The organism is Streptomyces fragilis, assembly GCF_003112515.1.
GTDB lineage: Bacteria > Actinomycetota > Actinomycetes > Streptomycetales > Streptomycetaceae > Streptomyces > Streptomyces fragilis.
The window spans coordinates 398957-454413 of the sequence record NZ_BEVZ01000001.1 but is presented as its reverse complement, the minus strand read 5'-3'; the positions used below and the strand labels follow the sequence as shown (position 1 = coordinate 454413).

Genomic DNA, 55457 nt, shown 5'->3' with positions numbered 1-55457 from the left:
GGATCCGCAAGGTCCGGCAGGAGTTCAGCTTCCTCAACGAGGCGCGCCGCACGGTGGTGGTGACGTCCACGACGACGCTGTTCGACTTCGGGGCCCCGGTGGACGTCCGGCTGCCCGCCGCCGGCGACATCTTCGACGGACGGATCGCCACACGCTGACGGCCCCGCGCGGCCCCCGGACCGGGGGCGGCACGAGGCCGTCGGCGGAGCCGGCCACGGGGCCGGCCGGGATGAACGGGGCGGCGCTAGAGCATGGCGACCAGGTGGACCAGTCCGTAGCAGCCGGCGGCCACCAGGGCGGCGGCCGGCATGGTGATGAACCAGCCCAGCACGATGTTCTTGGCCACGCCCCAGCGCACCGCGTTGACGCGCTTGGTGGCGCCGACGCCCATGATCGCGGAGGTGATCACGTGGGTCGTGGAGATGGGCGCCTTGAAGATGAACGCGGTGACGAACATGATCGACGCGCCGGTGGTCTCGGCGGCGAAGCCCTGCGGCGGGTCCAGTTCGATGATCTTGCGGCCCAGGGTGCGCATGATGCGCCAGCCGCCCGCGTAGGTGCCCAGCGAGAGCATCAGGGCGCACATGATCTTGACCCAGACCGGGATCGCGTCGCCGTACTCCTCGACGTCGGCGATGACCAGGGCCATCACCACGATGCCCATGGTCTTCTGGGCGTCCTGGAGGCCGTGGCCCAGCGCCATGCCGGCCGCCGAGACGGTCTGGGCGATGCGGAAGCCGCGCTTGGCCTTGTGCGGGTTGGACCGGCGGAAGATCCACATGATGGCCGTCATCACCAGGTAGCCGGCCACCAGGCCGACCACGGGGGAGATGAACATCGGCAGGACGATCTTCTGCAGGACGCCGTCCCAGAAGACGGTGATCCCGCCGGCCAGGGCCGCGCCGACCATGCCGCCGAACAGCGCGTGCGAGGAGGACGAGGGCAGGCCGAAGTACCAGGTGAGGAGGTTCCAGGCGATCGCGCCGACCAGAGCCGCGAACAGGATGCCCATGCCCTTGGAGCCCTCGGGCGTCTCGATCAGACCCTCACTGACGGTCTTCGCGACGCCGGAGCCCATGAAGGCGCCGATCAGGTTCATCACGGCCGCCATCGCCAGCGCGGCCCGGGGGGTCAGCGCACGGGTGGAGACCGAGGTGGCGATCGCGTTCGCGGAGTCGTGGAAGCCGTTGGTGTAGGTGAAGAAGAGCGCGACGCCGACCGTCACGATCAGAGCAAAGGTGTCCATGTCAGAGCTCAGGACTCCTTGACCGAGATCGTCTCCACCGTGTTGGCGACGTGTTCGAAGGCGTCCGCCGCCTCCTCGAGGACGTCCACGATCTGCTTCAGCTTGAGCACCTCGATGGCGTCGTACTTGCCGTTGAAGAGCTGGGCCAGCAGCTTGCGGTGGATCTGGTCCGCCTGGTTCTCCAGCCGGTTGACCTCGATCCAGTACTCGGTGAGGTTCGACATGGTGCGCAGGTTGGGCATGGCCTCGGCGGTCAGTTCGGCCGCCCGCGCCAGCACCTCGATCTGCTGCTCGACGCCCTTGGGGAGTTCCTCGACGTTGTAGAGGACGACCAGGTCGACGGCCTCCTCCATGAAGTCCATGACGTCGTCGAGCGAACCCGCGAGGGCGTAGATGTCCTCGCGGTCGAAGGGCGTGATGAAGGACGAGTTCAGCTGGTGGAAGATCGCGTGGGTGGCGTCGTCACCGGCGTGTTCCGCGGCCCGCATCCGCTCGGCGATCTCGCCCCGCGCGGACGGCTCCGCACCGAGCAGTTCCAGCAGGAGCTTGGAGCCGGTGACGATGTTGTCCGCGGAAGCGGAGAACATGTCGTAGAAGCTCGTCTCCCTCGGGGTCAGACGAAAGCGCACGTGGGGTCCTCGGAGGCTGTCGAATCGGTCAGGGTGATGCTAGGCCCATCGGGGGGCCGCTGCTAATGGAGCGGGCTGGCCGAGATCCAGTGTCGCCCATCCGCTCCGCGGCGGCCGTACCCCCATCTACCCACCGAACGCGAGTACCATATACCCGGCAGGGGTATGCATCTCGCGCCGGCCGCAGGGGCCCGGAAGTGACGAATGCGACATGTGAGGCGAGGAGGGCTGCCGGAGATGGCGACGACGCCGGAGGTCGGGTCGGCCGAGGAGGCCCCCGCCGCCGAGGAGCACGCGCGGGACGCGCTGCAGGCGCAGGACGGGCAGCACGGACAGCCCGCGCAGAACGGACAGCACGCGCAGCACCACGGCTACCACGCCCGCAAGGCCGACCACCTCAAGCGGCTGCGGCGGATCGAAGGACAGATCCGCGGCCTGCAGAGAATGGTCGAGGAGGACGTCTACTGCATCGACATACTCACGCAGGTGTCCGCCTCCACCAAGGGCCTGCAGTCGTTCGCGCTGCAACTGCTGGAGGAGCACCTGCGGCACTGTGTCGCCGACGCGGCGGTCAGGGGCGGCGACGAGATCGACGCCAAGGTCGAGGAGGCCACCAAGGCCATCGCCCGCATGCTGCGCACCTGAGCCCTCCCGGCGGTCAGCGCGAGGTGCGGCGGTCCTCCCCGACGCGGAGGATCTCGTCGATGCTCGCCTGGCTGAGCCGGTCCCCGTTCGCCGAGGAGGCGGCGATCATCAGGTCGCCGCAGAGCTCTATCTCGGCGAGAGCGATCTGGTCCTGGACCTGTCCGGGAGCGCCGAGCGGAGCCACGCCGATCACCCCTCCTTCTGCCGGAAGCCGTACGGGCTTCCCAGACTAAGGAGACGGAGGCTCTTCGCGCATGGCACGGACGGGCTAGTCCCAAGGGCCCACGGCGGATCCCGCGTGTGGAGCGTGTGGAGCGCGTGGAGGCGGTGAAGGGGCCCGCGCCGGTGGGCGCGGGCCCCGGCCTCGCGGTGGCACCGCCATGCAGCACCGCGAGGAGCTGGCGAGGACGGCCCGGTCAGCCGAAGCGGCCGGAGATGTAGTCCTCGGTGTCCTTGACCGACGGGTTGGAGAAGATCCGCTCGGTGTCGTCGATCTCGATCAGCCGGCCCGGCTGCCCGATCGCGGCCAGGTTGAAGAAGGCGGTGCGGTCCGAGACGCGGGCCGCCTGCTGCATGTTGTGGGTCACGATGACGATCGTGTACTGCTCCTTGAGCTCGCCGATCAGGTCCTCGATGGCGAGCGTCGAGATCGGGTCGAGCGCCGAGCAGGGCTCGTCCATCAGCAGCACCTTGGGCTGCACGGCGATGGCCCGTGCGATGCACAGGCGCTGCTGCTGGCCGCCGGAGAGGCCGGAGCCGGGCTTGTTGAGGCGGTCCTTGACCTCGTTCCACAGGTTGGCGCCGCGCAGGGACTGCTCGACGATGTCGGCCAGGGAGGACTTCTTGTGGTCGCCGTTCAGCCGCAGCCCGGCCGCCACGTTGTCGAAGATCGACATGGTGGGGAACGGGTTGGGCCGCTGGAAGACCATGCCGACCTCCCGGCGCACCGACACGGGGTCGATGCCGGGGCCGTACAGGTCCTCGTCGCCCAGCATCACCTTGCCCTCGACGCGGCCGCCGGGGACGACCTCGTGCATCCGGTTCAGGGTGCGCAGGAACGTGGACTTGCCGCAGCCGGAGGGGCCGATGAAGGCGGTCACCGAGCGGGGCTCGACGGTCATCGAGATGTCCTCGATGGCCTTGTGGGCGCCGTAGAAGGCGGAGAGCCCGCCGACGTCGATTCGCTTGGCCATTTCAGTCACTTCCAGAAGTTCAGCGGGGCGTCTTCCAGCGGGCGATGCCGCGGGCCACCAGGTTGAGGACCATCACGAAGGCGATCAGCGTCAGCGCCGCCGCCCAGGCCCGGTCGTAGGCCGCCGTCGAGCCGGCGCTGTTGACGTACTGCTGGTAGATGTACAGCGGCAGCGACGCCTGGGCGCCCTCGAAGGGGTTGGCGTTGATGAACGGGTTGCCGAACACCAGCAGCAGGACCGGGGCGCTCTCGCCCGCGATGCGGGCGATCGCGAGCATCACGCCGGTGGTGATGCCGCCGATCGCGGTGGGCAGGACGACCTTCAGGATGGTCCGCCACCTGGGCACGCCCAGCGCGAGGGAGGCCTCGCGCAGCTCGTTGGGGACGAGCTTGAGCATCTCCTCGGTGGAGCGGACGACGACCGGCATCATCAGGATGGCCAGGGCCAGCGAGCCGGCGAAGCCGAAGGGCTGCAGGTCGAACATGAGCATCAGGCTCAGGATGAACAGGCCGGCCACGATGGACGGGATGCCGGTCATCACGTCGACGAAGAAGGTGACGGCCTTCGCCAGCGGGCCCCGGCCGTACTCGACCAGGTAGATCGCGGTGAGCACGCCGATCGGGGCGGCGATCAGGGTGGCCAGGCCCACCTGCTGCGCGGTGCCCAGGATGGCGTGGTAGATGCCACCGCCGGGCTCGGCGTCGGCGACGGTGCCCATGGAGTGGGTGAGGAAGTACCCGTCGAGGACCTTCACGCCGCGCACCACGGTCTCCCAGACCAGGGAGAGCAGCGGGACGACGGCCAGCAGGAACGCCACCCAGACCAGGCTGGTGGCGACGCGGTCCTTGGCCTGGCGGCGTCCCTCGACCTTGGCGGACAGCGCGTAGGTGCCCAGCACGAACAGGACGGCGGCCATCAGGCCCCACTGGACGCGGCTGTGCAGGCCGGCCGCCAGGCCGACGGCGACCGCGACGGCGACCGCGGTGACGGCGACGGCCCACGGGGCCCACTGCGGAAGCCGTGCGCCCTGCAGGGAGCCGGGGCGGGCGAGGGTGGACGTGGTGCTCATGCGTTGGCCCCCGAGTACTCCTTGCGGCGGGCGATGATCAGCCGCGCGGCGCCGTTGACCAGCAGGGTGATGACGAAGAGGACGAGGCCGGAGGCGATCAGCGCGTCACGGCCCTGCTCGTTGGCCTCACCGAACTTGCTGGCGATGTTCTGCGCGAAGGTGCCGCCGCCCGGGTCCAGGAGGCTGGCCTGGATGTCGAAGCTGGGGGACAGCACGGTCGCCACGGCCATGGTCTCGCCCAGGGCGCGGCCGAGTCCCAGCATCGACGCGGAGATCACGCCGGAGCGGCCGAAGGGTAGGACCGACATGCGGATGACCTCCCAGCGGGTGGCGCCGAGGGCGAGGGCCGCCTCCTCGTGGGCCCTGGGAACCTGGCGGAAGACCTCGCGGCTCACGTTGGTGATGACCGGAAGAATCATGATCGCCAGCAGGATGCCGACGGTGAGCATCGAGCGCGGGGCGCCGCCCTGCCAGGCGAGGATCCCGGTCCAGCCCAGGTACGTGTCCAGCCAGCCGAACAGGCCGTTCATGTGCGGGACGAGGACCAGCGCGCCCCACAGGCCGTAGACGATCGACGGCACCGCCGCGAGCAGGTCCACCACGTAGGCGATGGGGCCGCTCAGCCGGCGCGGGGCGTAGTGGGTGAGGAAGAGGGCGATGGCCACCGCGACCGGGACCGCGACGGCCATGGCGATCACCGACGACACGACGGTGCCGAAGGCGAGCACCGCGATGCCGAAGACCGGCTCGGGGCTGTTGGGGTCCCACTCGAAGGTGGTGAGGAAGTTGGCCCGGTCCTCGCTGATGGCGAGGGCGGCGCGGTAGCTCAGGAACACCGCGATCGCCGCCATCACGGCCAGCAGCAGGATGCCGGAGCCGCGGGAGAGGCCGAGGAAGACGCGGTCGCCGCGGCGGGTCGCGGTGCCCGGGGCGGTCGCGGTGGCCCCGGGGCGGGGCGCCGGCTTCACGGGTGCCGGAGCGGTGTCCGGGGTGGCGTCAGGGGTGGTGTCCGGGGTGGCGGCGGAGCCGGGTGCGGGCTCGTCGCGCGGCGCGGGGTCCGGCCGCGTGGCGTCCGGGGTCCCGTGCGCGGTCCCCGTCGCGGGGGGTCCGTCGCCTTCGGTTGTCTGTGACTTGCGTGTCGATATGTCCATCGGGGTCTCCGGTCTGCGGAGGCCGGTGCCGGACCGTCCCGGTCGGGGCGGGGACGGTCCGGACGGCTCCTGGCGGCGGTGCACCGGACGGAGCCCGGCCGGGGCCGGGCTCGGGGGATCAGGCGAGGCCGTCGATGGTCTCGCGGACCTTGCCGATGATCTCGTCGGGGATCGGGGCGTAGCCGGCGTCGGCGAGCAGCGCCTGGCCGTCCTCGCTCGCGATGTAGTTCAGGAAGGACTTGGTGGCCGGGAGGGTCTCGGCCTTGTTGCCCTTGTCGCAGACGATCTCGTAGGTCACGAGGGTGATCGGGTAGGCGTTGTCGGCCTTGGTGGCGTAGTTCAGCTCCAGCGCCAGGTCCTTGCCGGTGCCGACGATCTTGGCGTCCGCGATGGCGTTGGAGGCGTTCTCCACGGTGGCGGCGACCGGGGCGGAGGCGCCGGTGTCGATGGAGACGGTCTGGCCGTCCTTCGCGTAGGAGAGCTCCATGTAGCCGATGGCGCCCTCGGTCTGCTTGACCTGCTGGGCGACGCCGCTGGAGCCGGAGGCGCCCTGGCCGCCCTTGGCCTGCCAGGACTTGCCGCCCTCGTACTTCCAGTCGTCGGGGGCGGTGGCGATCAGGTACTTGGTGAAGTTGTCCGTGGTGCCGGACTCGTCCGAGCGGTGGAAGGCCTGGATCTTGGTGGACGGCAGCTCGGCGTCCGGGTTCAGCTTCTTGATCGCCGCGTCGTCCCAGGTGGTGATCTTCGCGTCGAAGATCTTCGCGAGGGTCGGGGCGTCGAGGACCAGCTCGTCCACGCCGGGCAGGTTGTAGGAGACCGCGATCGGACCGCCGACCATCGGCAGGTCGATCGCCTGGCCGCCCTTGCAGATCTTCTTCGACGCGGTGATCTCCTCCGGCTTGAGCGCGGAGTCGGAGCCGGCGAACGCGACCTGGCCCTGGGTGAACGCGGTGATGCCCGCGCCGGAGCCGGAACCCTTGTAGTTGATCTGCAGCCCGCCCTTGCAGGCGGCGGCGAACTGCTTGACCCAGGCGTCGATGGCGTTCTTCTGCGCGGAGGAACCGTCGGCGAGGAGCTGGCCCTTGGCGTCGCCGCAGTCGATGGCGCCGGCCTGGGCGCTGGCCGCGCTGTCGGCCGTGCCGGTCTCGCTCGTCGCGTCCGAGCCGCACGCCGTGAGGGCCAGGGCGCCGGAGACGGCGAGAGCGCCGAGGGTCAGGGCCCGCGGGGTCATGCGCCGGGTCTTGCGCTGAAGCGTCACTTTTCGTGGATTCCTTCCGGGAGCCGCCGGGTGCGTCTCGTGCGTGTGGCGGCGTGCGAAGTCTTGGTGGCGGGGGGTGTCCTTGCGACGGTTTCCCCGCCGTCACGGCCGAAATTAGGCCGGTGAGGTGACGGGGCCGACGGGGGAGAGTGAACGGGGGGTGAATCCGCGGGGACGGTGCGGTGCGGCTCCCCCGGCCCCTGTCTTGCGCTGCACGCCGCCCCTCGCGTCCCCGGGTGCCGGCGCGGTGCCGCGTCCTCGACCCGTGCCGCGCTCGCACGCACGCACGCCGCCCGGGGCGCGGGGTACGGCGGGGCTCCGGCGAGCAGCACCGTCCGGTCCCCGGCCCGCCCTCTGCCCGGAAAGGCTCGCGTCGCGTGGGGCGAACCGTCTCGTGAGGGACGTGGGCCCCTGCCGCTCACCCCTGCCGCCTCGGTCCCGCCACCCGCTCCTGCCGCCCGGCGGCACGATCGCCGCGGGGCGGGGCGGGGCCGGGCGGGGCGGAGGTCAGAGGACGTGGGTGAGGAAGGCGGTGAGGAGGGTGTGGTCGTGGGGGTGGGTGAGGTGGTGGTGGGCGATGGAGGCGGGGTGCCAGGCGAGGGCGCCGATCTCGCGGGTGGCGGTGAAGGTGTCGGGCGCGGTGGTCTCCGCGGCCCAGTAGTCGACCCGCTTGGGCCGCCCGCCGACCGTGTAGCGGACGGTGGGCAGTCGCGGGCCGAGGGACACGTGGTGGCCCGTCTCCTCCGCGACCTCACGGACCGCGGCCTCCTCAAGGGTCTCCCCGGGTTCGAGCTTCCCCTTGGGGAAGGACCAGTCGTCGTACTTGGGCCGGTACACCAGGCACACCTCGAGCCCGCCGCCCGCGCCTCGGCGGTACAGGACGCAGCCCGCCGCCAGGATCGTGTCGTCGCCGTCGTCGTCGTTCATGGGACCGTCACCGTGCTCGTACTCGTGCTCGGGTGGGGGACCGGCACAGTCCGGGGCTGCGCCGGGGAGCGCCAGGCCTGGTGGAAGTCGTGGCGCGCGGCCAGCACCTCGTGCCGCTGGTGGGCGTGCAGGTTGCCCAGCGCGTACGCGGTGGCCGGCGCGATCCGCGGCGTCCGGGCGGCCGCGGCGGCGACCGAGGCGGCCTCCGCCGCGTCCCGGTGCCGGTCCAGCGCCCGCGCCGCGGACAACAGCCGCGGCGGCACCGGCAGGGTGAGGGCCTCCAGCGCGTACCGGTGCAGCCGGAGCAGGGCGCGTACCTGGTGCCAGGGGGCGTCGCCGTCGCCGGGCCGGTCCGCGGGGTAGGGGGCCCGGTCCGGCCCCGTCCCAGGGTGGGCTTCCGGCAGCGCCGCCACCGCCTCGGCCAGCCGCCGTCCCGCCGCGTCGGTGTGCGCGCGCAGCCCCGCCCCGTCGCCGTCGCCCGGGTCGCCGCCCCACGCGCTGTCGCCCGTGCCGTCGCGGCCGGCGTCCTGGCCGCCGCCCGCGTGACCGCGTCCGTCGACCGGGCCCCGGCCGGGGCCGTCGCCCCGCAGCGGGACCTCCCCGGCCAGCAGGGCCACCGCGTCGGCCAGGGCGTGGAACCGGGCCGAGCCGAGCGCCTCCAGCACCGCCGAGTGCGCCCGGCCGCGGGCCGGCGTGAGGCGGCGTTCCAGCAGGGCCGCCGCCTTGGCCGCGCCCAGGTCCTCCCGCGGCTCGTGCAGCGCGGCCCGCAGCCGCCCCAGGGTGGCCGTGTGCAGGCGCTCCTGCGCGAGCACGCCGGAGAACCAGGCGAGTTCGCGCCGTAAGGCCGTGGACCAGGCGGGATCGAGCACGGAGTGGAAGGTGTGCAGCGTCGCGCCGATCCGGCGCGCGGCCCTGCGCAGGGCGGGCGCGCACTCCGCGCCCCCGCCCCCGCCCGCGGCGAAGCCCTTCGGCGCGCGCAGGAACTCGGTGGCCTGCGCGCGCAGATAGGCCGCGAGGGCATCGCTGTCAGGGTGTTGCTGGACCACGCCGGCGCCTCCGGGCGTCGATGAGCATCTCCTGGACATGGGGCAGCGGCCGCCCGTCCGGGTCCGTGCAGTGCCGGGTCCACTCGCCGTCCGGGCCGAGGTGCCAGGACGAGGTGGAGTCGGACATGCCGGTCTCCAGGAACCGGTTGAGGGTGGCCCGGTGGGTCGGGTCGGTGACCCTGACCAGCGCCTCGATGCGCCGGTCGAGGTTGCGGTGCATCATGTCGGCGCTGCCGAACCACACCTCGGGCTCGCCGCCGTTGGCGAACGAGAAGATCCGCGAGTGCTCCAGGAACCGGCCGAGGACCGACCGGACCCGGATGTTCTCCGAAAGACCGGGGACGCCGGGCCGCACGGCGCAGATGCCGCGCACCCAGATGTCCACCGGCACCCCCGCCTGGGAGGCGCGGTAGCAGGCGTCGATGACGGCCTCGTCGACCATCGAGTTGACCTTGATCCGCACGTACGCGGGCCGGCCGGCCCGGTGGTGGCGGATCTCCTTGCCGATGCGGGAGACCAGCCCGTCGCGCAGCGACTTGGGCGCCACCAGCAGACGGCGGTAGGTCTCCCGGCGCGAGTAGCCGGAGAGCCGGTTGAACAGGTCGGAGAGGTCCGCGCCGACCTGCTGGTCCGCCGTGAGCAGGCCGAGGTCCTCGTAGAGGCGGGCCGTCTTGGGGTGGTAGTTGCCGGTGCCGACGTGCGAGTAGCGGCGCAGGGTGTCGCCCTCCTGGCGCACCACCAGCGACAGCTTGCAGTGCGTCTTGAGGCCGACCAGGCCGTAGACGACGTGGCAGCCGGACTCCTCCAGCTTGCGGGCCCACTTGATGTTGGCCTGCTCGTCGAAGCGGGCCTTGATCTCGACCAGGACGAGGACCTGCTTGCCGGCCTCGGCCGCGTCTATCAGGGCGTCGACGATCGGCGAGTCGCCGGAGGTGCGGTAGAGGGTCTGCTTGATGGCCAGCACGTCCGGGTCGGCGGCGGCCTGCTCCAGGAAGGTCTGCACGGAGGTGGAGAACGAGTCGTACGGGTGGTGCAGCAGCACGTCCCGCTCGCGCAGCGCGCCGAAGATGTCGGGCGCGGAGGCGGATTCCACCTCGGCGAGGTCACGGTGGGTGCCCGCGATGAACTTGCGGTACTTCAGCTCGGGGCGGTCCAGGCCGGCGATGCCGAAGAGGCCGGTGAGGTCCAGCGGCCCGGGCAGCGGGTACACCTCCGCCTCGGTGATCTTCAGCTCGCGCACCAGCAGGTCCAGGACGTGCCGGTCGATGGACTCCTCGACCTCCAGGCGCACCGGCGGGCCGAAGCGGCGCCGCATGAGCTCCTTCTCCAGCGCCTTGAGGAGGTTCTCGGTGTCGTCCTCCTCGACCTCCAGGTCCTCGTTGCGGGTGATCCGGAAGGCGTGGTGCTGCAGCACCTCCATGCCCGGGAACAGCTCCTCCAGGTGCGCGGAGATGACGTCCTCGATGGGGACGTAGCGCTCCGGGGAGGCCTCCAGGAAGCGGGAGAGCGACGGCGGCACCTTGACCCGGGCGAAGTGCCGGTGGCCGGAGACCGGGTTGCGGACGACGACGGCCAGGTTGAGCGAGAGGCCGGAGATGTAGGGGAAGGGGTGCGCGGGGTCCACGGCGAGCGGCGTGAGGACCGGGAAGATCTTGGAACGGAAGAGCGTGAAGAGCCGCGCCTGCTCCTTCTCGGTCAGCTCCCCCCAGCGCACGACGTGGATGCCCTGCTCGGCGAGCGCGGGGGCGACGTCCTCGTGGAAGCAGGCGGCATGCCGGGCCATGAGCTCGCGGGAGCGGGCCCAGATCATCTCCAGCACCTCGCGGGGCTGCAGGCCGGAGGCGGAGCGCTGGGCGACGCCGGTGGCGATGCGGCGCTTGAGGCCGGCGACGCGGACCATGAAGAACTCGTCCAGGTTGCTGGCGAAGATCGCGAGGAAGTTGGCGCGCTCCAGCAGCGGCGTGTTCGGGTCCTCGGCGAGCTCGAGGACGCGCTCGTTGAAGGCGAGCCAGCTGCGTTCACGGTCCAGGAAGCGGCCCTCGGGGAGCGGGCCGTCCTCGTGGCGGACCTCCTGGTAACCGTCGAAGTCCGGACCCGCCTCCTGCTCCTCGTCACGGAGCGGCCGGCGCGGCGGTTCGCTCTCGTGTCCCGCGGGTCCGGCGGATATCACTCCGACGGCGGCCTTCGACAGCCGCGCGGCGGGATCCTGGGCGCTGCGGTCCTGGGTCATGGGGTCCTGGGCACTGGGCTCGCTCATGACCCCATTGTTCCGCGTGGCGGCCTCGAATGGCATGTCGGACCGGGCGCGTGGAAGCACCCGGAGGTGAGCATTCCGCCTGCTCACGCCGCCTCTGCGGGACGTCGCCGGGGTCGGGGACGCGCTCTCGCCCCCCGAGGGGTCCTCGGGGGGCGGGTCGCCGGCATCGGTAGGAGGGGTGTTCACCACCGGGGAAGGCTTTCAAGCGCGCCTGAATGCCGGGTTACGGGCAGTTGGCTGCCAGGCGTCAGGCGGTACGGCGCCGGAGGACGCGGTACGACAGGACGACCGCGAGGGCGGCGACGGCGAGCCAGATACCGGACTCCACGAGCTGGAGGGGCCAGAAATGGCTCGTCGGATGGTAGGTGGCCCAGACGTCGGTCAGCCCCCGCTCCTTCAGGCACGCGTAGAAGTCGCCGGTGTCCCCGGCCGGGCCCTCGCTGGGATGGACCGCGTCCAGGCAGCTGCCGTCGTATCCGACCAGGTCACCGGAGGCGGTGACCGCACCGCTGTCGAGCGGCCACTCGTCGGCGGTGGCGTACCAGCGGGGCGAGGGGTCGGCCAGCTTGTAGCCGTAGCGGATCTCGTCGGGCCAGAGCAGGTGGCGGTTCGCCAGGAACCACACGGTGCCGGAGGCCATGAGCGCCGCACCCGCGCCGAGGGAGGCCAGGGTGCGCCGGAACAGGAGTCCGAGCAGCACACCGACGGCGACCGCGCACAGTATGCGGGGCACCATGACGACGCCGGTGCCGGTGAAGACGTCCTCGCCCCAGAGGCTCCTGCCGCCCAGCCAGCGGGTGATGTGCCCCCCCTCGCCCGCCTGGTGGCCGAGGCGGTAGAGCCAGAGCAGCAGGGTCATGCCCGCGGTGACGGCCACGGCGGGCAGGACGAGCTTGGCGGTGAGCCAGCGGGCCGGGGTGACCGACTGGGACCACGCCAGACGCGTGGTGCCGGTCTCCTCCTCCCGCGCGGTCAGGGACGCGGCGGCCCAGCCGCCGACCAGCAGTGGTGCGACGACAATGAGGTAGAAGCCGAGCCGCAGCGCGCCGCGGTACGTGTCGACGGTCGCCAGGTACTCGCTCAGCCCTTCCGCGCAGCTGCGGGGCAGGGAGGTCGTGACCGGAGGACATGCCTCCAGCTGCGCCGCTATGCCGTTCGACGCCGGCCCCCACGCCCACAGCAGCAGCCCGGCGCCCAGGGCGACGTAGGCGATCCACACCCACAGCGCCCACCGGTGGACGCGGTACACGGCCCAGGCGGCCCCGCCCGGGGCCTTCACCGGAGCGGGAGGCACCCCAGAGGCTTCGGACGGCGCGGGAGGGGTCAGGGTCGTGGTCATGCGGCACCCTTCCGGAGGTCCGTGCGGCGGCGCAGCAGGTGGTAGGAGAGGAACACCGCGAGGGCGGCGACGGCGAGCCAGACGCCGGACTCGGCGAACTGGAGCGGCCAGTAGTGGCTCTTGGGGTGGTAGGCGACCCAGACGTCGCGCAGGCCGCTCTCCTTGAGGCAGGCGTAGAAGGCCTCCGCCTCGCCGTGCTTGTCCCGGCCGGCGTCGATCGCCGCGTCCATGCAGGTGAAGTCGTACGGGACCAGGTCGCCGGACCGGGTCACCGCCCCGCTCTCGACCCGCCATTCGCCGGCGATGACGCCCACGTAGGTGCTGTGGACGTCGTGCGTGTAGCCGTACCGGGTCGCGGTCGGCCACAGGAGGTGGCGGGCGACGGTGAACTTCACCGCGGCCGCCGTCATGAGCAGTACGCCCGTGCCCAGGGACGCCAGGGAGCGCCTGATCAGCAGGCCCAGCAGGACGCCGACCGCCACCGCGCACAGCACGCGGGGCACCGTGGCGATCCCCAGGCCGGTGAAGTGTTCCTCGCTCCACCATTCCTGCCCGGCCGGCCACACCTGCGCGCGCAGGCCGGCGCCCGCGCGGTACGCGAGGCGGTACAGCACCAGCAGCGGCACGGTGCCGGCGGTCACGAGGACGGCCGGGACGGCGAGCTTGGCGGTGAGCCAGCGGGCCGGGGTGACCGACTGGGTCCAGGCCAGGTGTGCGGTGCCGGTCTCCAGTTCGCGGGCGGTGAGTGAGGCGGCCGCCCAGGCGCCGACCAGGAACGGCGCCATGAAGATGACGCAGAAGCCGTAGCGGAGGTAGTCCTCGTACCGGGTGAAGAGCGTGAACTGGCTTCCTCCGCAACGCCCGCCCTTCCACAGGCCCGCGCAGGCGTCCACCGCGGCCCGGGCGTCCCCCAGGGCGGGGCCCCAGGCCCACAGCAGCAGCCCGGCCCCCAGGGCGACGTAGGCGAGCCACACCCACAGCGCCCACCGGTGCAGGCGCAGGACGGTCCGGATCAGCCCCTCCGGGCCCTTGTGCGCGGCCGGGGCTCCGGCCGGGGAGGTCGAGATCGAGGTCGTGGTCACGCGGCGCCCTCCCGGAGAGCCGTACGGTCGCGCAGCAGGCGGTAGGAGAGGAACACCGCGAGGGTGGCGACGGCGAGCCAGATGCCGGACTCCACGAGCTGGAGCGGCCAGAAGTGGGATTTCGGGTGGTAGGTGGTCCAGACGTCCGTGACGCCTTCCTTCCTGAGGCAGGCGAAGTAACCGTCCGCGTCGAAGCCGCTGTGCCGGCGGGCGGCGTCGAAGCAATCCCAGTCGGCCGCGCCCCCGTTGCCCTCGACGAGTTCGCCGGACGCGGTCACCTCGCCGTCGGCGACGTGCTGGTTGCCGTGCCCGAGATCGGCGTGGGGCATGGGGCTGCCGGTGCGTGAGCCGTAGGTGATCTCGGTGGGCCACAGCAGGTGACGGCCCGCGACGAAGGCGACGGTGCCCGCCCCCATCAGTGCCAGCCCGGTACCGAGCGAGGCCAGGGTCCGTCGCAGCAGGAGGCCGAGGAGGACGCCTACGGCGACCGCGCACAGGACGCGGGGCACCATGACGACGCCCGTCGCGGTGAAGACGTCCTCCTGCCACCAGGACCGGGTCTCGCCGCGGATGGCCCGGTAGGGACCGGCGCCCTCGAGGTGGGCGAGGCGGTACAACGCCAGCAGCAGGGTCGTCCCGGCGGCGGCGATCACGGCGGGCAGAGCGAGCTTGGTGGTGAGCCAGCGGGTCGGGGTGACCGACTGGGTCCACGCCAGCTGGGCGGTGCCGGTCTCCAGTTCGCGGCCGGTCAGCGAGGCCGCCGCCCAGCCGCCGATCAGGATCGGGGCGAGGAAAATGGCGTAGAAGCCCCAGACGAGGAAGTCCTGGTAGCTGTTGGCGGTCATGTACACGCTTGTCGCGCAGGGAGGGGCCACGCGGGCGGTCATGTCGCAGGCCGCCACCGCCGAGCGCATCTCGTTCACCGCCGGCCCCCACGCCCACAGCAGCAGCCCCGCTCCCAGGGCGACGTAGGCGGTCCACGCCCACAGCGCCCACCGGTGCAGGCGCAGCACCGCCCAGGCCTGGCCGCCCGGTGGCCGCACCGGTGCCGGGGCGTCGTCCAGGTCCGCCGGGGCCGGCGGCCTCAGCGTCACGCTCATGCGACGGGCTCCCTGAGGTAGGAGAGGACCAGCTCCTCGAGGGTCGGCGCGGCCGCCTCGTGTGCCGCCGGCAGCGGACCCCCGCGGCGGACCAGGGCGGTGACCTGGCGGCCGGTGGTGCGGGACTCGATCACGGTGTGGCCCTCGAGGGAGGCGTCGGCGGGGCCGGTGACCAGGGCGTGCGCGGCCAGCACGTCCTCCAGCTCGCCCTGCAGGCGGACCCGGCCCCGGCGGATCAGCAGGAGGTGGTCGCAGGACCCCTCCAGCTCCGCGATGACGTGCGAGGACATGACGACCGTGGTGCCGTGCTCGGCGGCCTCGGCCATCAGCTCGCCCATCAGCTGGTGGCGGGCGAGCGGGTCCAGGTCGGCCATCGGCTCGTCCAGCAGCAGGAGTTCGGGCCGCTTGCCCAGCGCCAGGGCCAGCGCCACCCGGGTGCGCTGGCCGCCGGAGAGGCTGCGCACCGTGGCCGTCACGTCCAGGTCGCCCTGGGCGACGATGCGTTCGGCCGTGGCCTGGTCCCAGCGGGCCGGGTTGAGCGCGTGCCCCAGGCGCAGTGTGTCGAGCACCGTGAGCTGGCCGTAGAGCGGCTTGTGCTGCGCGACGTAGGCGACCCGTTCGCGCGCGTCGGCGGGGCTGCGGCCGAGCACCCGTATCGCGCCCTCGGTCGGGCGGTCCAGGCCCGCGGCCAGGGCCAGCAGCGTGGACTTGCCGGCGCCGTTGGGGCCGACCACCGCGCAGACGCGGGCGGCCGGGAGGCTGAACGAGCACTCCCGCAGCGCCCAGTTGACCCGGCGCGGAAGCAGGCGGGTGTAGCGCCTGCCCAGCGCCTCGGCCTCGATGGCGGTCTCGGTCATCGGTGATCCCCCCCAATGGGATAGAGGTCGTCCAGGACGGAGGTGAGGAGCGCGGACACGTCGTCGCGGTCCAGGCCGGACGCCTTGGCCTTGCGGCCCCACGCCGCGAGCTCGTCGCGCAGCGGGGCCGAGTCGGCGGCGGCGGGGCCCAGGGAGCGGCGGACGAAGGTGCCGAGCCCGCGCCGGGCCTCCACCAGGCCTTCGCGTTCGAGTTCGCGGTAGGCCTTGAGGACGGTGTTCGGATTGATGGCGGTGGCCGCCACGACCTCGCGGGCCGTGGGCAGCCGGTCACCCGGCTCGAGCAGGCCCAGCCGCAGGGCGTGCTTGGTCTGCTGGACGATCTGCAGATAGGTGGCGACGCCGCTGCGCCGGTCGATGCGGTACTCGACCACTCGACAACACCCTTTCACTAATTGAGTAGTGGAAGGGTGGTGCAAGGAAGGGGGCGGCGTCAAGTCGCCGCCCCCTGGGGGGAGTCGCCGGGGTGGGAACCGGGACGCAGTCGCCGGTCAGAGTTCCGTGCGGTACATCAGGTCCGTCTCGTGGGTGGTGAAACCGAGGCGCTCGTAGACGGTGACGGCGGCCTTGTTGTCGCCGTCCACGTAGAGCATCGCGGTGGGCCGGCCGCGCGCGGCCAGGTGGCGCAGGCCGGTGACGGTGAGCGCCTTGCCCAGGCCGCCGCCCTGGGCGCCGGGGCGCACCCCGACCACGTAGACCTCGCCGAGGTCCTCCTCGGCGTGCTCCTTGGTCCAGTGGAAGCCGACCAGTTCGCCGTCCTTCTCCGCGAGGAAGAAGCCCTCCGGGTCGAACCAGGCCTCGGCCTTGCGGTCGTCCAGGTCGCGCTGGGTCAGCGAGCCCTGTTCGGGGTGGTGGGCGAAGGCCTCGGCGTTGACGGCGAGCCAGGCCGCGTCGTCCTGGCCGGGCACGAAGGTGCGGACGGTGACGCCCGGCGGCAGGACCGGCTCGGGCAGCTCCGGGGCGTTCGGGCCGGTCAGCGGGCGGCGCATCTGACGCAGTTCGCGGAAGAGGGTGAGGCCGAGGACCTGCGCGAGGTGGCGGGCGGAGGCGTGGCCGCCGTGCGCCCACACCCGCAGGCGCTTGCCGGTGGCGGCGAGCAGGGCGCTGCCCAGCGCGCGGCCGTGGCCCCGGCCGCGGTGGGCGGGGTGGATCACCAGCTCGGCGGCGGGCGGCTCGACGAGCTCGGAGCCGTCGAGCTGGGCGTAACCGGCCAGTTCGCCGTCGTCCCCCACGGTCAGCAGCAGGTGGAGGATGCCGGGGCGGGGCTCACCGCTCCTCAGGTGCAGCCGGCCCTGTTCGGACACGGCGTGCTGGCCGTCCGCGTCCGAGGCGGCCGACAACAGGGCGGTCACCGCGTCGACCTGAGCGGGGGTGAGGCGGTCCAGGGTGTCGATCTGGCGAGGACTGAGAGGGCTGGTCATGCTCCGAGCCTAGGCCGCCCGCCGGCCACGTCACAGGCCGGCGGCGCGGTGTCCGCGCGACGGGGGCCGGCCGGTCGAAACCAGGATGTGACCCGCGGCCCCTGTCGCAGCTACGCGCGTTGACCCTAAGCTGCCGCTCAGCCACCCCACTGTGCACCTACTCATTCAAGAGGGGGGACCATGCCGCGGATCACCCGGCAGCGACGTACCCACCGCATTCTGATCACCGGCGCCGCGCTGGCCACCGTCGGCGCGCTGACCGCCGCGCTTCCCGCCGGCGCGTCCGACGCCACCCGGGCCGCGAGCGCCCGCACGGTCGACGTGCAGCTGCTCTCGTTCAACGACCTGCACGGCAACCTGGAGCCCCCGACGGGGTCCAACGCCCGTCTGACGGAGATTCAGCCCGACGGCTCGACCAAGACCCTCGAGGGCGTCGGCGGCGCCGAGTACCTGGCGGCCTCGCTGCGCACCGCGCGCGAGGGCCACCGCTACAGCGTCACGGCCGCGGCCGGCGACCTGATCGGCGGCAGCCCGCTGCTCTCCGGCCTGTTCCACGACGAGCCGACCATCGAGGCGCTCAACGAGCTCGACCTCGACGTGTCCGGTGTCGGCAACCACGAGTTCGACGAGGGTCTCGCCGAGCTGAAGCGCATGCGCGACGGCGGCTGCCACCCGACGGAGGGCTGCTACACCGACACGCCGTTCAAGGGCGCCGACTTCCCGTACCTGGGCGCCAACGTGACCCTCGAGAAGACCGGCAGGACCGCCCTGGCCCCGTACTGGGTCTGGAAGAAGGGGCCGGTCAAGATCGGCTTCATCGGCGTCACGCTGGAGAACACCCCCGGCATCGTCACCGCCGAGGGCGTCAAGGGCCTCGAGTTCCACGACGAGGTCGAGACGATCAACAAGTACGCCGACGAGCTGAACCGGCAGGGCGTCAAGTCCATCGTCGCGCTGGTCCACGAGGGCGGCGTGCCCGCCAACGGCGCGTACAACTACCTGTGCGACGCGGAGGCCGGCGGCGTCTCCGGCCCGATCGTCGACATCGCGAAGAACGTCAGCCCCAAGGTCGACGCGCTGGTCACCGGTCACACCCACAACGCGTACGTCTGCGACATCGCCGACCCCGCGGGCAACCCCCGCATGGTGACCTCGGCGGCGGCCTTCGGCCGTCTGTACACGGACACCACGCTGACCTACGACGTGGCGACCAAGGACATCGTGCGCACCGCGGTGGACTCGGCCAACCACGTGGTCAGCCGGAAGCAGGACCCCGCCGAAGACATCAGCACGCTGATCAAGCGCTGGAGGGCCCTGTCGGAGCCGGTGAGCAACCGGCCCGTCGGTCACGTCAGCGCCAAGATCTCCAAGGACGGCATCGAGAGCCCCCTGGGCGACCTGATCGCCGACGCGCAGCTCGAGCACGCCCGCTCGGTGGACCCGTCCACGGCGTTCGCCCTGATGAACCCGGGCGGCATCCGTGCCGAGCTCAACTACGTGCCCCGCGGCACCGAGGGGGAGGGCGTCGTCACCTACGGCGAGGCCTTCGACGTCCAGCCGTTCGGCAACACGGTGAACCTGGTCGACCTCAAGGGCGCGGACATCGTCGCGGCCCTGCAGCAGCAGGTGAGCGACAAGAACGCGGCCGCGCCGAAGATCCTGCAGGTCTCCGAGGGGCTCACCTACACGCTGGACATGACGAAGTCCGGCGCCGACCGCGTGGTCGCCGACTCGATCCGGATCCAGGGCCTGCCGGTGGACCTCACGGCCACCTACCGGGTCGCGATGAACAACTTCCTCACCGGCGGCGGGGACAACTTCCCGGCGCTCGCCAAGGGCACCGACCCGTTCGTCGGCAGCGACGACCTGACGGCGCTCGCGGACTACCTGACCGCGCACTCCTCCGCCACGTCGCCGATCGCTCCGCCGGCGGCGGACCGCATCACCATCGTGAAGTGAGGACCGTCGTCACGTGAGGACCGTCGTCACGTGAGGCCGACGGCCGGACGGCTTGGGGGCCGGACGGCCTGAGGACCCGACGACGAGAGGGCCGCCCCGTGCACTGCACGGGGCGGCCCTCTCGTGTGCGGGGCGGGCGGCGGGCCCGCCGCTCAGCCCAGCAGGAGCGCCGCGGGGGCGGCCAGGGCGAGCGGCAGGGCGACGCCCGCCGTGAAGTGCACGAAGCGGGACGGGTAGTCGTAGGCGGCGACCCGGTGACCCACCACGGCGCACAGACCGGCCACCGCGCCCAGCAGCGCGCCCTCGGTCCCGTCGCCCAGGAGCAGGCCGGCACCGGCCGCCACGGCGACCGCGAGGACCATGCCGGCCACCGGCGGCTTGGCCACGACGGCACGGACCAGGATCGCGGCGGCCACCGCGACGCCGCCGGTGGTCACCGCCTCCGGGGCGGCGGCGAGGTGGCCCGTGGCCAGGATGGCCAGTGCGGCGGCGGCGAGGGCGGCGGTGAGGCCGTACATCCGCTCGTCCGGCTCGGCGTGGCTGCGGAGCTGGAGGACCAGGGTGAGCAGCACCCACACGCCCAGCGTGCCGAGGACCGCGCCGGTGCCGTGCTCGCGGCCGACGACCAGGACGGCGGCGTCGGCGGCCAGCGCGCCGAGGAAGCCGAGGGCGATGCCCTGGCGGGCGGGCCACATGCCGTTGAGGCGGAACCAGCCGGCCGCGGTCAGGCCCTGCAGCACGACCAGCGGGAGCAGCAGCGCCCAGGAGCCGAGGGCCGCGCCCCCGGCCAGCAGCAGGGAGAGCGCGGCGGTCAGCGCGGCGGGCTGGATGCCGGGGTCGATGATCGGGGAGCGGCCCTCGGCGCGGGCGCGCTGGGCGTCCGTCACCCGGGCGTTGCCGCCGACGGTCGCGGGGCCGTAACCGGCGAGGTCCGGGCCGCCCCGGTCGTCGCCGGCCGGGGCTCCGCCGGCGGGCTCCGCCGCCGCGCCGTGCCCCGCCCGCGGATCCGCGGGGGTGGCGTGCGCGGCCGCCTGCGGGGCCTGGGCAGCGGCGCGCCCCGTGGCCTGGCCCGCGGCGTGCGCGTGCGGGCCGGTTCGCGCGCCGTCGTACTGCCCGGCAGTGCGCTGCGCGCCGTCGTACCGCGCGGCAGCGGCGTGCGCGCCGTCGTACTGCCCGGCAGTGTGCTGCGCATCGTCGTACCGCGCGGCAGCGGCGTGCGTGCCGTCGTACCGGGCGTGGCCGCCGTGCGTCCCGGGGGCCTCGGCGACCGGCATCGGGCCGCTGGAGTGCGGGTACGGGACCGCCGCGCCGGGCTGCGCCGGCGGCGGGTACGCCGCCCGCGCGGCCTGCGGCCCGTGGGCCGGCGAGGCGCCGAGGCGGGGCTGCATCTGGGAGTCCCAGGTGTTGCCCTGCCATTGCTGGGTGGTCTCCGACGGCGACGGCGGCTCCGGGTAGCCGTCACCCGGGCCGTGCGGCCCCGGGTACGGCTGCTCGTACTGGTTGCTCATGCTGTGGGGGTCACCCTCCTGCGAACGGCGGGAGCACCTCGACCGTGCCGCCCGGGGCCAGCCGTACGGTGTCGTGCCCGCGGGTCCCCACGGGATCGCCGTCGATCAGGAACGAGCAGCGCCGCAGTACCTGGGTGAGTTCTCCGGGGTGCCGTGTGCGGACCGCGTCCAGCGCGTCGGCGAGGGTGTCCGCGTCGAAGGACTCCTCGGCGACGCCGGCCGCGGCCTTGGCGGCGGCCCAGTAGCGCACCGTGACCTGTGCCATACCGTTCCTCGGCTGAGTGAACTGATGTGTGAACACGGTCAGGCTAGCGGCCCCGGCGGGCGGCGTCGGCCAGCCAGGTGCCGAGCCGCCGGGCCAGTGCCTCGTCCACGGCGTTCTCCGCGTGGCCCATGCCCTCCTCGAGCCAGAACTCGGCGTGGCCCCCGGCCGCCTCGACCAGCGAGCGCGGGTGGTCGAGGGGGAAGTAGGGGTCGCTGTCCCCGTGCACCACCAGCAGCGGGACGGGCGCGATCAACGGGGCCGACTCGACCGGCGAGGGAGGCACCGGGTCCCAGTCCCGGTGGTGGATGCGGGTGCGCAGCGCGAGCCGCCCGACCAGCCGCCCGGCCGGCCGCAGCACCACCCAGTGCAGCCGCCGCATCGCCGCCGTCCCCCGGTAGTACCAGCGGGCCGGGCCGCTGACCGTCGCGACCGCGTCCACGCCGGCGTCCGGCAGGGCGGCGTGCCGCACCACCACCGAGCCGCCCATGGAGAAGCCGGCCGTGGCGATCCGCCGGTGACCCAGCTCCCTCGCCCAGGCGACCGCGGCGGCCAGGTCGAGGACCTCCTTGTCGCCCACGGTGGAGTGCCCGCCGGACGCGCCGTGGCCCCGGAAGGAGAAAGTGATCACCGCGGCGAAATGTGAAAAGGAACGCGCTATTCGCCGCACGTGGGGCCGGTCCAGATCTCCGGTGAATCCGTGCGCGACCACAATCACCGGATGATCGGATTCCGCTCCGGGCGGATCGTATACAGCCGTTCCCGGCTCGTACGCGGCGTCGATGCTCACCCCGTCGGCCGTACGCAGAAAGGCTCTTCGGGGGTACCGGTGCTTTGTCTCAGCCTTCGGGACGTCACCCGAATCAGCTGTTTGACCTGCCCTGCCAGTGCTCATGTGGGTTATTCTGCTGGGCAGAGGACTCGGGCGACGCAGCCCCCGGGTCCTTTCGTGCATTAGAGCGAGCTGTATACGAGTCTGAAAGCGCAGGTGCACGGGACTTCTCCAGCACGACGCGGTGCGGCGAGGGGCCCCGGGGCGACGGAGCCCGCCACGCGCCGAGAGCAGTGCCGCAAACGTCCTCGCGGGGACCCAGGAGGAACCAGACGTTATGGGCAAGCCAGCCGTGCACCACCGGACCACCGACAGTGTGGAGACCCGATGAGCTCACTCCTGCTCCTCACCAACGCCCTCCAGCCCTCGACCGAGGTGCTGCCCGCCCTCGGCCTGCTGCTCCACAACGTGCGCGTCGCCCCCGCCGAGGGTCCCGCGCTGGTGAACGTGCCCAGTGCCGACGTCATCCTGGTCGACGGCCGTCGTGACCTGCCGCAGGTCCGCAGCCTCTGCCAGCTGCTCCGCTCCACCGGGCCCGGCTGTCCGCTGATCCTGATCGTCACGGAGGGCGGCCTGGCCGCCGTCACCGCCGACTGGGGCGTCGACGACGTCCTCCTCGACACCGCCGGCCCCGCCGAGGTGGAGGCCCGCCTGCGGCTCGCCGTCGGCCGCCTGCAGCTCACCGGCGACGACTCGCCGATGGAGATCCGCAACGGTGACCTCTCCGTCGACGAGGCGACCTACTCCGCCAAGCTCAAGGGCAGGGTCCTGGACCTCACCTTCAAGGAGTTCGAGCTCCTGAAGTACCTCGCCCAGCACCCCGGCCGGGTCTTCACCCGCGCCCAGCTGCTCCAGGAGGTCTGGGGCTACGACTACTTCGGCGGCACCCGGACGGTCGACGTCCACGTGCGGCGGCTGCGCGCGAAACTCGGCCCGGAGCACGAATCGCTGATCGGAACCGTCCGCAATGTGGGCTACCGGTTCGTAACTCCTGAGAAGGGCGAACGCCCCGCCGAGGACGCCAAGGGCCCGGCGGCCACCGGTTCCCGCGGCGCGCGTCCGGGCGCGAAGCAGGCGGAAACGGGACAGAGCATCCCCCAAATGGCCGCCGACGCCTGACGGAAGGGGTCCACGGGCGTTCGGCGGACCCTTCCGGGCCCGCCGAGGAGGGGGTCCGGCGTCGACAGCAAAGCGTAGATGTCCTGCCCAGAGGTGTTTCCATACGCGTAGACTCCGCGCGTGGCCAAGGTGACTCGGGACGACGTGGCGCGACTGGCGGGTACCTCGACCGCCGTGGTCAGCTACGTCATCAACAACGGACCCCGGCCGGTCGCCCCGGCCACCCGCGAACGTGTGCTGGCCGCCATCGCGCAACTCGGCTACCGGCCCGACAGGGTCGCCCAGGCCATGGCCTCGCGGCGGACCGACCTGATAGGCCTCATCGTCCCGGACGCCCGTCAGCCCTTCTTCGGCGAAATGGCGCACGCGGTGGAGCAGGCGGCCTCCGAGCGCGGAAAGATGGTCCTGGTCGGCAACACCGACTACGTGGCCGAGCGCGAGGTCCACTACCTGCGCGCCTTCCTCGGCATGCGGGTCTCCGGCCTGATCCTGGTCAGCCACGCCCTGAACGACCAGGCCGCCGCCGAGATCGAGGCCTGGGACGCCCGGGTGGTGCTGCTGCACGAGCGCCCCGAGGCGATCGACGACGTCGCGGTGGTCACCGACGACGTCGGCGGCGCCCGCCGGGCGGTGCGGCACCTGCTGGAGCACGGCCACCCCTACGTCGCCTGCATCGGCGGCACCGCCGAGACCCCCGAGGTCGGCGACCCGGTCTCCGATCACGTCGAGGGCTGGCGCCTGGCCATGGCCGACTTCGGCCTGACCACCGAGGGCCGCTGCTTCGAGGCCCCCTACAACCGCTACGACGCCTACCGGGTGGCGCTCGGGCTGCTCTCCGGCCCGGACCGCCCGCCGGCCGTCTTCTGCTCCACCGACGACCAGGCCGTGGGCGTGCTGCGCGCCGCCCGCGAGCTGCGGATCGACGTGCCCGGCGAGCTGGCGGTGGCCGGTTTCGACGACATCAAGGAGGCGGCGCTCACCGACCCGCCCCTGACCACGGTCGCCACCGACCGCAAGACGATGGCCCGCGCGGCGGTCGACCTGGTGCTCGACGACACCGTGCGGCTCCCGGGCAACGGGCACGACCGGCTGCGCGTCGTCCCCGCCCACCTGGTGGTCCGGCGCTCCTGCGGCTGCGACGGGGACCCGCAGCAGCCGTGAGGGGCGTACGCGAGGCTTGTCACAGCTGATCGACAAGCTCCCCTGCCGAGCGGCCCACGGCGTTACCGTCGAGACGAGCACTCCGCCGACCGTCCAGGTGCCGACCCGTCCAGGTAGGGAGACCCGCAGGTGCGTGCCGTTCGAATACTTCTCGTCGTGGCGCTGCTGCTCGGCGGACTGCTGGTGGCCGCGGACCGGATCGCCGTCGGCATCGCCGAGGACCGGACGGCCGAGGGGCTGAAGACCTCGCAGGGACTGCGGGACACCCCCGAGGTGTCCATCCAGGGCTTCCCGTTCCTCACCCAGCTCGCCGACGGCGACCTGGACGACGTGCGGCTGTCCATCGCCGAGTTCCCGGTCGAGGGGACCGACGGCAAGGAGACGACCGTCGAGGACCTCGACGCCCGGCTCCGCGGCGTCCGCCTGGACGGCGACCTGACGCCGTCGAGGGCGGCGCGGGTCGAGGGCGACCTGCTCGTCCGCTACGACGAGCTGCTGAAGGCCACCCGCACCGAGCCGCAGAGGGTCGCCCCCGGGCTGACCGCGGCGGTCGTGGGGCTCTCCGGCGGCGGCGAGGGGCGGATCAAGGTCAAGGTGCAGCCGGCCCTGTTCGGGCAGGAGCTGCCGGCGCTGAACGTGCTCGGGAAGGTCGCGGTGGAGGACGGGAAGCTGCGCGTGCGCGCCGCCTCGCTGCCGGACCTCGGCGTGAAGGTGCCCGAGGAGGCGGTGCGGTCGGTGACCGACTTCGACCAGGCGCTGTCCGAGCTGCCGCCCGGCCTGCGGCTCGCCTCGGTCCACCCGGGCGACGACGGCGTGCGTCTCACGGTGACCGGCGAGGACGTGAACCTCTCCAGCTGGTAGGCGGCCGCGGCCGTACGACGGGGGCCGGGCCGACGGGTCCGGCCCCCGGTCCGGCGGGGTCGGGACGCCGGGTCCGGCCCCCGGTCCGGCAGGCGGCTGTCGCCCAGTCGTCCGAGGCGCGAGACGGCCTGTCCGTCCCAGCGGCCACAGGGGCCCCGGGAGACCTGCGGGAGCCCTCGCGGGCGACTTCCGGGCGGCGAATGGTCCACATGGCGGGCATTCGCGTCTCAGGATGCGACACGCCGGTGACATGTCCGGTTCTCGCTCCTTAGGATCTGGGGCATGAAGCGACAGGCGGATCTCACCAAGCGGCGGGCAGTGGACCTGTGCCGCGTGGCCGCCATGCTCTGTCGCACTTCCTGACGGGAGAGCTCTCCCGTTCCCCGCGGCCCGCCCGACGGGCCCCTCGCGTGTGCCCGCGGCCGACGAAGACGCAAGCGCGCCGTTCCGCGCCCCGCGCCCACGCATCCCCGTGTTCGCCAGCTTTCAGCTGCCCAGCCGACACCCCCGCAACTGCCCCGGAGGAGATGGAGCATGAGCCGCAACGACGTCCTGGTCGACGCAGACTGGGTCCAGGAGCACCTGGACGACCCCGAGGTGGTGATCGTCGAGGTGGACGAGGACACCGCCGCCTACGACAAGAACCACATCCGCAACGCCATCAAGCTGGACTGGACGAAGGACCTGCAGGACCCGGTCCGCCGCGACTTCGTCGACCAGGAGGGCTTCGAGAAGCTGCTCTCCGCCAAGGGCATCGGCAACGACTCCCTCGTGGTGCTGTACGGCGGCAACAACAACTGGTTCGCCTCCTACGCCTACTGGTACTTCAAGCTGTACGGCCACGAGAACGTGAAGCTGCTCGACGGCGGCCGCAAGAAGTGGGAGCTGGACGCCCGCGAGCTGGTCGAAGAGGTCCCCGAGCGCGTCGAGACCCAGTACAAGGCGAAGCCGCAGAACACGGCGATCCGCGCCTTCCGCGACGACGTGCTGGCCGCTATCGGCAAGCAGAACCTGGTGGACGTCCGCTCGCCCGACGAGTTCTCCGGCAAGCTGCTCGCCCCGGCCCACCTGCCGCAGGAGCAGTCCCAGCGCGCCGGCCACGTGCCGACCGCCGCGAACATCCCGTGGTCGAAGAACGCCAACGACGACGGCACCTTCAAGTCCGACGAGGAGCTGAAGGAGCTGTACGCCGAGGCCGACGTCGACCTGGCCAAGGACACCATCGCCTACTGCCGCATCGGTGAGCGCTCCGCGCTGACCTGGTTCGTGCTGCACGAGCTGCTGGGCGTGGAGAACGTGAAGAACTACGACGGTTCGTGGACCGAGTACGGCTCGCTGGTCGGCGTGCCGATCGAGCTCGGCCCCGGTAAGTGAGGACGGACGACCATGTGTGGAGCTAAGGCAGGCGGCCCCGACGCCGCCGTCCGCCCCGGTGAGACCACCATCCAGGGCCAGGTGCTGCACGAGGGCGAGCCGGTGACCGGCTACGTCCGGCTGCTGGACTCGACCGGCGAGTTCACCGCCGAGGTGCCCACCTCGGCCACCGGCCAGTTCCGGTTCTACGCCGCCGAGGGCACCTGGACCCTGCGGGCCCTGGTTCCCGGCGGTCTGACCGCGGACCGCACCGTCGTCGCCCAGCAGGGCGGCCTGGCGGAGGTCGCCATCGCCGTCTGACGGCCGGACGACCACCTGCGACGACCCTGGCGCCGTCGCGCCGCATGCCTACGCTGGAGGTATGTACGCGCGACGGCGCCACGCCTATTTCGTGCTGATGGGCATCTGCCTCGGGCTCTTCGTCCTGGCCTGGGGCGTGGTGCGGCTGTGGTCCGTTCCGGCGGCGGTGGCCATGTGCGTGGTGGCCATGGTGATCCCGCCCGTCGCGGCGGTGGTCGCCAACCGCCGGGGACCGGACGACCGCTGGTGGGACGAGACCAGCGGCGACCGGCGGTCCGACGAGTGGTGGGACGAACTGGACGGCAGGCGGCGGCCGCCGCCCCGCTGAATCAGTAGACGAGGGCCTGGGTGTCCTCGCCCAGCGCCTCCTGGACGAACACCTGTGCGCCGGCGATGCGGACGCCCTCCAGCACGTCGGCCTCCGTGATCTCCCGGCGCGCCGCGCACTGCGAGCACAGGGTGACGGAGCCGCCCGCGAGGATCGCGTCCAGCAGGTCCGGCAGCGGGGCGGCGTGCGGCAGCGCGAACTCCGCCGCCCGGCCGGGCAGGGCGAACCACGCCGACTCGCCGGTCAGCCAGAGCGAGACCTCCACGCCGCTGGCGACCGCCACCGCCGCCACCGTGAACGCCTGGGAGCAGCGCTCGGGGGAGTCCGCGCCGGCGGTCACCTTGATCACCAGTTTCTTGGTCATGGCCGGATCGTAACCAAACTCGCTTGCAACCCCCAGGCCGGTCGAAGAGTCTTCCCGTTGGCATGCACGCGAAACCTCGCGGAGGTGCCCCGAATCCTTTCTGGGGGACGACTCTCTTGTCACACGACACGCCCAGGGAACCCGAGGAGGCCGTGCCCGCGCCGGGTGCGGCCCCCGGGGAGCCCTGGGCCACGCACACCGGCGGGCCCGCGCCGGAGCCCGCATCCGCCGCGGAGCCCGTACCGGCCACTGAGCCGACGCCCGCGGAATTCACGCCCGTCGCCGCGCCCGTCGCCGCGCCCGTCGCCGCTCCCGCCACCGCTTCCGCCCCGCGCCGCAGGGGTCGCACCGCGATGCTGATCGCCGCCGCGGCCGTCCTCGGCCTGGTCGGCGGCACCTGCACCGGATACCTGGTCCAGGCCGACCGGGAGCCCACCAAGCTGCCCTCGCTGTCCCAGCCCGAGCTGAGGCAGGCGAAGGGCGAGGGCCCGGACCCGCTCCCGGCCGCCCAGGACCGCAAGGTGAGGACCGACGGCGACCTGCGCAAACTGCTCCTGAAGACGCCGAAGGGCAAGAAGGAGCGGGAACGCGGGTGGATGGGCCTCGACGAGTTCTCCAGCCTCCACGAGGACGAGCTCTCCTCGGTGCCGGACGACCTGACCGACGAGATCCGCAGGGTCGCGAGCGTGACCTGGGAGGACAGCGACACCCGCTGGGTGACCATCAGCCTCCTCCAGTTCCGCAACGAGTCGGTGCTCGGATCGGTCCGGGCGCACGAGGGGCAGATGCGGTGGGCCTACCAGGGTGCCCGCGAGTACCCCCTCCCGGGGATCGAGGACGGGGCGGTGCTGGTGCTGAAGCCGCAGACCGAGCCCGGCTACATGACGTCGTACCAGGCGCACGCGACCGCCGTCCGCGGTGACATCGCCCTCCAGGTCTGGGTCAGCGACATCAGACCGGTCGGCAGGAAGATGGCCACGCAGCTGGCCGAGCAGCAGATGGAGCGGCTGTGACCGAGGCGAGGACCGAAGAGGCGCGAACTCCCGAAGCCGGTGAGACCGTCGAGGGGGCCGGAGCACCGGACGCCTTCGCGGCCGTACCGGCGGAGCAGGCAGCGAGGAAGCCCGGCAGGGGCCGCCGCATCGCGGTGGTCTCGGCCGTCGCCCTGGTGACCGCCGCCGCGGTGGCCGTGTCCGGCTTCACCTGGGTGACCGTGCGCGACGCCGACCGTGACCCGGGCAAGCCGGTCTGGAAGTACGCCGAGGCGCCGGACCCGCAGCCGTCCCCCGTCGAGACCGACGGACTGCGCGGAGCGCTGCTGAGCTGGGAGGACGACCTCTCCCAGGGACCGGACATGGGCGAGTACGGCTCCGACGTCGAGCTCAACGGCAAGCAGGCCGCCGCACTCGCCAAGGAGAGCTTCGACGAGCTTCCCCGGAGCCAGCGCAGGCAGCTCGAGCGGGAGATCGACAAGCGGCGCATGAAGGGGGTCGCGATGCGGAGCTACACCGTGCAGGGCCGCCGCGGCGCCTACGTGACCGAGGTGGTGCTCACGCAGATGAGCAACGAGAAGGACGCCAGGAGCGGCTCCATCGGGCGGCGCCAGATCTTCGAGAGCGTCAAGGACCTGGGGATCGCCGTGGCCGGGCCCAAGGTGCCGGGGCACGGGAAGAACGCCCGGTGCTACGTGATCGAGGCGGACAAGAAGGGCCGCAACGAGTTCGTGCACTGCGTCGGCCACCAGGGCGAGGTGACGGTCAGCCTCTCCGCGTTCGCGCCCCGGCCGATCGAGAAGAAGGACATCGCCGGACTCATGGGCAAGCAGCTGGACCGCATCGAGACCCCGGGGGAGGCGGTATGAGCGAGCAGGCCGTCGATCAGGCCGCACAGCCGCAGGAGCCGCAGGAGCCGACGCCGGTGCTGCCGCAGCAGTCCGCCACGGAGCCGCCGTCGCCCCCCACCGCCCCACCCGCGGCCGACGCCCCGCCGGCGCCCGCGGCGGATGCCCCGTCTGCGGTGGACGCCCCGCCGGCGCCCGTGACGGATGCCCCGGCTGTGGTGGACGCCCCGCCGGCGCCCGCGGCGGATGCCCCGTCTGTGGTGGACGCCCCGCCGGCGCCCGCGGCGGACGCCCCGCCCGCGACGGACGCCCCGGCCGCGTTCGCGGCGCCGGGGGCCGCCCTGCCGGTGGAGGCCCCGGTGACGGGCGCCCCGCCGGCCGAGGCCGGCAACCCCTTCGCCGCCCCCCGGGCGGCGGCCGGTGCCGAGCGGGCGAAGCCGGCCCGGGACCACCGGCGGCTGCTGCGGGCCGTGGGGCGGTGGACGGCCGCCGCGGTGGTGTTCGCCGCCGTCGGCACCGGCGCCGCGTACGGCATCACGTCCATGGAGCGCACCGACGTGCCGGGCCTGGCGACCGAGCCGGACGGCCGCTGGGACTACCCCGAGCTGGTGCGGCCGCCCCTGCCCGAGGGCAGCCCCGCCCCGTTCGCCGACGACAACCCGGCAGGCGCGCACCACGCGGACCTGCGCGCACTCCTGCTGCCGGCGCCCGAGGGCGCCACCGCGGACAAGGAGCTGGCCGGCGACGAGAACGGCTGGCTGAAGAAGAAGGCCTTCCTGGCCGCCTTCGAGAAGGACACCCGGGAGGACCTGTCGCAGCTCCTCACCGACAACGGTCTGCGGCACATCGCCGCCCGCGGCTGGACCATGCCCGACGGCACCCGCACCGAGATCTACCTGCTGCACTTCAACACCGCAGAGCAGGTCGAGGCCGGTGTCTGGGACTCCATGGCCACCTACGGCGAACCCGGTTTCCTGCCGGCGGGGACCGAGGCGTGGGAGGCCGACGAGAGCTGGCCCGCCAAGGCGGCGCTCGCGGACGTCCCGCTGCTCGCCTACCTCGAGGTCAAGCCCTACGGCGACGAGCAGAGCCGCCACGCCTACCTGAACGCCGGCGACACCCTCGCCGTGATCACGCAGACCAGGAAGGGCACCGCCCCGGCGGTCCCCTTCCAGCAGACGGTCGTGCTGCAGTCCCAGCTGCTGGGCTGACCGCGCGCTGCGACGCACCTCGTAGGAAGAGCCGGACCCCGGGCGCGTAAGCTGGGGTCCGGCTCTTGTGTACACCGCTATACCGCGCTCATCTGAGGAGCACCCGTGGAGATCTTCTTTTCGGCCCTGCTGGTCCTTGTCTGCCTCGGCGTTCTCGCCTTCGCGGGCCTGACCGTGAAGAAGCTGTACCAGGGCCAGCGCTGACCCGCGCCCCGACCGATCCGTTTACGCCCCTCGCGACGAAGAGCAACTCATGATCGAGATCCCGTCCGACCTTCACCCGGACCTCGTCCCGCTCGCCTTCCTGCTCGGCAATTGGGCCGGCGCGGGCGTGCACGACTTCCCCGGCTCCGAGAAGTGCAACTTCGGCCAGGAGGTCAGCTTCAGCCACGACGGCCGGGACTTCCTGGAGTACCACTCCCACACCTGGGTGCTGGACAACGACGGGAACAAGGTCCGCCCGCTGGAGACCGAGTCCGGATTCTGGCGGATCGACAAGGACCGCAACGTCGAGATCGTGATGACCCGCGACGACGGCGTCGTCGAGGTCTGGTACGGGCAGATGGCCGACAAGAAGCCGCAGATCGACGTCGTCACCGACGCGGTCGCGCGGACCGGCGCCTCCGGGCCCTACAGCGGCGGCAAGCGGCTGTACGGGTACGTGAAGAGCGACCTGATGTGGGTCGGCGAGAAGCAGACCCCCGAGGTCGAGCTGCGTCCCTACATGTCGGCCCACCTGAAGAAGGTCGTCACGCCCGAGGAGGTCGAGCGCTGGGCCAAGGCCCTGCCCGACGATATGCCGGACGACGGCATCGCCTTCTTCAAGTAGACCGGATCGCCCTAGACTTTCGGTGTGGTGAGCACCGACTGGAAGACTGATCTGCGGCAGCGCGGTTACCGGCTGACCCCGCAGCGGCAACTCGTGCTCGAAGCGGTCGAGACACTGGAGCACGCGACCCCCGACGAGATCCTCGGTGAAGTGAGGAGAACGGCGTCGGGGGTCAACATTTCCACCGTCTACCGGACCCTGGAGCTCCTGGAGGAGCTCGGCCTGGTCAGTCACGCCCATCTGGGGCACGGCGCCCCGACCTACCACCTCGCCGACCGGCACGACCACCTGCACCTGGTCTGCCGGGACTGCGGCGACGTGATCGAGGCGGACGTCGCGGTGGCGGAGGAGTTCACCGCCAAGCTCCGGGCGACCTTCGGGTTCGACACCGACATGAAGCACTTCGCGATCTTCGGGCGGTGCGAGCGGTGCGGGAAGGAACCGCCCTCCTCCGCGGGCCCCGCTCCCGCGCCCGGAGATCCTGCTGACCGAGACACGTAGGGTGATCGTATGAAGAGTCCCTTGCTGCTGCTGCCCGGCGCCGTCCCCGCCGAGGGTGTGGACGAAGGCGTCGCCGCGCACTACGGAGACCTGTTCCGCGAACAGCGGGCGCTGGCCGACGGCAGGGGCTTCGTGGACCTCTCGCACCGCGGCGTGGTCACCGTCACCGGCGACGACCGGCTGGCCTGGCTGCACCTGCTGCTCACCCAGCACGTCGAGAAGCTCCCCGCGCACCAGGCGACCGAGGCGCTGATCCTCTCCCCGCACGGACACATCGAGCACGCCCTGTACCTGGTGGACGACGGCGCCACCACCTGGGCGCACGTCGAGCCGGGCACCCAGGAGGCGCTGATCGCCTACCTGGAGTCGATGAAGTTCTTCTACCGGGTGGAGGTCGCCGACCGCACCGAGGAGTTCGCCCTCGTGCACCTGCCCGCCGGGTCGATCGCCGCCACCCCGGAAGGCGCCGTGGCCCGGGAGACGCCGTACGGGCGGGACCTGTTCCTGCCCCGGGAGAGGCTCGAGGAGTTCGCCGGGGCGCACGGACCGGCCGCCGGCATCCTCGCGCTGGAGGCGCTGCGGGTCGAGCGGCACCGGCCGCGCCTGGGCTTCGAGACGGACCACCGGACCATCCCGCACGAGCTGGGCTGGCTGGAGACCGCGGTGCACCTGCAGAAGGGCTGCTACCGCGGTCAGGAGACGGTGGCCCGCGTCCACAACCTGGGGAAGCCGCCGCGGCGGCTGGTCTTCCTGCACCTGGACGGCAGCGAGGTGCACCTGCCGCCGCCGGGCACCGAGATCCGCGACGCGGACGACGGTCCCGAGGGCCGCAAGCTGGGTTTCGTGACGACCTCGGTGCGCCACCACGAGCTGGGCCCGGTCGCCCTCGCCCTGGTGAAGCGCAACGTGCCCGTGGACGCCCGGCTGCTGGCCGGGGGGACGGCGGCCGCCCAGGAGGTCGTGGTCGAGCCGTAGGGCGCGGGGCTCCTGCCCGGAGCCCCCGCCCGCGGGGCCTCGGCCCTTGCCGCGCCCCGCGCCCTGCCGGGCCCTACATCTCCAGCAGGACGGTGAAGGGGCCGTCGTTGGTGAGGGACACCCTCATCTCGGCCCCGAACCGGCCGGTCGCCACCGTCGCGCCGAGCGCGCGCAGTCGCGCCACCACCTCGTCCACCAGCGGCTCGGCCACCGGGCCGGGCGCCGCCGCGTTCCAGGTGGGCCGGCGACCCTTGCGGGCGTCCCCGTAAAGGGTGAACTGGCTGATCACCAGAAGCGGCGCGTCCACGTCGCTGCAGGACTTCTCGTCGCGCAGGACGCGCAGCGACCAGAGCTTGCGGGCCAGCTGGGCCGCCTTCTCCGGGGTGTCCTCGTGGGTGACCCCGACCAGGACGCACAGCCCCTCACCAGTGATCTCTCCGACCGTCTCGCCCTCGACGACGACGCTCGCGCCGTCCACCCGCTGCACCACCGCTCGCATGGTCCCCATCATGCCGTGTCGCCGAACGGCTGTTCCGCCTGACCCCAGGAGGTTCGCACGCCCCCCAACAGGGGACGATCATGGACACTCGCGCACATTGCGGCCACTTGGGGTGGCACGATGCAGGTCCACACGCCGGTCGCGGGCGACCAAGGAGATGCTGGAGCAGATGAGGACACCGGGAACGCACATCGGCGGACGGGCGGCCGAGCGGGACGGGCAGGCGGTGGCGGGGCGCGCCTTCGCGCAGCGGACGCCCGCGCACGACATGGCGGCGGCCTCCGGGGCCGTGGCCCCGCAGGGGACGGTCTGCGGGGCGGCCAGGACGCCGGTGGCGGCCGTGCCGGTCGCCGGGCTGCCGATGGCCGAGATCCGCGCGCTGCGGCGCCGTGCGCAGGCCGACGAGGCGGACCTCAGCTACCTGCGGCGGCTGCTGCAGGGCCGGATCGACATCCTCCGCGCCGAGCTGGGCCGCAGGGGCCCGGCCGGCCCCGGGCAGGGGCCCGCGGCCGAGCTGGGGCCGGTCATGGAGCGGCTGCCGGAGATCCTCCGGGACGCCCCCGCCCGCCACCCCTCGTCGGCCCGGCACGTCACCTTCTCCGCCCCGCGGAGCGAGGAGTACCGGCGGGAGGCGGCCGGGATGCTGGACGAGGTCGGCCTCTCCGACCTGGCCGCCCGGACCGACGTGGAGCTGCGGGTGGCCCTCGCCCGTCTGGTGCGGCACGAGCGCGGGGTGTCGCTGCGCCGCCAGGAGCTGCAGCGCACCGCCGACGCGTGCGGGGCCGAGCTGGCGCGCAGGTACCGTGAGGGAGAAGCACAGGTGGACGACCTGCTGCTCTGAACCCTCCCGAAAGGCACCGCACCGTGTCCGAGCCGACCTCCGAGCCGACCCGCGTCCTCGCCGACGACCGCCCCGCCCCGGCCGCCGACCGGGCCGACCGGGTCGATCCGGCGGACCCCGCCGGCCGGGCCGCCGCCGCGGCGCCGGCCGCTCCCGCCGTCGAGCCGGTGCCGCTGGCCGAGGTGGTGCGCTCGGGCTTCGTGGAGGGGCGGCACCGCGGGCACCTGGTGCTGCTGGCGCCGGACGGGTCGGTGGAGTTCGCGCTCGGCGATCCGGGTGTGGCCGTCTTCCCCCGGTCGTCGAACAAGCCGATGCAGGCTGCCGCGATCCTGCGGGCCGGACTGGCGCTGAAGGGCGAGCGGCTGGCCCTGGCGGCGGCCAGCCACAGCGGGGAAACGTTTCACCGCGAGCTGGTGCGCGAGATGCTGGCCGAGTTCCGGCTGAGCGAGGAGCAGCTGGGCTGCCCCGTCGACCTGCCGCTGGACCCGGTCGAGGCGGAGGCGTACCTGGCCGCCGGCGGCGTCCGGGAGCGGGTCGCCATGAACTGCTCCGGCAAGCACACCGCCATGCTGGCCGCCTCCGCCCTCAACGGATGGTCGCTGGAGGACTACCTCGACCCGGGGCACCCGCTGCAGCGGCTCGTGCACGCGGCGGTCGAGGAGGCGGCGGGGGAGCCGGTGGCCGCGGTGGGCACCGACGGCTGCGGCGCGCCCCTGATGGCGATCGGCCTCACCGGCCTGGCCCGGGCCTTCCGCGCCTACGTCCTGGCGGAGCCGGGCAGCGCGGAGCGCCGGGTGGCGGACGCGATGCGGGCGTACCCGGAGTACGTGGCCGGAACGCGTCGTCCGGACACCTGGCTGATGCGCGAGGTGCCGGGAGTCCTGTCGAAGATGGGCGCCGAGGCGGTGCAGGCCGTGGCGCTGCCGGACGGGCGGGCGCTGGCGTTCAAGGTGGAGGACGGCGCGACGCGCGCGCTCGGCCCGGTGCTGGCGCGGGCGCTGCGCCTGGCGGGGGTCGACGCCCCCGTGCTGGAGCGCATCGGCCGTGCGCCGCTGCTGGGCGGCGGCCGGGAGGTCGGCTCCGTGCGCGCGGTCTTCTGAGCCTGGGCCGACCGGTGGTGCGGGGGTGCGGCCCCTCGTGGGGGGCCGCAGGGGCCCCGCCCGGTAGGGCGGGCACCCTGCCGTGAACTGCCCTGGTCGGACCTCCTTCCTGCCCGGCGCTCGCCGGCCGGTGGTGGACGGGACTGTGCTGGGGTGGTGCATCCGTAGCGTGCTCTTCAGTTGTGGGAGTGCGCTCCCGGCTCCCCTCCGGAGAGGAACGCTGCCGCGATCCGGCTCTGCCGCCAACCACCCGGCTCCCGAGCCAGGTTGGAGGAGTTGGCGACCAACTCACTTCCAGTTGTATCCATCTCGCCCGTCGGGGTAACCACCTTTGCGTGAACTCCCCGGAAATGGCGCGAAGTTGTACGCTTGCCGAGTCAGACCGCCGGCGAGGTGACGGTCACGGCGAGCACCACCGCGCCCGCGGAGCTGCACGTCGGGCTGTTGGCCTTGCGGCCGACGGTGAGGAGCAGCAGGCCGACGAGACCGGCCGTGCCGTACCTCATCTCGACGTACCGCTCGACCATGACGACGGCGACGGCGGCGGCGAGGGCGGCAAGGGCGGGCACGGTGCCTCCAGGGGGTCTCGGTCTCGTGGGCGGTGCGGTCTGTGGTTCGCTCCCGGCGATGGAAGTGGGGCCAACTCGGTCCAACTCTGCCAAGTGTCCAAGTTGGTTGGAGTTATGTCCAGTTGGTGGTTCGCGAAACCAACCTCCGTAATCTGTACGGAAGTTGTACCGTTCGGTCGTGAGTCAGGAGAGCGTGGCGGTGACTGGCAACAGGAGACTCTCGTCCCACGAGATCGCCGAGGTGCTGCGCGACCGGATCCAGGCCGGTGAGCTGAGGGCGGGCGACAGGCTGCCCACCCAGGCGGAGCTCGCCGAGGAGTTCGGCGTGGAGCGCGGCGCGGTGCGTCAGGCCCTGCGCACGTTGCAGGAGCTCGGCCTGCTCACCAACGTCAGCAAGGGGAGCCCGCCGAGGATCGCCGAGCGCAGGCCGGCCTCGGGCGAGCCGCGCCCGGCCATGGTCGGCCTCGCGCCCCGGCTGGTGCAGGCCTTCCAGGAGCCCGCGGTGCGGATCGACGCGGTCTGCCTGACCGCCGAGACGCTGATGCTGGCGCTCGCCGAGCCGCTGCGGATGGTCCACGAGGGCCGGGTCCGGCCGGAGTCCATCGACGTGCGGATCCTGGTCCCGTCCCGGAACATCAACCTCGCCTTCCCGGTCCCGGTCGAGGGGCGCCGCAGGCGGGCCGACGGCGACGTCGAGCCGCCCGACCCGGTCCACGAGTGGTGGCTGGCGCAGCGCAACGCCCAGGGCCACGTCCTGCGCCACAACCTGCGGATGCTGCGCCACTCGCACGGCGTGGACGTCCGGGTCACCTTCCGGGCGCTGCCGTTCACCCCGCCGATGAAGCTCTACCTGCTCAACGGCTCCGAGGCGCTGATGGCCTACTACATGATCACCCGGCGGGAGGAGACGGTCGGGGAGAGCGAGGCGGTCGAGGTGTTCGACGGGATGAGCGCGGAGTCCCTCCTGTTCTCCTTCGAGCGTGCCGGGGCCTCACGGGACGCGGCGTTCGTGGAGCAGTCGCAGAAGTGGTTCGACGCCCTCTGGGCAACCATCACCACGGACCTGACACTGTCCTGATGGCCCCTCATGTGATGACCGCCGAGGCGGACCGCCTCGTCTCCCGTGCCCGCGTCGTCCTGCTCGCCCTCGACGGCCCCCTGTGCCGGCTCTTCGCCCCCGGCGGCGACGAGGAACGGCTGCTCGCCGACGACCTGATCGCCTGGCTCGACCGCTCCGGGGCGGGCGGGACGCTCCCGGCGGCCGTCCGGACCGGCCGAGACCCCTACGCGGTCCTCGCGGCCGTGGCCGAGGGCCCGGACGAGGCGGTCGCGACCGCCTTGCGCGCACGCCTCACCGCGGCCGAGCTCCGCGCCGTGCCGAAGGCGTCGCCCACGCCGTGGGCCGACCCGCTGGTGCGCACCTGGGCCGCGCTGGGCGTGCGCACGGCGGTGGTGACCCGCCACGACGCGGAGGCGGGAAGCCGCTACGTGGCCGGGCGTGGACTGACGGACGCGCTGCCCCGCGTGTGCGGGCGGGGGACCGGGCGCCGCGAGGAGTTCCGCTACACGCTGGCCGGGGCGCTCGCCTCGCTGGGGGCGGAGCGGGGGGAGGCCCTGTTCGTCGGCGAGACCCCCGCCCACCTCGAGGCCGCCCGCGCGGCCGGTGTCGCCTTCCTCGGCCACGCGCGGAGCGCGTCCGGGGAGGCCTCGCTGCTCGATGCGGGCGCCCTGCACCTGGTCGGCTCGCTGAAGTTCGTGCTCGACGCGCTGCAGGCCTGCCCGGTCCCCGCGAGGGCGGACCACGGCCGACCGTGACCTGCGGGGGACGGCCCTGACGGCCCTGACGGCCCTGACGGTCCTGGTGGTGCGTCACATCACCGGCCTGTCGCACCGATACGCCCGGCGGCCGCCTCCGCGGCCGTGTGACTTCCAGCGTTAGGTGTCACCGGGGAGGTCCTTTGACCTGACGTGTTCTCTCGTGATTCCAGTGCTTCCTGCCACCAGATTCATGCGGTAGTTGTCACTTCCGGTTGTTTCTCGGCCGAGTTGTCACCAGATCCGGAGATCACTCTGCTTGCCGCTCTCGACGGTGGTCGAGTGGTGCCGTGGACGGAGCACGTTCCCTCGTACAGCCAGCGTCCCCGGCTGAGGCTCGGGTCGGTGGGCTGTGGTCACAGAGCTGCTGGTGGGAGGACCTGCTTGTCCCGGTGTCCGTGGCGCTGGGCAGGGACAGCCTCGGCCTCGGGCCGGAGTGGACGCGCCGCTGGACGGTGACCTGGCGGACAGCGGGCGACGAGGTGTCGTGCACCGTGCGGGACCTGGCCCACACGCCTCTCGCGGACGGCACTCCAATGCGCTGGTTCTCCTGGCGCCGGGCCCAACGACACCGCCCCAGCCTTCAGTTCCTCGTCAGTACCGGCCGTCATCATGGGGCCGAGAGCCTGGAGGAGGCACGACTGCTTCTGGTCCTCGACTTCGCGGGCGGCCTCGTCGACGTGTTGTCGCAGCCTCTGCGGCTGCGGTTCGACACCGCGACCGACCGCAGGGGACACATCCCGGACTTCCTAGCGGTGACGCGGACCGGCATCTGGCTGATCGACGTACGGCCACGGGCACTGATCGCGCCAAAGGACCTGGAAGCGTTCGCCGCGACCGCCGAGGTCGCGCTGGCCTGCGGCTGGCACTACACCGTCGTGGCGGGCTGGAGGGATCATGTTACCGCTGCGGTCGATGTCTTCTCCTCCCAACGCCGGCCGCTGTCCGACCCGCTGGGACTACGACCGGTGCTCGTGGCGGCGGCCCGTGAGGGCGGCACGTTCGGCGAACTCGTTGACGCCACCCCCTTTCCGCCTCTGGCCCGTGCCCAGCTTCTGCACCTGCTTTGGCACCGGCGCCTCGGCACGGACCTGAACCGGCCCTTCGGCAACCGGTCCACGGTGATCGACCCCGCCGGGTGGGCGTGATGGGGACGGCGGCCGTCCTGGACCTGTCGCCGGGGGCGGCCCTGGTGCTGGACGGCAGGCACTGGACGGTCGAGCGCCGCGAGCCAGAGCTCGGGCGGGTCCACCTGGTCGGTGACGACGGCACCCGGCAGCCGGTGACCTTCCGCTTCCTGGCCAACCATCCCAACTGCCGTCCCTCGTCCCGGACCACAGCCCAGGGCTCCGGCCGGGGCCGGCAGCCGAAGACCGTGCAGGATCTGGAGCCCAGACGGCGGGAGTTGGCCGCTTGCCGCCTGGCCCACCTGCTGGAGGTGGAGACCGGCTACCGCAGCGGTGACCCGCTGCGCCCCGCGCCGGGCGAGCCGAAACCGGAGTACGACCCGGCCACGACCACGCTGACCGCCCGCCGCTTGGCGAAGGTCGCCGAACTGGCCGCTATGGACCGCCAGCAGGCGAAGCTGCTGGGCCTGGACAGGGTCGGCTACCGCACGCTGATCCGCTGGGACCGCCGACGGCGAGAATCGGGTCTGGTGGGATGCGCGGACGAGCGGTGGCTGCGCGAGAGCGGCGGCCACCCCAGCATCACGGAGGAGATCCGTGAGGCGATCTTCGCGGTCCGTGCGGAGACCCTGCACCGGTCGAAGGTGACGATGCGGACCCGCGAACGCATGATCCACCAGTACGTACGCGAGACCTTCCCCGACCGGGACGTCACCGTCCCCAGCTACCAGACGCTCTGGGTGGTCTGGCGCGAGTGGTTCGGACCGGGAGGCTCCCGCCAGCGCTACGCGCGCTCGGCTGAACTGCCCTCGAAGAACGGGCACGTGCTGGTCCACCGGCCCGGCCAGGTGGTCGCGCTGGACACCACGGTGCTGCCGGTGATGGTCCGCGAGAGCGTGTTCGGCGATCCGGTGAAATGCCACCTCACGCTCGCGATGGACGTGCACACGCACTCCCTTTGCGCCTTCCGTCTCACCCTGGTCTCCGACCAGTCGGTGGACGTCGCGATGCTGCTGCGGGACGTGATGCTGCCCCTGCCGATGCGGGCAGACTGGGGTGAGGAACTGGAGTGGCCCTATCCCGGCCTGCCCGCCACGGTGGTTGCCGAGTTCGCCGGGCATAAGGTCGCCGGCCTGCCGTTCTTCGCGCCGGAGACCGTGACCACCGACCACGGGTCTGTCTATCGCAACCACCACCTGGTCGACGCCCAGCGGGTGCTCGGCTGCAACATCCTTCCCAGCCGCGTTCTGCGGCCCACGGACAAGTCCGCCTGCGAGCGGGCCTTCGGCGCGATCAGGTCGCTGCTGTTCGAGCAGCTGCCCGGCTACACCGGCATCGACCCCGGCGACCGCGGCGCCGACCCGGAAGGTGACGCGGTGCTGACCATCGACGAGATGGAGCACGTGATCGCCACCTGGATCGTTGCAGTCTGGCAACGGCGCCGGCTGGGCCAGTACGCGCCCAGCTGGGACCCTGGCGGCGACCACAGCCCCAACTCACTGTTCGCCGCCTCGTTCGCCCAGGCCGGATTCGCCATGGAGATCCCCTCGGCGGAACTGTTTTACGAACTGCTGCCCGTCCACCACGTCCGCAAGATCGATGCTCGGCGCGGAGTGAAGATCCGCGGACTTTGGTATGACGCTCCGGCCCTGGACCCTTACCGGGGCCAGCATTCGACCCGCGGCGGACACCACAAGGGCCAGTGGGTCATCCGCAGGGATCCCCGAGACCGCCGCAGCGTGTTCTTCCAGGACCCGCTCACCCACGACTGGCACCCCCTTGCCTGGACCGGGCTGCCGCCTGATGGGCAGGCCCCCGCCTTCGGTGACGCACGCGTACGCGAACTCCTCAAGGAGGCCCAAGCTTGCGGGCTCAGGCCCCGCACAGACGATGAACTTCTGCCGGTCCTTCTGGAGTTGCTCGGCTCTCGCGTCCCGGTGAGTCAGTGGCCGACCCGGCTCCCGAAATCGGCGCGGACTGAGCACTCCCGTGAGGTCGTCCAGGCCGCCGCTTCGCGGGCTGACCGGCCGCAGAGTGAACCCGCCATGATTGCCGTCGGGGATGGGGTGGTCACTCCCTTGCGCTGGCAGGACAGGACGCGTCAGGCCGCGGACAGCATTGACAGCCACCGGCGGCACCGCCGTGAGCAGGCAGTCCAGGAAAGGCCGACGCCGCCGCCTCCGCTGGGTGAGGCCTACCGGCAGCGTGATCTTTTCCTCCTGCCCGAGGAAGACGAGGAAGAGGATGGGCATGGCGGACCAGGCGTGGGGTGAAAATGGCATCGTCCCCTTTCTGCGGGCTGGCCCGCCGCCTGACCGCACCAGGGTCGAGGGCTGGCGGCAGTGGCAGGAACGTCGGAGCACCTTCATTCCGGCACCGCGGCTCACCGCGGAGGAGTTCGCGGCGATGAGCCCGAGACGCCGTGCTCTGCATGACCTGCACCGGACCGCGACGCACGTGAACATGGGGCTGCTGGAGACCCCGATGAGCGCGAAGGTCACCAAGCTGATGCGGGGGCGGATGCGGAACAACGCGCTCAACTTCGAGCCGGGCACTCGCGACGGGCTGATGGTCAGCGGCGGCGGTTACCTGGGCAAGACGGAAACGGCCTGCGATGCCGCGGCCACGTTCGAGATGCTGTGGCGGGATCTTCACCGGCAGTTGCTGCCCGGTCCGGTCCCGGGCACCCGGGACCTGTTCGTCCCCGTCGCCTACTGCCGCACTCCGGTGCGGGCGACACCGAAGGGGTTGTGCGCGGCCGTTCTGGACTTCTACGGGGCGCCGCTGCCGAAGACGCTGAACGGCATGATCCGCGCAGTGCGGGACTCGTTGCGGGACCATCGCACAACGGCCTTGCTGCTGGATGACATCACCAGGCTCAGGCTCCACCGTGAGGACGACCAGGACACTCTCGATCTCGTCCGGGAGCTGATGGACCTCAACGTCACCCTGGTGCTGATCGGTGTCGACATCCCCCGTTCGGGGCTGCTGAGGAGCGGCTATCCCGATCCTCGCACGGGGCAGTGGGTCTTCCCGCCGGCTAAGCCGGGGAAGAGTTACAACCCGTCGGCTGCCACGCAGACTGAGCGGCGTTTCGACCTGGTCGATCTTGATCCGTTCGACTACGACACCGCTGCGGGCATGACCGCGTTCATCCAGCACCTGGCTGGCATCGAAGACAGGTTGAGGCTGTTCCGGGCCCGGCCGGGGATGCTCACCGAAGGCGGGATGCCGGAGTACCTGTTCCGCCGCACCCGCGGCATCGTCGGACTCCTCAAACGGCTGATCGAGGACGGATGCACCGAGGCGATCGAGTCCGGGGCCGAGGAGCTGACCCTGGAACTGCTGTCAGCGATCCCGATCAACCTGGGCAATCTCACCGACCGTGACCCAACAGCCGCGGAGATTCCCGAAGTTCCCACAGATGTTCCCGTCCCTGCCCGGAAGCCCCGCAGGAAGGGACGTAACACCGTTTACGACGACCGCGGTGGAAGCGCGGCCGGTGGCTGAGCCGCCCAGCCTGTCCTCCTTGCGGTCGCTGCCCAGGAGCCTGGACCCGCTGGAGGACGAGTCACTGCCCGGCTATGTGCTGCGGCTTTCGCACCGGCTGGGCGTCGGACCGGGACCGCTGATCCTCCGCATGGGGATCCCCAGCAGCCGGAAGGACAGGACGACCCTCATCCGCATCCCGATCTCCTGCGCGATCAGTCTCGGCGAAGCCGACCTTGACGCTTTCTGCCACGCCACCCGTCTCTCCCGCCAGGAGACAGCTGGCCTGCTGCTGGCCTCGCTCGGAACCCGCTACGGCCCCTTGAGCTCCGATTTTCGCGGCCGGAGCAGTTCCGGCACCAGTCGCCTGCAATACAACAACCCCTGGCTCCTGACCACGCGGACCCAGTACTGCCCCGACTGTCTCGTCGGAGACGGTTCGGAGATCCAGCAGCGTCACGGCGGTGCCTGGCGCAGGCTCTGGAGGCTTCCGCCGGTCTTCTCCTGCCCGCACCACGAACGCTTCCTCCGCCGCTACTGCCACCTCTGCGGCGAACTGGCCCAGAATCGCCACAGCAACGACCTGATTGCCCGGCCGCGAGACAGCGACCTGCATCCTGTCCGATGCAGAGCGACCCCGAAGCCGGGGAATCCCCGGGCAGTGAGACCAGCCTGCGGAGCCGACCTCACCCAAGCTCCCAGGAGTAAGGAGCCGATGCCCCGGGACCACCAATCACGCGACGTCCTCTTCACACTGCAGAAGAAGTACCTATCGTTCCTGTCCGCGCACGGCCCCGAGCAGGTCAGCAGCATCGGCTGGCTGACCCCCACGGCACAGTACTTTCAAGACCTCCGCGGCGTCGTCGCCCTGATCTTCATGACTTGGCCCGAAGCCCGGCCCCACGCGGCCACCCCTGAACTGGCGCGAATCATCGATACCGAGGCCGAACGGCGCCACGAGCTGTTCCATCGTCGCGGTGCCCAGCCACGGAAGAACCTGCGGTCAACCGCATACACCGACCCGCCGGACGATCCCATCGCCACCGGCGCCGTCCTTGAAATCGCAGACCGCTTCCTCTGCACACCAGACGAAGAAGCCGCAGCACACTTCCTCGTCCCCCTCGCGGACGAAGCCAAGCGCATCCACCAGCCGCTCAGTTACACCCTCCGCAGCCCTCGCGGCGCCTCGATTCCTCTCCGAGTCGTCCTCGCCTACAGCCCCCGGGGAAAGTCGAGAACGCGGAGCGACGTTATCCAAGGCGTCTCTGCGGGAACCGCCACCCGAGCTACCGGACGCGACTCTTCTGGGTAGCCAGCGCTGCGGGGCTGAGCCGGGCCCTGGCTCATTAAGTTCGCCGTTCTTTGACACCGTAAGGGGGTTCTCGGTGGCCACCAGTGCCTGTTTGCGTGTGACGGAAAAGCCTCAACGCTTAACGGATTCTGCGATCTGCAGGGCACAGGCTGTGCTGGCGTGAGCGCGCTTACCGGCCCCGGGGCCGGCACATGAGCTCCCTCCGCATGCGAGGAGTCCAGAGTATTCACACCCTGTCCTTCGGAGCCCAGTATGCCGAGGCTAGATAAGCCTGATCATCCGAGCCACAGAAGGTGCTTTCGCCTTCTGCTCAGAATCTGGGCGCCATCGCAAGTGAAATGCTGGGTTAGAGTAATTTTTGAGAGTGCGCAGCGACCGGAAGTGTTGTGCCGTCAGGGAGGACACCACGTCGGCGAATAGAGTCCGCGGAAACCCAAGCAATGTCGGCGTGCGGTGTCTCTATTAGACGACGCAAGTGGATTTCTTGATCTGCAGTAGGAAGCAGTTCGTAGATATCTGCGATCAATATTTCCCATGATTGTGCATGTTCGCTAAATCTAATCTTCGCTACGTCACGCCTCACATAGTCCTGAAAAGTAAATGGGAAAACCTCGGCTGGCAAGATCCCTGGACCGATTAGTTCCTCGTGGAACTCTCTCCAAGGTGAGTCTTCGCGACCCGCTCGGGAATCAAACCACGAATAAAATCTGGGAATCTTTGAGCCTTTAAATCGCACCCGCAAGTCGTCGCTGCTGGCGGTGTCTATAGGGATCAAAGAGTCATCCTGTGCACCAATGGACACCAAAAAATGCTTGCCGGATTCTGAAACCTTATAGACACCTCCGACTGGTTGTAGCTGAGAGAAACGTCGGCCTTTGATCAGCAGATATTTACCATCGATCTTGATTCTGAATAGGTAGGCTGCCGAGATTCTCACATCTTGATTTCCGTACCGTACCGAGTACCAGAGATGGCGCAAATTCAGACGGTTTGCCACTATGCTGTCCAGAAGCGGAATTATCAAGCTGATTACCGCTCCGCTAGCGATGCTTCCTACCGCTTTCCCGTTGTATGAAAAAGTCGCGGCAAGGGAAGCCATGAAGAGCACGGCGTAAACGAGAAGTCTGCTCATTGGCGTCAGAAGTCCAATCTAGAACTTAGGGAGTGGAATCGTTGACGGGTGCTGCAGGCGCGATAGGTATCGAGCAGTCCATTTCAGCATGGTTGGATGACTGCTCAGCCGTTTCAGGAGCCCTCTAGGCATGTAGTCGGCCTCATGCATGGCCACAAGAAGGGCTCTTCTTACGTCAATATCGTACTCGCCCTCGTACTCCATTTTCAGAAGCTGTCCGTCGTTGGAGGCGCCCAGAAGGCCTATATATCGTGCGGCGAACTCGCGCGGGTAGCTAGTTCGGTTTCTATCTCTAACTATTCTCCACGCCCACGAAAGCAACACTGGAGAGCGGATTCCGCAACGCATCGAGGTCTCAAATATGTTGCGCTCTAGCAATGGGTAGTCAACGGTCGGAACGCTCTCCAGTAGGCCCTCTAGGAGTTGCTTAAGTTCATCTTCTTTGCCTTTCACGCTTTCCATGTAGCGTAGGATGCGCGGCGAAATGTGATGCCATTCCTTCAGGTTGCCCACGGCCCAGGTGAAAGCGAAATCATCACTTCTTTTGCCTAGGTAGGGGAGTGATAGCTTGATGTTACGCTCATTTGCCGGGCTTTCGGCAATAGCATCTCTGAAAAATAGACGCAACTGCTTTATCGCATCTGGCTTGCGTAGGGTAAGGTCGTACAGGATTCCGTCGCTGCGACTGTCGTCGAGATGTGATTCAGCCTCGCTCCGCGCATAGATTCGCGTCTTGGTGGCTGACATGTTCAGTCTGCGCGCTCTTAGCGCTCGATTTACGTGCTGCAGTATCGAGCGTAGGCGCTCCTCATTGACATCAAAGAGGTAGATATCGTCAGAGTACCGAAGGAAATCTATGTTGAACTGCTGAATAAAGTTGTCAATCGGGAGTAGATAGGCATTCGCAAGTATCCCCGATGCGGCGGATCCCTGGGGGAGTCCCCAAGTGTGACATTGGCTCTCAAATCCTTCCAAGAAGCTGTGTATTTTCGTTGCAACGGAGCTGGGGACCCCTGCTGATGTCAGATCCATGAGCAGCGCCCCGATATCTATGTGTTCATAGAAAGACGCTATGTCGGTCTGTGCCATTACGAGCTCTTTGTTGTGAGAAAGAACTCGCCGAGCCTCAGTTCGCATAGCTTTCCAGTCCCAGGAGGAATGGACCGCTAATTTTTTGGAACGATGGTTATAGACTGCTTTCGAGAGCAGGGGATCGATAAACTCGGAAGCTTCAAATGCCAGGGCCTCGTAAATGAGTCGATCCTGGACTGAAAGTCGGGCCAATGGTCGAGTTGCCAAGTAATTCTTCGGATGCTCAACTAGGCTTATGGAAGCTGGCGTGTAGTCGTGTTGATCGAGGAAATCGAGAATTTCGGAACGATATTCGCTCCAAAAGGGCTGCAGGTCTCGAAAGTTAATTACGTCGGGAAGATCAAGGCGCCCTTGGCCACTCCATAGCCTGCCAGCGGCTCGGTTCACGAAGCGACTGCGGGTCTCGTTTCCTCTCACAGCCATCAGCCTACGTGCGCTCGCGGGATGAGCGCAGTTGCTTGCTTTGACCGACCTCGCTGGCAGTGCTTCGGCAGTTAGGCCAGGGCGAGTTGGGCGGTAGCGACGTGGTCGGCTGTCGTGTTGAAGCCCGGGTTTCGGGCATGAGGAGGGCGGCGAGGGGCTCACCGGGTACAGCTCGGTCCATGGCCGAGGAAGGCCATCAGCGAGTGATGCGCGCAGGTGTTATCCCAGGTCGCGGCCGCTTCCTCCTTGTCGGAGTGAGCTGTCATAGAGACGCCGTTGAGATCGACTACGACGTGGCCTTCGGCGTCGGGGGCGTTTTTGCCGGCCAACGACCAGGCGCGAGCACGGACTTCGGCCCGAGGCGATCGGATGGCCTGCAGGGCCTCGCACGATTCGAGACTCCCACGTCGGCGCCAAGCCCATCAGCGACATCAACGAGGCCACGCAGGACGGCAAGGGGTGTCCCCGGCCCCAGCCGCAGCGCAGAACCGCCGCAGTCGGGAAGAGCGGCGCTGCGGGCGTCTGGTCAGGGTGATCTTCCAGAGTTCGTTAGTCGTTAGGCAAGTAGATAGCCGGAACTGGCCGAGTTGCCCATCCCGATTCTTAGCTCAGCTGATGACGACGTCGTGGTGATCGGTGGCTAGGACCCGACCGTTCTTGACGATGTAGACCTCCACATAATGTTGGCCTTTCCAAGAAGTCGACTCCTTGCGGGTTCTGCTTCGGTCCTCATCGAAAATGATCTCGCCTCGGAGTTGATCAAGCGCGGCGGCTTCGGGGCCGCGGTTCCTGACCTTCCAATAGAGGTCGTACGGTTCCGGTACGTCGGTTGTGATGGTGAAGCGCAGACTCTGAAGGACGCTCACTCGTCGGAGGCGACGCAGGGGACCGTGACGAAATCCGCTCTTTGGGAGCACCTGGGCGTTGATCCGTACCTTGTATCCTCCTCGCCAGCTGAAACCAAACTCTTCGATGTACTGCTCATGTGGGGCACGGGTCTCGCGAGTTGGTTGAATGCTCGCAGATGCTGTCAGGGACTTCTGTGCCGAGCTGGGTTGTTGGAACGAGTTACCGAAGACACGCTGCCACGCTGCAAGACTCAGCGCTTTATCTTCCTCGTCATAGGCCTCGGTCACCCATGAGCTATACAGGTTGATCTTCTTACGGAAGTTCTCGTATTGTTCCTGGTTCCAGCGATGATTGAACGTCGTCTCGGGGCAACTCGGGTCGGTGAGGGGCGGCATAAGCGGGTACTGGTCTAGCCAAGCGCTCAGGTCGGCCAGAATCGTCTTGAGAGCTGTGGGAGTGTCGCTGTAGCGCGTAGCTTCGTGCCAGGCTTGGATGCGTTCGCCGAGCAGAGTCGTGAGAATGACAGAAGGTACGCTGAAGGTCTGCTTGAAATCTCGGATGTACTTCAGCAGTCTGATGACGCGACGCAGCTGTCCGTTGGCCAGACTGTCCTTCTCTTTCATCCAGTCGGTGAATCCTTGAGGGTTGGTATCCTCGAATTCATTCTCGGCATAGTTGACGATGACTTCGCGGCCGTCCGACAGAGTGATGTAGGGCACCACGTCGACGTGGCAATCGCCCGCGTAGACGATGCGGCAGCACCGGTTCTTCTTGGTGATCTTCGACTTGTAGTTGGTGGACCGCTTGAACGCAGCCCGGACCTCCCGCAAGTAGTCTTTGGGCTTCCAGTCCTCCACCTCATCCATGTGAAGGAGAAAGTCTGCGTCAAACTCGTGATTGTTGAATGGCTTGATGATGGTGCGGTGAGCCCAAGACCCCTGCGGGATGTGCGTCTTGTAGAGGTCGCCGATCTGGCTGTCGGACTTCAGGGTCGATGTAATCGCGTTCACACGGTCGTTGAGTTGGTCGAGACGTGTCTGGTTGAGGTTCACAGTGTCTGCAAGGAATGCACTGAAGTAGGCCAGTAGTTTCATGAGATCTCCAGCGCGACTGTGTAGCGTCCGTCAGTCCGGTCGTAGATGGCCATCTTCGGGTGCACATGAGCGTCATGGACTCGTCCCAAAGCTACGGCTGCCGAAACCGGAGCTGCGGCCAGAACGTGCAGGGTCTGTATGTGCTTGTGCTGGGCTTCCAAGGAGGAGAGCATCGAGCGCAGCGAGTTTGTGAATTCGCTCAGCGTTTCGAGGGAGTCGATTACATCAACTGAGGGCACCTTGCCAGCAGGGTTGATTACCCAGCGCGGTAGTTCCTTTAGACGTTCGGGAAGTTCGTCTGCTTGGATGGACCCGGAGACGTTGAGGACCAGGACCCCCTCCTTGGCGCCCTGTGGGAGGTTCTGCGGTGGAGTGGTGGTGAAGCTGGTGCCAGGCGCCGGGTTGTCGGGCCAGTTCCATGCCTCTGTGCTGCGGTGACGTTGATAGATGGTCACGGCAAAGGTGTCGTCGAGGCGAGAGCCGAAGTAGACGAGCAATGGCAGACGCGCGAATCCGAAGGCGCTGACGTGGTGTACGGCGTCCTCGCGCAGTGCCTCAGCGAGCCGATGCTCAAGGATTCGATCGATCTGCCGCTTGCATTGCTCCCAGTAGGCTGGCTCGCCCTCCTCCTCTCCGATCACGTTACGGAGGTCGATTTCGAAGCCGTCACCGTGCAGGCTCAATGGAAAGTCCGGGAACCGCTCCTCTGAGCGGATCACCGCTTCGGCGGCCGTCGGCTTGGTCAGCTCAACCTCGTAGCCACGTACCGGTCCGATCAACCGGATCACCGCGGTTCCATTCTGAGGACTGAGACCAGTCATGCGCCGGATCCAAGCCTCACGCTCGCGCTTGATCGCCCGCAAGCGCTCCACCGTCATGAGGTCGAGTGACCCCCTGCGGTCGATCTCATTGTGCTCACCTCGACACAGAAGCATCAGGTTGTCAGCGAGGTCCCGCTTGTCTTCTGGGAGCGGGTCCATGCCTCGCGGAGAGCCAGGTGCTACGTCTCGGCCCACGATGTGGGCTAGTTCCCCGAGGGTGAAGCCCTTGTACGTGAGCTTGCCTTCGAGCAGGTAGTTGCCGCAGAACTCACAGCGCCCCCCGGCGCGGACCCAAGCTTTCAAACGTTCTGTGTCGGAGATGGCCATACGCCCTCTTCTCGCGCATCTTCCCATCGAAGATGGAAGTGCTTACAGAGAAGCACGCGCCACTGACAGTCGGGGGCCGTCAGTGTGATCACTCATCGACGGACGGCTGTACGCCACCCGGGCCGAGCTGTCGAGCGGGCCGGGTGCGAGTCAGCGGCAACCCCGACGAGGAGCTCCCCCCGGCGGACCAGGCCAGGCTGCTCGGGATCGACATCAGCGCGATCGCCACTACCGCGAAACCCACCGCGACTGGCCCGCCCACGTGCGAACCGAGGAGCTGGAGAGCGGCTGGGCGCGCGAGTACCTCACCCGGTGCCAACTGTGGGAGTACGCCGACTCCGGCCCGCGGGCCGGAGTGGCCAGCCGCCCGCCGGCGCCGGACCCTCGGGTCGCCCTGGCCGCCGAGCCCGGCCGGAAGCGGGGAGACCGCCGCCGTCCTCGCCGAGCGTCACGGCGGAGGCCTCAGCACCTGGAAACGGATCGTCACCCAGGCCCGCAGGCAGCGCTGACCCGCCACCAGCGACGTGATGGCCAGCATGCACCCGACCCGGCGTGTGCTGGCCATCACTGCGTACGGGGAGGGCGGCTCGCCGGGTCACTCGAACAACCAGTGACTGATCACCCGGACGACCTCGGCGAGGATCGTGAGGAAGCGGATGTACTCGAAGGCCGGCCGCATCTTCTCCAGCCCACGCCGGGTGCTCTGGGTGACTGTCCCCTTGGCAACGCCGTAGTCGTCCGCCACGCTCTGGGCGGTCTCACCGAGTGCCTTGTGCTCGTACAGGTACCGACGTTCCTTCTCCGGGAGCTTGGCCAGTTCCTCCTCCAGAAGGATCCGGTCGACCAGCGCGTCGATCGGATCCTCCGTGGCCTCCTCGATCTCCGCCAAGTCGGCGGGAGTCTCCTTCCGTTCCAGGGGGTAACGCCTCCAGGCCGTCCTCTTGGCCACCTGGTACATGGCACGCTCGGGCTTCTTCAGCTTCTCGCGCTTCTCCCACAGGACGGCCATGGTCTCCGCCGCGACCTCGTCCACGGCCCTCTCGCGTTGCTCGAACGGCAGGTGACGCAGCGTTCCGCCGATGTACCTACGCAGGCGTCGGCTGTACAGGAGGTGGAACCGGTCGAACGGGCCCTGGTAGACCCAGCAGGGCTGGCACCACCGTGCTCGATCGGCGTACAGGCCGGTGGGCGAGTCTGCGCGGGCGTCATCGGCCGGACCGGTCGGGAACACGACGGCCTGGCGGCTCGGTTCGTCGGAGCAGCCCAGGCAGTCCGGCATCTGATCCTCGTTCACGCGCTTCCCCTCGGAGCGGGGGCCGACCTCGGTCGTACGGCCCATCACCATGCTCGTGCGCGACGAGCGGTCTTTGGGCGACAACGAGATCTGTCGGCTTCTGCTCAAGCGGACGCCCAGTCCCGAGGATGACCGGCCGTACGCGGGGACTGGTGACAAGAATCCCTGGAAGGTGACACCTATCGGGTGAAGTCACAGGCCGGTCCGCGAACCGTGCGCGCGGGCCTGTTAGCGGGGCGCTTGCAAAAGTTAGCGCCAGGTGGCACGGTGTGGTCATGGCATCGCTCAACGTCGGTGGTCTCGGGGAGTACCTGCGCGAGCAGCGGCGCAACGCGCAGCTGTCGTTGCGCCAACTGGCCGACGCCGCAGGGGTGTCGAACCCCTACCTGAGCCAGATCGAGCGAGGCCTGCGCAAGCCCAGCGCCGAAGTGCTCCAGCAGGTCGCCAAGGCGCTGCGGATCTCCGCCGAGACCCTCTACGTCCGGGCGGGCATTCTCGACGCCGAACGGGGCAGCGGCACTGCGGACGACGGGACGCACGGTCCGGACACCCGGGCCGTCATCTTCGCCGACCCCGCCCTCACCGAACGGCAGAAGCAGGCGCTGATCCAGATCTACGACGCGTTCCGCCACGAGAACGGCGCGGACGAGGCGGCCGCGGGCGGACCTCGTCCGGCCGACGGCGAGGGCACGCCCCCCGCACCACCAGACTTCGAGAAGTAAGCGATCCGGGAAGGACCATCGTCATGGCCATCACCGACGACCTGCGCAAGACCCTCAGCGACCCGACGCCCCTCTACTTCGCCGCCGGCACCGCCGACCTGGCCCTGCAGCAGGCGCGGAAGGTGCCCGCCCTGGTCGAGCAGATCCGGGCGGAGGCCCCGGCCCGGATCGAGGCGGTCAAGGCCGCCGACCCCGAGGCCGTGAAGGAGAAGGCCGTGGCCCGGGTCAAGGAGACCACCACGGTCGTCCAGACCAAGGTCTCCGAGGTCGTGTCCGGCCTCGAGCCCGACCTGAAGAAGCTCGGCGAGACCGCGCAGGGCCTGGCGCTGCGCGGCGTGGGCCGGGCGCTGGAGTACGCGGTCAAGGCCCGCGAGACCTACGAGCGGGTCGCCGAGCACGGCGAGCAGGCGGTCCGCGTCTGGCGCGGCGAGGCGGCGGACGGCATCGTCGACGCCGCCGCGGCGGTCGAGCCGCGGGCCTCGAAGCCGGCGCCCGCCGAGACCCCGGTGGCGCAGCCGCCCGCCGCGCCGGACGAGCCGGCGGAGGCGAAGGACGGGGCGGCGGCCACGGAGCCCGCTGCCGAGGCCACCGCGAAGAAGGCGGCCCCGGCCAGGAAGGCCCCGGCCCGCCGCACGGCGAAGAAGGCCACGCCGCCCGCCGAGTGAGCGACCCGCACGGCCGTCGCAGCCGGCCGTGCGCGGCAGGGCCGGGCGCCCCCGGGGTGCCCGGCCCGCCCGCCGGGTAAGGGTCCACGGACAGCCGTAGGGGTTCGGAACTGTTGGCTCGTGAACCTATTCGGGTGCGCGTAACCGTGTGCGAGTGTGTGTCGTTTCCGGTGCATGGGACTGGTTGGGGCGGTTGAGGGCGGTCGCGGGGTGCGTGGCGTGTCGTCGGCTGTGGCGGCATCCCAGCCGTTGCGTGCGCCGTTCGTGGTGCGGGAGGGCACCGGGTGCGCGATCCGGACCCGGCTGAAGGACCTCAATGGCCAGGACGTGGAGGTGCTGCGGCTGGTCGGTGGTCATCTGGGTTCGCTGGCCTCGCGTGATCTGCGGGTGTACGCGCAGGCGGGGTTTGAGCGGAACAACCGGTCGTGGGCGGTGCGCAAGCAGGCGTTGACGGCGGCGTGTTCGTCCCGGTGGGCGGGTGCGATCACCAAGTCCACCCACGACCAGTACGCCCTCGCGCGCCGCGCCCAGGCCGCCCACCTCCACCGGCTCGAGACCACCATGAAGGTCATCCGCCACCGCCTGGCCCAGCCCCTCGGCGCCAAGGGCAGCAAGCGGGCTCCGGGTGGTTACCAGTCCGCGCGGGAGTGGCGGGCCAAGGCGCAGCGGCTGCGAGTGCTGGAGGCCCGGCACACGCAGGTGGCGGCGGACTGGGAGACGGGCCGGGTCCGTGTGGTGCGGGGCGGTAAACGCCTGGCCACGACCCGCCATCATCTGGAGGAGGCCGGACTCACCGAATACGGGTGGCGGGTGCGGTGGGAGGCGGCGCGGGCGTTTTTCTCGGCGGACGGTGAGTCGGGCAAACGGTTCGGCAACGAGACCATCCGCGTCACCCCGGACGGCGAGGTGAGCGTCAAACTGCCCAGGCCGCTGGAGCACCTGGCCAACGCCCCGCACGGCCGGTACGTCCTCACCGGCCGGGTCGAGTTCCGGCATCGGGGTGAGGAGTGGGCCGACCGTGTCTCAAGCAACCGTGCCGTCGCCTACGAGATTCGCCACGATCCGGTCCGGGACCGCTGGTACCTCACCGCATCCTGGAAACGCCCCGCCGTCCAGACCGTACCCCTGGAGACGGCACGCGCCCACGGGGTAATCGGTGTCGACATGAACGCCGACCACCTCGCGGCCTATCGCCTGGACGCGCACGGCAACCCGGTCGGTGAGCCGCGCCGGTTCGACTACGACCTCACCGGACCAGCGTCCCACCGGGACGCGCAGTTGCGGCACGCTCTGACCCGCCTGATGCACTGGGCGGTGCGGTCGGGTGTGGGGGCGGTGGCGATCGAGGACCTCCACTTCTCCGACAGCACCACCCGCGAGAAACACGGACGCCGCAAACGCTTCCGGCAGACGGTCTCCGGCATCCCGACCGGTCGGCTGAAGGCGCGGATCGTGAACATGGCCGCCGAACACCGCCTCACCATCGTCGCCGTCGACCCCGCCTACACCTCACAATGGGGCGCCCAGCACTGGCAGAAACCCCTCACCACAGCGAATCGCGAGATGACCCGGCACGACGCCGCGGCCATCGCCATCGGACGACGCGCCCTCGGACACCCGGTCCGGCGTCGGACGGCAACGCCCCGTATCCACCAGAGTGATGGATACGGACATCGAGCCGCCCAGGCCACACCGAGTGCACGAGGGCGTGAGGAAACCCGCCCCTCGATCCCTGGACAACGGACACGATTCGTCCCGCCAGACACAGAGGCGAAAGCGGGCGACCAGCGTGCCCAACACCGTTCGGGACACGCGACTGAGCACGAGCCCTGGGCCCAGGGCTCGCTCCCACTCAGTCTTTAAGAACGGTCCACGGGCGGGAGACGAGTACCGTGGCTGACAGGACCTCCCCCAGGACCCGCTCCCGGGCCCGGGCGACCTGAGACTGGTGGTGGACGTTGTGCTGATGCAGGGCTTCAGCAACCTGCTGTATCTGCTGAACCTGGCGCTGATCGTGTTCAGCGGTTTCGCGCTGGTGGACGCGGCGATCCGCCGCGAGGACGGCTACCGGGCCGCCGACAAGAAGACCAAGCCGTTCTGGCTGATCATCCTGGGGCTCGCCTTCGTGGTGAACCTGATCTTCCCGATCCTGTCGTTCCTGCCGATCATCGGTCTGATCGCGACGATCGTGTACATGGTCGACGTGCGTCCCGCCCTGCGGAACCTCCCGGGCGGCGGGCGCAACCGCACCCGGGGCGGCTCCAGCAGCGACGGCCCCTACGGCCCGTACAACGGCGGCCGCTGAGGCTCCGGGCGTCCTGCCGCGAGGCGCTCAGCCCTCCGGCGTCGAGCCGGCGCCGGAGGGGGCACCCCTGCGCGGCCCTACCAGATCGCCTCGACCCACTCGGGGTGGTCGACGAACGGGTTGCGGTTGTGCTGGTAGGTGTCGTAGATGACCTGGTTGCGGCGCTCCTCGAAGGCGTCCGGCGGGTCCTCGTCGTTCCACGCCTTGAGGACGGCGAGCTTGCCCATGTACGGGGCGCTGCCGTTGTTCACGCTGCTGTTGACCTCCAGGTCGGCCCAGCCGTCGTCCCCTTCGTAGCGGACCGCCATGTAGAAGATCATGCGGGCCACGTCGCCCTTGACGGCGTCGCGCGGTTCGAAGGAGTCGGAGTCGGTGAGGCTGCCGCCGCCGCCCGAGACGGTGCTGCCGCCGTCGTCGAAGTCCTTGTTGCCCCGGATGCTGTTGACCTGGACGTCCTCGGGGCGCAGGTGGTGCAGGTCGGTGCCGGGACCGGTGGCCGTGCCGAAGTCCCCGTGGGACTTGGCCCAGACGTGCTCCCGGTTCCAGTCGCCGGTGTCGCCGCCGTTGAGCGACTTGCTGCGGGACGCGCCCGAGTACAGCAGGATGACGTTGGCGCTGTTCGACGGGTCCTGGTCGGTGACCTTCAGCGCGTCCCACACGGCCGAGTAGGAGATCTTGGTCTGGCTGCGGGTGATCGTGTGCAGTGAGGACTTGAGGCTCGTCCCGGACTTCCCGATCGCCGCCTTGTAGTACGTCGCGTCGTAGTCCGTGGTGGTCGCCGTGGCCGGCGCCGCGGCCAGTGAGGGGCCGGCGAGGAGGGCGACGACGGTGAGGGCCAGCGCTCTGCGGTGACGGGCGCGGATGCGTATCGCGAGCATGCGGAGTCCGATCTACGCGTGTTGACGGAGGAACCTCGAGCACCTTGGCATGAACATGGGGCGCTTGGGTGTCGGTCAGGTGGCGATCGGGTGACGGACTGCGCACCCGCCGTGAGGGGCGGGGCCGGGCAGAGTGCGGCGCGGGCCCGCCGTGGCCGGGCCCGCCGTGGCCGGGCCGGCCGCGGACCGGGCGCCGTCGGAACGCCGACGGGTGACGCCCGGCTCACGCTGCGGCGTGGTCGGCGGGCGAAGACGGGCGAAGGCTCCGGCAGGCCGAGGCCGCCGTCCGCCTCCGCGCCTTCGGTCACGGAGATCCGGACGTCCACCTGGCCGGAGGGCGTGACCCGGCCACGGAGCACCGCGGCGGACGGCCCAGGACACTTGTGACCCAGGGTCCGCGACCGGGTCGGCTCAGGAGCGCTTCCCGGCGTCGCGACCGCG

The 55457-nt window shown here is 70.4% G+C and carries 56 protein-coding genes and 1 pseudogene (1 of these 57 cut by a window edge); 28 read left to right on the top strand and 29 right to left on the bottom strand.

Features of this window, described 5'->3' with window-relative positions; translation table 11 throughout:
* Positions 1-158 carry the 3' end of an SCO4651 family lipoprotein gene (locus Sfr03f_RS02035; RefSeq protein ID WP_108951967.1) on the top strand. It extends 697 nt beyond the left edge of the window, so 158 of the gene's 855 nt are visible here — the last part of the coding sequence; its start codon lies off the left edge, out of view; its stop codon occupies positions 156-158.
* Positions 159-244: 86 nt separating this feature from the next.
* On the opposite strand, the gene Sfr03f_RS02030 is transcribed toward Sfr03f_RS02035, so the two are convergent.
* Together Sfr03f_RS02030 and Sfr03f_RS02025 are read right to left on the bottom strand one after the other, a co-directional pair.
* Entirely contained in the window at positions 245-1246 is a 1002-nt protein-coding gene (locus tag Sfr03f_RS02030; protein WP_108951892.1) for an inorganic phosphate transporter, read from the bottom strand.
* A gap of 8 nt (positions 1247-1254) precedes the next feature.
* A complete protein-coding gene (locus Sfr03f_RS02025) occupies positions 1255-1875 on the bottom strand; it encodes a DUF47 domain-containing protein (RefSeq protein ID WP_108951891.1) in 621 nt (206 codons plus the stop codon).
* Between the two features lie 237 nt (positions 1876-2112).
* On the opposite strand from Sfr03f_RS02025, the gene Sfr03f_RS02020 reads away from it, so the two are divergent.
* Complete coding sequence (locus Sfr03f_RS02020; protein ID WP_170145011.1) at positions 2113-2520, top strand: metal-sensitive transcriptional regulator; 408 nt, start codon at positions 2113-2115, stop codon at positions 2518-2520.
* Positions 2521-2533: 13 nt separating this feature from the next.
* Here the strand turns inward: Sfr03f_RS02020 and Sfr03f_RS30480 are convergent, their stop codons facing one another.
* From Sfr03f_RS30480 to mshD, 14 genes are all read right to left on the bottom strand, one after another.
* Complete coding sequence (locus tag Sfr03f_RS30480) at positions 2534-2704, bottom strand: hypothetical protein (protein WP_170145010.1); 171 nt, start codon at positions 2702-2704, stop codon at positions 2534-2536.
* Between the two features lie 232 nt (positions 2705-2936).
* Positions 2937-3713, bottom strand: a complete 777-nt coding sequence (pstB, locus tag Sfr03f_RS02010; RefSeq protein ID WP_108951889.1) for a phosphate ABC transporter ATP-binding protein PstB — start codon at positions 3711-3713, stop codon at positions 2937-2939.
* Positions 3714-3732: 19 nt separating this feature from the next.
* Positions 3733-4782, bottom strand: coding sequence for a phosphate ABC transporter permease PstA (gene pstA / locus Sfr03f_RS02005; RefSeq protein WP_108951888.1), 1050 nt, complete (start codon positions 4780-4782; stop codon positions 3733-3735).
* Entirely contained in the window at positions 4779-5933 is a 1155-nt protein-coding gene (gene pstC, locus Sfr03f_RS02000) for a phosphate ABC transporter permease subunit PstC (RefSeq protein WP_245967343.1), read from the bottom strand. The genes pstA and pstC overlap by 4 nt, the downstream gene beginning before the upstream one ends.
* A 118-nt stretch (positions 5934-6051) precedes the next feature.
* Entirely contained in the window at positions 6052-7191 is a 1140-nt protein-coding gene (pstS, locus tag Sfr03f_RS01995; RefSeq protein WP_108951887.1) for a phosphate ABC transporter substrate-binding protein PstS, read from the bottom strand.
* Between the two features lie 507 nt (positions 7192-7698).
* Complete coding sequence (locus tag Sfr03f_RS01990; protein ID WP_108951886.1) at positions 7699-8118, bottom strand: NUDIX hydrolase; 420 nt, start codon at positions 8116-8118, stop codon at positions 7699-7701.
* The gene (locus tag Sfr03f_RS01985) at positions 8115-9164 is read right to left on the bottom strand and encodes a CHAD domain-containing protein (RefSeq protein WP_308216759.1); all 1050 of its coding nucleotides are present in this window, start codon (positions 9162-9164) and stop codon (positions 8115-8117) included. Before Sfr03f_RS01985 ends, Sfr03f_RS01990 begins: the two co-directional genes overlap by 4 nt.
* Positions 9145-11421: an RNA degradosome polyphosphate kinase gene (locus Sfr03f_RS01980; RefSeq protein ID WP_308216758.1), complete on the bottom strand. Its 2277-nt coding sequence runs from the start codon at positions 11419-11421 to the stop codon at positions 9145-9147. The genes Sfr03f_RS01985 and Sfr03f_RS01980 overlap by 20 nt, the downstream gene beginning before the upstream one ends.
* Before the next feature lie 247 nt (positions 11422-11668).
* A complete protein-coding gene (locus Sfr03f_RS01975; RefSeq protein WP_159105516.1) occupies positions 11669-12760 on the bottom strand; it encodes an ABC-2 membrane transporter-related protein in 1092 nt (363 codons plus the stop codon).
* Complete coding sequence (locus tag Sfr03f_RS01970) at positions 12757-13842, bottom strand: ABC-2 membrane transporter-related protein (RefSeq protein WP_108951883.1); 1086 nt, start codon at positions 13840-13842, stop codon at positions 12757-12759. Before Sfr03f_RS01970 ends, Sfr03f_RS01975 begins: the two co-directional genes overlap by 4 nt.
* Complete coding sequence (locus Sfr03f_RS01965; protein WP_108951882.1) at positions 13839-14942, bottom strand: ABC-2 membrane transporter-related protein; 1104 nt, start codon at positions 14940-14942, stop codon at positions 13839-13841. Before Sfr03f_RS01965 ends, Sfr03f_RS01970 begins: the two co-directional genes overlap by 4 nt.
* Positions 14939-15799, bottom strand: coding sequence for an ABC transporter ATP-binding protein (locus Sfr03f_RS01960; RefSeq protein WP_108951881.1), 861 nt, complete (start codon positions 15797-15799; stop codon positions 14939-14941). Before Sfr03f_RS01960 ends, Sfr03f_RS01965 begins: the two co-directional genes overlap by 4 nt.
* Complete coding sequence (locus Sfr03f_RS01955; protein ID WP_108951880.1) at positions 15796-16191, bottom strand: GntR family transcriptional regulator; 396 nt, start codon at positions 16189-16191, stop codon at positions 15796-15798. The genes Sfr03f_RS01960 and Sfr03f_RS01955 overlap by 4 nt, the downstream gene beginning before the upstream one ends.
* A 117-nt stretch (positions 16192-16308) precedes the next feature.
* Positions 16309-17238 (bottom strand): mycothiol synthase, encoded by a 930-nt coding sequence (gene mshD, locus Sfr03f_RS01950; RefSeq protein ID WP_108951879.1) that lies wholly within the window; start codon positions 17236-17238, stop codon positions 16309-16311.
* Between the two features lie 180 nt (positions 17239-17418).
* Between mshD and Sfr03f_RS01945 the strand changes: the two genes are divergently transcribed.
* On the top strand, positions 17419-19197 hold the full coding sequence (locus tag Sfr03f_RS01945; RefSeq protein WP_108951878.1) for a bifunctional metallophosphatase/5'-nucleotidase: 1779 nt from the start codon (positions 17419-17421) through the stop codon (positions 19195-19197).
* A 152-nt stretch (positions 19198-19349) separates the two neighbouring features.
* Here Sfr03f_RS01945 and Sfr03f_RS01940 read toward each other — a convergent pair whose 3' ends face one another.
* The 3 genes from Sfr03f_RS01940 to Sfr03f_RS01930 are packed head-to-tail and all read right to left on the bottom strand — an operon-like array spanning position 19350 to position 21862.
* Complete coding sequence (locus Sfr03f_RS01940; RefSeq protein ID WP_108951877.1) at positions 19350-20705, bottom strand: hypothetical protein; 1356 nt, start codon at positions 20703-20705, stop codon at positions 19350-19352.
* A 10-nt stretch (positions 20706-20715) separates the two neighbouring features.
* Complete coding sequence (locus tag Sfr03f_RS01935) at positions 20716-20970, bottom strand: MoaD/ThiS family protein (RefSeq protein ID WP_108951876.1); 255 nt, start codon at positions 20968-20970, stop codon at positions 20716-20718.
* Positions 20971-21013: 43 nt separating this feature from the next.
* Complete coding sequence (locus Sfr03f_RS01930; RefSeq protein ID WP_108951875.1) at positions 21014-21862, bottom strand: alpha/beta hydrolase; 849 nt, start codon at positions 21860-21862, stop codon at positions 21014-21016.
* A gap of 264 nt (positions 21863-22126) precedes the next feature.
* Here Sfr03f_RS01930 and Sfr03f_RS01925 point away from each other — a divergent pair, with 264 nt between their 5' ends.
* From Sfr03f_RS01925 to Sfr03f_RS01900, 7 genes are all read left to right on the top strand, one after another.
* Positions 22127-22918, top strand: a complete 792-nt coding sequence (locus Sfr03f_RS01925; protein WP_108951874.1) for a response regulator transcription factor — start codon at positions 22127-22129, stop codon at positions 22916-22918.
* Between the two features lie 120 nt (positions 22919-23038).
* Positions 23039-24079, top strand: coding sequence for a LacI family DNA-binding transcriptional regulator (locus Sfr03f_RS01920; protein ID WP_108951873.1), 1041 nt, complete (start codon positions 23039-23041; stop codon positions 24077-24079).
* A gap of 129 nt (positions 24080-24208) precedes the next feature.
* On the top strand, positions 24209-24940 hold the full coding sequence (locus Sfr03f_RS01915) for an LmeA family phospholipid-binding protein (RefSeq protein WP_108951872.1): 732 nt from the start codon (positions 24209-24211) through the stop codon (positions 24938-24940).
* A 282-nt stretch (positions 24941-25222) separates the two neighbouring features.
* Positions 25223-25303 carry a putative leader peptide gene (locus Sfr03f_RS31615; RefSeq protein ID WP_350240574.1) on the top strand — a complete coding sequence of 27 codons (81 nt, stop codon included), beginning with the start codon at positions 25223-25225 and terminating at the stop codon, positions 25301-25303.
* Between the two features lie 171 nt (positions 25304-25474).
* Positions 25475-26314, top strand: coding sequence for a sulfurtransferase (locus tag Sfr03f_RS01910; protein WP_108951871.1), 840 nt, complete (start codon positions 25475-25477; stop codon positions 26312-26314).
* Between the two features lie 12 nt (positions 26315-26326).
* On the top strand, positions 26327-26614 hold the full coding sequence (locus Sfr03f_RS01905) for a DUF1416 domain-containing protein (protein ID WP_108951870.1): 288 nt from the start codon (positions 26327-26329) through the stop codon (positions 26612-26614).
* Positions 26615-26675: 61 nt separating this feature from the next.
* Positions 26676-26942, top strand: a complete 267-nt coding sequence (locus tag Sfr03f_RS01900; protein ID WP_108951869.1) for a DUF3099 domain-containing protein — start codon at positions 26676-26678, stop codon at positions 26940-26942.
* 1 nt (position 26943) lies between these two features.
* Here Sfr03f_RS01900 and Sfr03f_RS01895 read toward each other — a convergent pair whose 3' ends face one another.
* Positions 26944-27306, bottom strand: a complete 363-nt coding sequence (locus Sfr03f_RS01895; RefSeq protein ID WP_108951868.1) for a DsrE family protein — start codon at positions 27304-27306, stop codon at positions 26944-26946.
* Between the two features lie 116 nt (positions 27307-27422).
* On the opposite strand from Sfr03f_RS01895, the gene Sfr03f_RS01890 reads away from it, so the two are divergent.
* The 6 genes from Sfr03f_RS01890 to ygfZ all read left to right on the top strand — a co-directional run bounded on the left by Sfr03f_RS01890 (position 27423) and on the right by ygfZ (position 32662).
* Entirely contained in the window at positions 27423-28319 is an 897-nt protein-coding gene (locus Sfr03f_RS01890) for a hypothetical protein (RefSeq protein ID WP_245967341.1), read from the top strand.
* Complete coding sequence (locus Sfr03f_RS01885) at positions 28316-29167, top strand: hypothetical protein (protein WP_108951867.1); 852 nt, start codon at positions 28316-28318, stop codon at positions 29165-29167. The genes Sfr03f_RS01890 and Sfr03f_RS01885 overlap by 4 nt, the downstream gene beginning before the upstream one ends.
* Complete coding sequence (locus tag Sfr03f_RS01880; RefSeq protein ID WP_359290720.1) at positions 29164-30357, top strand: hypothetical protein; 1194 nt, start codon at positions 29164-29166, stop codon at positions 30355-30357. The genes Sfr03f_RS01885 and Sfr03f_RS01880 overlap by 4 nt, the downstream gene beginning before the upstream one ends.
* 253 nt (positions 30358-30610) lie before the next feature.
* Positions 30611-31186, top strand: a complete 576-nt coding sequence (locus Sfr03f_RS01870) for a heme-binding beta-barrel domain-containing protein (protein WP_108951865.1) — start codon at positions 30611-30613, stop codon at positions 31184-31186.
* Positions 31187-31210: 24 nt separating this feature from the next.
* Positions 31211-31687 (top strand): Fur family transcriptional regulator, encoded by a 477-nt coding sequence (locus Sfr03f_RS01865; RefSeq protein WP_108951864.1) that lies wholly within the window; start codon positions 31211-31213, stop codon positions 31685-31687.
* Between the two features lie 9 nt (positions 31688-31696).
* Complete coding sequence (gene ygfZ / locus Sfr03f_RS01860; RefSeq protein WP_108951863.1) at positions 31697-32662, top strand: CAF17-like 4Fe-4S cluster assembly/insertion protein YgfZ; 966 nt, start codon at positions 31697-31699, stop codon at positions 32660-32662.
* A gap of 73 nt (positions 32663-32735) precedes the next feature.
* Here the strand turns inward: ygfZ and dtd are convergent, their stop codons facing one another.
* Positions 32736-33161 (bottom strand): D-aminoacyl-tRNA deacylase, encoded by a 426-nt coding sequence (dtd, locus tag Sfr03f_RS01855; RefSeq protein ID WP_108951962.1) that lies wholly within the window; start codon positions 33159-33161, stop codon positions 32736-32738.
* Between the two features lie 157 nt (positions 33162-33318).
* On the opposite strand from dtd, the gene Sfr03f_RS01850 reads away from it, so the two are divergent.
* Complete coding sequence (locus Sfr03f_RS01850; RefSeq protein ID WP_245967340.1) at positions 33319-34002, top strand: RsiG family protein; 684 nt, start codon at positions 33319-33321, stop codon at positions 34000-34002.
* A 167-nt stretch (positions 34003-34169) separates the two neighbouring features.
* Complete coding sequence (locus Sfr03f_RS01845; RefSeq protein ID WP_108951960.1) at positions 34170-35102, top strand: asparaginase; 933 nt, start codon at positions 34170-34172, stop codon at positions 35100-35102.
* Between the two features lie 377 nt (positions 35103-35479).
* Here Sfr03f_RS01845 and Sfr03f_RS01840 read toward each other — a convergent pair whose 3' ends face one another.
* On the bottom strand, positions 35480-35671 hold the full coding sequence (locus tag Sfr03f_RS01840; RefSeq protein WP_108951862.1) for a hypothetical protein: 192 nt from the start codon (positions 35669-35671) through the stop codon (positions 35480-35482).
* A 178-nt stretch (positions 35672-35849) separates the two neighbouring features.
* On the opposite strand from Sfr03f_RS01840, the gene Sfr03f_RS01835 reads away from it, so the two are divergent.
* The 6 genes from Sfr03f_RS01835 (at position 35850) to Sfr03f_RS01810 (ending at position 43414) form a co-directional block, all read left to right on the top strand.
* Positions 35850-36749, top strand: a complete 900-nt coding sequence (locus Sfr03f_RS01835; RefSeq protein ID WP_245967339.1) for a GntR family transcriptional regulator — start codon at positions 35850-35852, stop codon at positions 36747-36749.
* Positions 36749-37486, top strand: coding sequence for an HAD family hydrolase (locus tag Sfr03f_RS01830; protein WP_159105515.1), 738 nt, complete (start codon positions 36749-36751; stop codon positions 37484-37486). The genes Sfr03f_RS01835 and Sfr03f_RS01830 overlap by 1 nt, the downstream gene beginning before the upstream one ends.
* 392 nt (positions 37487-37878) lie before the next feature.
* Positions 37879-38634 (top strand): TnsA-like heteromeric transposase endonuclease subunit, encoded by a 756-nt coding sequence (locus Sfr03f_RS01825; RefSeq protein ID WP_108951860.1) that lies wholly within the window; start codon positions 37879-37881, stop codon positions 38632-38634.
* The gene (locus Sfr03f_RS01820) at positions 38634-40886 is read left to right on the top strand and encodes a transposase (RefSeq protein WP_108951958.1); all 2253 of its coding nucleotides are present in this window, start codon (positions 38634-38636) and stop codon (positions 40884-40886) included. Before Sfr03f_RS01825 ends, Sfr03f_RS01820 begins: the two co-directional genes overlap by 1 nt.
* Entirely contained in the window at positions 40864-42123 is a 1260-nt protein-coding gene (locus Sfr03f_RS01815) for an AAA family ATPase (protein ID WP_108951957.1), read from the top strand. The genes Sfr03f_RS01820 and Sfr03f_RS01815 overlap by 23 nt, the downstream gene beginning before the upstream one ends.
* The gene (locus Sfr03f_RS01810; RefSeq protein WP_159105514.1) at positions 42116-43414 is read left to right on the top strand and encodes a TniQ family protein; all 1299 of its coding nucleotides are present in this window, start codon (positions 42116-42118) and stop codon (positions 43412-43414) included. Before Sfr03f_RS01815 ends, Sfr03f_RS01810 begins: the two co-directional genes overlap by 8 nt.
* A gap of 346 nt (positions 43415-43760) precedes the next feature.
* Here Sfr03f_RS01810 and Sfr03f_RS01805 read toward each other — a convergent pair whose 3' ends face one another.
* The 6 genes and pseudogenes from Sfr03f_RS01805 to Sfr03f_RS01785 all read right to left on the bottom strand — a co-directional run bounded on the left by Sfr03f_RS01805 (position 43761) and on the right by Sfr03f_RS01785 (position 50446).
* The gene (locus Sfr03f_RS01805; RefSeq protein WP_245967338.1) at positions 43761-44546 is read right to left on the bottom strand and encodes an SMODS-associated NUDIX domain-containing protein; all 786 of its coding nucleotides are present in this window, start codon (positions 44544-44546) and stop codon (positions 43761-43763) included.
* Between the two features lie 18 nt (positions 44547-44564).
* A complete protein-coding gene (locus Sfr03f_RS01800; RefSeq protein ID WP_108951858.1) occupies positions 44565-46061 on the bottom strand; it encodes an RNA-directed DNA polymerase in 1497 nt (498 codons plus the stop codon).
* Positions 46062-46135: 74 nt separating this feature from the next.
* A pseudogene (locus tag Sfr03f_RS31010) lies at positions 46136-46447 on the bottom strand (IS1380 family transposase); the annotation flags it as partial.
* Between the two features lie 222 nt (positions 46448-46669).
* Positions 46670-48004, bottom strand: coding sequence for an SMODS domain-containing nucleotidyltransferase (locus tag Sfr03f_RS01795; RefSeq protein ID WP_159105512.1), 1335 nt, complete (start codon positions 48002-48004; stop codon positions 46670-46672).
* Positions 48001-49152, bottom strand: a complete 1152-nt coding sequence (locus Sfr03f_RS01790; RefSeq protein ID WP_245967337.1) for an HNH endonuclease — start codon at positions 49150-49152, stop codon at positions 48001-48003. The genes Sfr03f_RS01795 and Sfr03f_RS01790 overlap by 4 nt, the downstream gene beginning before the upstream one ends.
* A gap of 595 nt (positions 49153-49747) precedes the next feature.
* Complete coding sequence (locus Sfr03f_RS01785; protein WP_159105511.1) at positions 49748-50446, bottom strand: RNA polymerase sigma factor; 699 nt, start codon at positions 50444-50446, stop codon at positions 49748-49750.
* A gap of 275 nt (positions 50447-50721) precedes the next feature.
* Here Sfr03f_RS01785 and Sfr03f_RS01780 point away from each other — a divergent pair, with 275 nt between their 5' ends.
* The 4 genes from Sfr03f_RS01780 (at position 50722) to Sfr03f_RS01765 (ending at position 54138) form a co-directional block, all read left to right on the top strand.
* Positions 50722-51168, top strand: a complete 447-nt coding sequence (locus Sfr03f_RS01780) for a helix-turn-helix domain-containing protein (RefSeq protein WP_108951955.1) — start codon at positions 50722-50724, stop codon at positions 51166-51168.
* A 23-nt stretch (positions 51169-51191) separates the two neighbouring features.
* Positions 51192-51833, top strand: coding sequence for a hypothetical protein (locus Sfr03f_RS01775; protein WP_108951855.1), 642 nt, complete (start codon positions 51192-51194; stop codon positions 51831-51833).
* A gap of 174 nt (positions 51834-52007) precedes the next feature.
* The gene (locus tag Sfr03f_RS01770; RefSeq protein WP_435841948.1) at positions 52008-53696 is read left to right on the top strand and encodes an IS200/IS605 family accessory protein TnpB-related protein; all 1689 of its coding nucleotides are present in this window, start codon (positions 52008-52010) and stop codon (positions 53694-53696) included.
* A gap of 85 nt (positions 53697-53781) precedes the next feature.
* Positions 53782-54138: a DUF2516 family protein gene (locus Sfr03f_RS01765; RefSeq protein ID WP_245967336.1), complete on the top strand. Its 357-nt coding sequence runs from the start codon at positions 53782-53784 to the stop codon at positions 54136-54138.
* A gap of 77 nt (positions 54139-54215) precedes the next feature.
* Here the strand turns inward: Sfr03f_RS01765 and Sfr03f_RS01760 are convergent, their stop codons facing one another.
* Positions 54216-55016 carry an endonuclease I family protein gene (locus tag Sfr03f_RS01760; RefSeq protein ID WP_108951853.1) on the bottom strand — a complete coding sequence of 267 codons (801 nt, stop codon included), beginning with the start codon at positions 55014-55016 and terminating at the stop codon, positions 54216-54218.
* Positions 55017-55457 lie beyond the last annotated feature (441 nt).

Excerpts from the sequence above, each read along its gene's own strand:
- Sfr03f_RS01900 (WP_108951869.1), top strand. The coding sequence starts at position 26,676 with ATGTACGCGCGACGGCGCCACGCCTATTTCGTGCTGATGGGCATCTGC.
- Sfr03f_RS01800 (WP_108951858.1), bottom strand. The coding sequence starts at position 46,061 with ATGGCTGTGAGAGGAAACGAGACCCGCAGTCGCTTCGTGAACCGAGCC.
- Sfr03f_RS01910 (WP_108951871.1), top strand. The coding sequence starts at position 25,475 with ATGAGCCGCAACGACGTCCTGGTCGACGCAGACTGGGTCCAGGAGCAC.
- pstC (WP_245967343.1), bottom strand. The coding sequence starts at position 5,933 with ATGGACATATCGACACGCAAGTCACAGACAACCGAAGGCGACGGACCC.
- Sfr03f_RS01795 (WP_159105512.1), bottom strand. The coding sequence starts at position 48,004 with ATGAAACTACTGGCCTACTTCAGTGCATTCCTTGCAGACACTGTGAAC.
- Sfr03f_RS01940 (WP_108951877.1), bottom strand. The coding sequence starts at position 20,705 with ATGAGCAACCAGTACGAGCAGCCGTACCCGGGGCCGCACGGCCCGGGT.
- dtd (WP_108951962.1), bottom strand. The coding sequence starts at position 33,161 with ATGCGAGCGGTGGTGCAGCGGGTGGACGGCGCGAGCGTCGTCGTCGAG.
- Sfr03f_RS01980 (WP_308216758.1), bottom strand. The coding sequence starts at position 11,421 with ATGAGCGAGCCCAGTGCCCAGGACCCCATGACCCAGGACCGCAGCGCC.
- pstB (WP_108951889.1), bottom strand. The coding sequence starts at position 3,713 with ATGGCCAAGCGAATCGACGTCGGCGGGCTCTCCGCCTTCTACGGCGCC.
- ygfZ (WP_108951863.1), top strand. The coding sequence starts at position 31,697 with ATGAAGAGTCCCTTGCTGCTGCTGCCCGGCGCCGTCCCCGCCGAGGGT.
- Sfr03f_RS01790 (WP_245967337.1), bottom strand. The coding sequence starts at position 49,152 with ATGGCCATCTCCGACACAGAACGTTTGAAAGCTTGGGTCCGCGCCGGG.
- Sfr03f_RS02030 (WP_108951892.1), bottom strand. The coding sequence starts at position 1,246 with ATGGACACCTTTGCTCTGATCGTGACGGTCGGCGTCGCGCTCTTCTTC.
- Sfr03f_RS01780 (WP_108951955.1), top strand. The coding sequence starts at position 50,722 with ATGGCATCGCTCAACGTCGGTGGTCTCGGGGAGTACCTGCGCGAGCAG.
- Sfr03f_RS01935 (WP_108951876.1), bottom strand. The coding sequence starts at position 20,970 with ATGGCACAGGTCACGGTGCGCTACTGGGCCGCCGCCAAGGCCGCGGCC.
- Sfr03f_RS01960 (WP_108951881.1), bottom strand. The coding sequence starts at position 15,799 with ATGACCGAGACCGCCATCGAGGCCGAGGCGCTGGGCAGGCGCTACACC.
- Sfr03f_RS01990 (WP_108951886.1), bottom strand. The coding sequence starts at position 8,118 with ATGAACGACGACGACGGCGACGACACGATCCTGGCGGCGGGCTGCGTC.
- Sfr03f_RS02020 (WP_170145011.1), top strand. The coding sequence starts at position 2,113 with ATGGCGACGACGCCGGAGGTCGGGTCGGCCGAGGAGGCCCCCGCCGCC.
- Sfr03f_RS01815 (WP_108951957.1), top strand. The coding sequence starts at position 40,864 with ATGGCGGACCAGGCGTGGGGTGAAAATGGCATCGTCCCCTTTCTGCGG.
- mshD (WP_108951879.1), bottom strand. The coding sequence starts at position 17,238 with ATGACCAGCCCTCTCAGTCCTCGCCAGATCGACACCCTGGACCGCCTC.
- Sfr03f_RS31615 (WP_350240574.1), top strand. The coding sequence starts at position 25,223 with ATGAAGCGACAGGCGGATCTCACCAAGCGGCGGGCAGTGGACCTGTGC.
- Sfr03f_RS01830 (WP_159105515.1), top strand. The coding sequence starts at position 36,749 with ATGGCCCCTCATGTGATGACCGCCGAGGCGGACCGCCTCGTCTCCCGT.
- Sfr03f_RS01895 (WP_108951868.1), bottom strand. The coding sequence starts at position 27,306 with ATGACCAAGAAACTGGTGATCAAGGTGACCGCCGGCGCGGACTCCCCC.
- Sfr03f_RS01925 (WP_108951874.1), top strand. The coding sequence starts at position 22,127 with ATGAGCTCACTCCTGCTCCTCACCAACGCCCTCCAGCCCTCGACCGAG.
- Sfr03f_RS01905 (WP_108951870.1), top strand. The coding sequence starts at position 26,327 with ATGTGTGGAGCTAAGGCAGGCGGCCCCGACGCCGCCGTCCGCCCCGGT.
- Sfr03f_RS01760 (WP_108951853.1), bottom strand. The coding sequence starts at position 55,016 with ATGCTCGCGATACGCATCCGCGCCCGTCACCGCAGAGCGCTGGCCCTC.
- Sfr03f_RS01880 (WP_359290720.1), top strand. The coding sequence starts at position 29,164 with ATGAGCGAGCAGGCCGTCGATCAGGCCGCACAGCCGCAGGAGCCGCAG.
- Sfr03f_RS01775 (WP_108951855.1), top strand. The coding sequence starts at position 51,192 with ATGGCCATCACCGACGACCTGCGCAAGACCCTCAGCGACCCGACGCCC.
- Sfr03f_RS01975 (WP_159105516.1), bottom strand. The coding sequence starts at position 12,760 with ATGACCACGACCCTGACCCCTCCCGCGCCGTCCGAAGCCTCTGGGGTG.
- Sfr03f_RS01930 (WP_108951875.1), bottom strand. The coding sequence starts at position 21,862 with ATGAGCACTGGCAGGGCAGGTCAAACAGCTGATTCGGGTGACGTCCCG.
- pstA (WP_108951888.1), bottom strand. The coding sequence starts at position 4,782 with ATGAGCACCACGTCCACCCTCGCCCGCCCCGGCTCCCTGCAGGGCGCA.
- Sfr03f_RS01965 (WP_108951882.1), bottom strand. The coding sequence starts at position 14,942 with ATGAGCGTGACGCTGAGGCCGCCGGCCCCGGCGGACCTGGACGACGCC.
- Sfr03f_RS01945 (WP_108951878.1), top strand. The coding sequence starts at position 17,419 with ATGCCGCGGATCACCCGGCAGCGACGTACCCACCGCATTCTGATCACC.
- Sfr03f_RS01820 (WP_108951958.1), top strand. The coding sequence starts at position 38,634 with ATGGGGACGGCGGCCGTCCTGGACCTGTCGCCGGGGGCGGCCCTGGTG.
- Sfr03f_RS01870 (WP_108951865.1), top strand. The coding sequence starts at position 30,611 with ATGATCGAGATCCCGTCCGACCTTCACCCGGACCTCGTCCCGCTCGCC.
- Sfr03f_RS01770 (WP_435841948.1), top strand. The coding sequence starts at position 52,008 with ATGGGACTGGTTGGGGCGGTTGAGGGCGGTCGCGGGGTGCGTGGCGTG.
- Sfr03f_RS01805 (WP_245967338.1), bottom strand. The coding sequence starts at position 44,546 with ATGAGCAGACTTCTCGTTTACGCCGTGCTCTTCATGGCTTCCCTTGCC.
- Sfr03f_RS01850 (WP_245967340.1), top strand. The coding sequence starts at position 33,319 with ATGCTGGAGCAGATGAGGACACCGGGAACGCACATCGGCGGACGGGCG.